Here is a 53,700-nt window from a genome sequence, read left to right as displayed (position 1 = left end):
GCAACTGGGAGGGCGCGCTCTCGGTGTCGTTCGAGCTGACGGACGACAACTGGCACGACCTCGTCTTCGCTGACGGCGGGACGGCACTGCCGCACAGTCCGATGCGGGCACCGTCGTCGACGTGGTACCTCGCCGTCGACATGCCAGATGGGACAACCGAGTCCCGTACGCCGACCGGCGCGATCGTCCAGGAGGCGACGGTCAACTACGAGCAGGGGAGCAACATCACTGTCGAACTGACGATCCTCTACGGTGACGAGCCCGACGACATCACGGCACCTGCGGATGCGGACATCCAACAGCCGTCCGACGAGGACGTCTTCAGCTGGCACGGTGCGACGTTCCAGGTCGACGGCCTCAACCAGCCCCTCATGCAGTCGGCGACGCTCACCCTGTCGGGACTGGCGCGCTTCCGACGCGGTCAGGATCGGCATCCGTTCGACGCGGTCGTCGACGCGATCGAGCCCAACTTCAGCACGGACGCGACGTTTACCGAGCGCGACCAGCTCGCGCTAGCGGTCGACAACTCTCGAGAGGGGCCGGTTGGCAAGGTCCCGGCGACGTTCGCGCTCGAGAACGGACAGGGGACGACCATCGACTACACGCTCTCGGACTGTCAGCCAGCCAGTTACAGCTGGTCCGATCTCGTCACACCGGACAGCGATCTGGCGGAGCCGATCGACTACCACGTTGCCGACGTTGAGGCGATCTAAATGCTCACAACTGAAACCTACACACTGGACGACGCGATCGAGGAACTGGAAGACCGGATGGACACGCTCGAGGAGGACCTCGAGGGTCTGGAGGAGGGGACGGACGACTATTCAGCGATCAAGGCTCGACGTAACCGGGTCAGCTACCTCGAGCGCGGGGTACGCTGGCAACGCGACGAAGAAGACTGGGGTGGCGATGCGGAGATCGAGCTCGGCTCGATGACCGCCGGCGAAGAGGCGATCATGCACCGTGAGGCACCCGACAACGCCGGACGAAAGGAGATGCGGCTGTGGTTCGTCGCTGCGAGCACGGTCGACGCGCCTTACGGTAGCGAAGACGACGACCTTTCCGAGCGTTTCTCCGAACTCTCCGGCGCCCATCCGGCGTTCGTCGAGTGGCTCGAGGCAAAGGCCAATGGGCTCGGGATCCCGAATGAATCGGGAAACGGATCCTCGACGTCCTCGACGGAGACCACGACCGAGGAGTCGGAGACCTCGACGGACGGGCCCGACTCGACTACTACATCGTCGTCGGACTCGCCCATGGCATGAGCTACACGGACGTCATGGAGGTACCGTTCGACTATCTGGAACTGCTTGACGCCTACGCGGCCACACGACCCAGACTATGAGTTTCGATACTGAAGCACAACTCTCAATCGAGATCCCGTCGAGTGAGCTGCGGAATGCTCGACAGCAGATCGAGTCCGAGATCGGCACGACCGAGATCGGAGTTACGGACGGCGGGTCGGCGTCGGCCCAGGCCGCTGGCGGCGGTCGTGGCGGAGGTGGACGTCAACGCCGGCGTGCTCGCCGCGAGTACCGCTGGGCCCGCGAGCGGACCGACTACCTCGAGGAGGCGGTGGTCTACCTCGAGGACATCGAGGACAAAGTCGGTGGCGGCGACGGCGGCGGAATGCTCAGCGAACTGCTCGGTGGCGGTGCGATCGGTGGCCTCCTCGGCGGAGCCGGCGGCGCTGCCGGCGGTATTGGTAGCGGTGTTGCTACGGGCATCGGTGCGGCAGTCGGTTCGGCCGTCGGATCGGCGATCGGCGGATCGAGTGTTGAGGTTGAGAAACCCGACTGGACGCCGCTCGAGGTCGACGGGCCCGAAGAGCCGTACGATGTCGATCATCCAGAGGAGCCATACGAGCTGGACCATCCGGAGGAACCGTACGATCTTGACCACCCGGAAGAGCCGTATGCAGTGGAGGATCCTGACCCGTTCGACGTCGATGACCCGTCACCGCTCGGCGTTGAGGATCCGAGCCCGCTGAGTGTTGAGAACCCGGATCCGTTCGCGGTTGACGACCCATCGCCACTTGAGGTCGAAGAGGTCGATCCACTCGAGGTCGAGGACGTCGACCCGATCGAGATCTCGGTCGATGTGACCACGGGAACTGAAGAAGTGAAGCAGCCGCAGGTAGGCGAGGAGCCGTATATTAAACAGCCCGATGACGGTGGAGATGGGAACATCTGGTCCTGGGCAGGCAAGACCGCTGATGGCGCGAATGAGTGGGCTGGCGAGACAGCCGAGGGTGCGCAAAAGTTCGCGAATGATATCAACCCGTGGTCTTCGGATAGCTCTGGTGGCGGTGGTGATGGCGGGGGAGGGAGCAGTTCGGGAACCCAAACGTCCCCTCGCCCATCATCGAGAACCACCACAACGACAGTCGAGACGTCCGTCGATCCGCGCCCAGCGGACATCGACGCCAGTGTGGGCCCGGTCGACGTCAACGTCCGCGACCTTGACAAGATGGTCGACGAGGTTGTCGACGCGGTCGAGGAGCGCATCGAGGAGGTCCGGGACGATATCGAGGGCCAGATTGAGGATCTCGAACGGGACATCCGACGTGGTTGAGTGGGCGAAGTTATATGTCTGCCAAACAAGACAGTTCACATATGAGAACACCAGATCCAACCGACCCTCGAGAGCTGATTTGGATGGTTCTATTCGCGTTCGTCACCGTCGGTGCTGGTGTATTCCTTTACGAGGCCCCGATAGATGCCTTCGTCTACTGCCTCGGGATCTGGAGTGTGGTCCTCTATCTTGTCGGCCCGGCGGAGATCCTCGACCAATTGGGGCTGCGTCCGTCTGAGGAACACGACCCGACGGGTTCTGTAGAGTAGTAAACCACCGCCACCGCACGGTTAGAGCGGCACTTTTCGATAACAATGACACTGAGGAGCACAGCGTATCTCGAGATCGACATCAACGGTGGCGACACTACCGGCGTCTTCGAGCTCCGGGAGGACCTCTCTGATACCGGTGACGTGACAAAGAACTACCTTCTCAGCAACCGAGGACAGCAGTTCAGGGAAGCCTTCGACATCGGCACGGATCTGCTCCCAGACGACGTCGCTGATGCAGACCTCGAGAATCGCAAAGGGTACCACGTTGACGGAGGCTCCGGTCACTACCAGGAGACGCTCTCGTTTGCCGCCAGTCCGGGCGACGAATGGGGCGATGGGTCGACCAACGCCGACGATCCCGACGACGTTAACAAGACCGACGCAACTGGGTCGGAACCGATCGCGATGAAACAGGTATTCGAGTGGTTCGTCACCCAGAGCAAGAGCGACAGTTCCGGCGGCACCCGTCTCCACATCGGCGAGTGGACCGACGGGTCTTACTCGAGCGGCGCCGGCGCCTTCGGGCAGCCGATGCCCGTCGCGATCAACGAGAGCAGCATTACGCACGACCCGGACAATCCGAATGCGATCGAGGGCTCGGTCACGCTGACCTGGACGTCGCTCTTCCCCGATGTCGACCTGCAGGGCTCGATACAAGATGGCCTCAACGACATCGCCGACTTCATGCAGGACTTTTGACCGATGAAATACATCTATAACAGTCCGATCCCGGAGGCCGCACAGACCGACGAACGCGATCGCCTCGGCCAGCAACTCGCCGAAGCGGGCATCCTCCAGGAGGATGGCGCGGTCGTCGAGTCACTCTCCTCGCAGGCTGCCGACCTCACGCTCAGTGGACAGTACCGCTGGGGTGAGGAGATCTCGACGATGCTCGCCGACGAACTCGACGAACTGTCGGACTCGAGCCTCCCCACGCTTCCTCTGTATCGGCGCAGTGGAGTCTACTCGAACGCTGGCTACTACGAGATCGAAAGTGCGGACGTCGAGCCTTTGCACGCGAACGATCGGAGCGTCTGGGCGTACACGCTCTCACTGACGTTCGTCGGAAAGAAGGGGAGCTACTTCAGGGCGCTCGAGACGACACCTGGCCAGCTCGATCGCGACGCCTGGGGGAACGACCTTACGTCCTATGTCGGCGTCCCAGCGGCCGCCAACAAAGTCCAGTGGCTCAACGCTGCCGGAGACGGGACTCGAGTGCCGGCGTCGCCGATCGAGACGCGAACGACAGCTGCAGCCGACGTCGACGTCTACGATCTCACCGATGCCCCGTGGTACGATCCGCCGCCGTTCGACGAAGATCCACCGACGCTGATCTACACAGTCGGGTACGCAGACGAAGTCCCATGCGGGGTCCGTGCCTACGATACTCGCGGCTACGACGCGAAATTCACGACCGAGGGGATACGGCAGTGGCAGACCGTCCACTCGACAGAGCACGATATCGATAATCCAGTGGTTCTTTCGAACGCGCTCATCCGACTCCGTCTCGACGAGGCCACCGGCTCGATCGAGGCCGAGACCTGGGACTCGAGCACCGACTCCTGGACGACGGTCGGCCTCGAGGCAGATCAGCCGTCGACGGTCACGCTGTTCGATGTCGACCTCGAGACGGTCGCGATGGCTCGGGTTCGAGCCCAGCTGACCTTCGACATCTCTGGTGAGTTGTTCGCGCTGAACGCGATCGCCAATCGCGGCGCCGAGGACGTGCTGTTCGGGATCCCGGGGAACGAGTCGCCCCCGATCCCATCTGACTTGGAGTCCTGGCTTTCCCCGATCGCGAGCTCGAGTATTGTTGATCCACAAGCCGAGAAGACGCTGGTGGCTCGCAAGGAGGTGCGTAGATAAATGCCTTCGACTACGATTACGTTCAACACGGTCGGACAACACTCGTGGACAGCGCCGTCGGGTGCCTATAAAGCCGAAGTCGAAGCCGCCGGGGCTGGAGGTGCGGATGGGGTCGGAGATCACAACACGTCTCCCGGTGGTGATGGGGATGTCACGAAAGCGGAGTTACCAGTTACGAGCGGAGAACAATACGATGTATATGTCGGTGGTGCAGGTTCCACAGCGACCGGCGGATTCAATGGGGGCGGAGATTCGAGTACCAGTTCCACCTACAATGATTACGATATTCAACCCAGAGGTGGTGGCGGGGGTGGAGCATCTGATTTCCGTCCGGCTGGAGCAACGATCTCGAACGCTCTAATCGTTGGGCCGGGGGCTGGCGGTGGTGCTGGAGCATCGGCACAGAACGAAAGTTACGTCTATTCAGATACCAGTGCGGGAGGCGACGGAACGCAGGATTCGAATACAGCCAGTGCATCGGCAGGATCCGCAACCGCGACTGCATCGGGGGCATCCGCTGGTGTCAATTCGGACGGAGTCGGAGGGAACGGATCATGGATACGTTCAGCCGACTCATTCGGCGAAGGAATGGCATCTTCTGGTGGTGGCGGAGGTGGACATTACGGAGGAGGAGCAGGTAATCTCGATAGTGATTCTGATACCGTCAATGATAACGACGTAGTCGCCGGTAGTGGTGGCGCTGGGGGCTCTAAACACATCGACAGCAGCGGAACCGAACTCACCCCCAGTACAACGACAAACGCTGGAGATGGCTACATTGAGATCACTGTCTACACGCTCGAAGGCGTCACGAACGTCACTGCGACCTACGATGCCGACGATCAGATTACGGTCTCGTGGGACAAGGCCAATACGAACGACAGCCCCGACGATTACGAGATCCAGATCAACCGGGATGGGAACGGATGGGTATCGCCGTCTGGAGGTCCAGCGACCGTCGCCGAAGACGGCTCGAGCAGCTACTCCGCAACCTACGGCCCGCATAACTCCGGTGGGAGTGCGAAGGATTACAACGGGAGCGTCGGGGTGGACTCGTCGTTTCAATTCCGTGTTCGGATGGCAACGGACGGAGGGACGACGACTGACTGGGTCTCCAGTGGAACCGTCTACACGACTCCGATCCCGCCGAAAAACGTGAGCGTGAGTCGGCCAAATTCGACCACGGTTCGTATTCACGGAACAACTCGGTCTGACATAAGTTCCAAAGTGTTCATCGAATACCGGGAGGATACCGGAACAGGCTATCCTGCGTGGAACGGGTTGGACGCAGTGAACGACAGCAATCACCCGCACCTCATTAGCGGATCTGTACAGACCAAGGGGTCCGATTTCACAATCGAATACGAATCGGATGTGCTCAAAACCGGACAGGGGGAGTCGTTTACAACCGATTCGCGGGTCCAGTTCCGTCTGCAGACATGGCAGGGTGGTAGTGGGAACCGGAAATCCGAGTGGGTCTACACCGACTACGGCAATCAGAACAACGTCTACTTCGAGGACGACTTCTCGAGTGGCGATGCCTCGGCGTGGGACGCAACCAGCGGATCAGCCACCGTCTCAGATACGCTGCCTTCCGCTTTCTCGGCTGGCGATAACACTCGCTCACCGGAAGTAGGCGGGTACGCCGTCCATATGGGCGGCGCTGGCTACGTCGAAAAGAGCCTCGGTGATCTCTCGAGCGAGTCGGATGTCCATGTTCGAATGAGGGTTCAGGCGGCCAGCAACGACGCTGATGGCGAGCGCGGCGATCTCTGGTGGTACGACGGCTCGACGTGGCAGACCCTCCAGCAGTGGGGCTGGCAACACGACGGGCAGGGCTGGATGGAGTATCACGCCGCTGTTCCGGCGAGCTACCTCGCGATGGATAATCGCATCCGGGTTGGCCGTGACGAAGGCGGTGGGATCGACTACATCGCCTTCGACGAGGTCATCGTCAGCGACATCGTCCACGAGTACACCAAACCCGCTGCACCGTCGGGGCTCACTCTCGAGACCACTGCAGAAGGTGAACTCTCGTATTCGTTCACCGATAACATGGCGATTCAGGAGGCCAGTCGTCCATACGCGGATCTCAACCGCGACGGGACAGAGATCTCTAAAAGCGGCAGCACATCGGGGTTATTCGGCGGTCTCGTCGACGGAGAAGAATATCAGGTAGAGACACGAACTGCTCCCATCCAACCCCGACACGGGGAGGTGAGTCAATTCTGGAACTCCTATGGACCGTCGGCCACTGCTGTCACCGTCCTGCCAGCCCCGACTGCACTTTCCGTTAATGCGATCACCACGACCTCAGCCGACATCTCGTGGACCGATAACCACGACTACGGCGACACGCGGATCGAGTTCAAAGAGAGCGATGCGGCATCGTGGAACGTGTTCAGCACGCTCTCTCGGAACACCGAGGCGGAGACGATCACCAACCTACTCCACGGCGAGCAGTACGATACACGGGTCGTCGCACAGACTGAGCACACCGAGACGGTGGATCAATAATGCCAGCTACATTCACTACCGACCTCCCAGATGTCACGTCTCTCGCACTCGATGCGAGCAACGCGGAATCGTTGATCGCCAACTGGGATGCCAGCGTCAATAACGGTGAGTTCCGGATCGACCTCCGAGACGACGATCCCGATGGGAATCACCCCGACTATCAACTTGAGGCGACGATCCCGTGGGATGGGACGTACCAGTATACGATTGAGAACATCCTCGGAGGCGAGCAGTACTCAGTCCGGATTCGCACTCAGACCGAGCACGTCAACGGCGAGTGGATGGCCGCCGAAGAGTTAACGAAACTCCTTGCATCGAGCGACGTGACGTTCGCGAACGTCGCTGCGGCTTCGCTGGACGTTCAGTGGACGATCAATAACGACTTCCGTGGCTCTCATCAAGTCTACCGGCGCCGGAGTGACTACGAGTACGACGGTTCGGGGTGGGGCCTGGTTGGGAGTGCTGCTTCAGACGCAGCATCGTACTCTGATGGCGATGTCGCCCCTATTCGACCGTATGAATACTACGTGAGAACTCTCACACAGTGGCAGTACGCCGATAGCGCAGTCAGCAGTAGCGTCGAAACTCTGGACGCGGGACTCGTCCAGTCGCCAACAGGCTCGAGCGGCTGGCATGTCGAAATCGACCATCCGTCGGGACAGACGATCACGCCGCAGGTCCTCGATAACGCTCGCCTCGAGCCGCGGGTCAACGACCTGCCGCGGGCCCGCATCCCGATCCCGCGGGACGAGGCCTACACGCTCAAAGCCTACGAGAGCGCGTCGATGCGCGTTTGGAAGGACGGCGATCGTCAGCCGATTGGTGAGCTCGAAGACGTCGTTCTCGATCCGGGCCAGACGGAACTGGTCGGCATCGGTGGCACGCAACTCCAGCGGCGGGTGGATCGCGACGTTATCCAGGAGGAGGCGCACGTACTCGCGGACGGTCTCATCACGACCGAGACGGACTACACGACGGTTGTCGACGAGCCAGTGGTTGAGGAAGTGACCGATGCCCTCCTTCAGGCGGCGACGACAGGTGAGGAGTTCGTGGAGTACTTCGACACCGACGGGACGGATCCTATCGAACCACGCACCGATGCCCTCGAGCGAACGCAGACAAGCTATCTCTTCGACGCCGGCGAGGGTGGTTTTCCGGTGATCAACGGCGTCAATCAGGCGGGCAACGAGGAGTTCTCCGGCGGTGACGGCCTCGGCTTCGCGAACGCTGGCGAGTGGGCCGAGACCGATACCATCACTATCGAGCATACGATCCCCGAAAGCGAGGTCGGGACCGCGATCCGGGCGATGGATAACGGCCAGAACGAGGCCCAGCTCGAGATTCAACTCTACGACACGGGGACTAACGACCTCGTCGGAAGTGTGGCGGTCACCGCCACGTACGCCACCAGTGGCCCGCTCTGGCATGGTGGGGCGACGAACCGAAGCGACGATGTCGAGACCTGGACGAGCGGTGATCTCACCGCTGGGGAGTACTATCTTCGCGTCGAGTGCACCCAGTCGGGCGACGAGGTTGAGCTTGACGTCGCCTCGCTGCACGATATGCGCTACTACACCAGCGATAATTTCTCGAGCAACGTCCACGAGGCCAACGGATATCTCAACCAGCCGCATGACTACGAGACGGCGGCGGTCGAGTCGGTCGATGCCCAGACCGTCTACTCGGTCCACACGGGCTACCTCGATACGGTCTGGAACACCACGACCGGTGACCAGGCGATTGCGGTCTCGAACGACAGTGGCCGCACGTGGACCGAGGCGACGAACTCAAGTTCGATGTCCGCTGACTTCTCAAATTCCAGCGCCAACCTCCGAACGCGTCTGACTGCCGGCGGCTACTCGCCGAACGGTGCCCGCGCCCAGTCACCCCGCTACGGCTACGAACCCCAGCGGATCGAGAGTTACGAGACCAGCTTCGATGGGGACGACACGCCGCTGATCATCAACGACTCCCGAGATGCAAACATCAGGGATATCCTAACCAACTGGGCGGAGCGATCCGACTCGTTGTGGGAGGTCCGCCAGGACGGTGACCAGACGGTCATCCACTGGGCACAGGCCGGCCAGCGCTCGAGCACCCGCGATCTCTCACTGTCCTCCTACTCTGTGACCAAGCGTGGTGATCGGACGCTACGCTGTACGGTTAAGGGCGGTGCGCGGGCGGCTCGTGAGACTGTCGACGCTGTTCTCGATGACCCCCTCGATCTCGGGAACCAATATATTGTTCCAGGCAGTGAGGCAGTTCGAGACGCAGATACGGGCGAACGGTACGAGTATCTGAGAGACTACATCATCCAAAAGCCCACTGGCACTCTCGAAGTGCTCTCAAACGGAGGCATCGCCGATGGACAGACACTCGAGGTCGAGTACGACTACAAGGTTTCGGGCAGCTACGAGGCCGACGGGTACAACGGCGAGGCGCGTTACGATCGCGAAGAAACGATCAACTCGATCACCACCGAGCGCGGATGCGAGCTCGCCGCGAAGTTGATCGTCGATACGACGTCGACGCCGCGCTGGGAGGCCGACATCGAGATTCCAGCCGGTGATCGCGTTGCCGGGCTCCTCGAGGCGCTGGACATCGACGGGATTGCCAGCGAGGCGATGAGCGTCTACAGCCTCGATATCACATCGGAGCGGCTCTCGATGCGGCTGGGGTCGCGGTCGCGAGTTGAGGAGACGGTCCAGCAGATCCAGTCGACGGTCGACGCAGCCAGTGACCGGGTGTGATACGAAAGGCCGCGGGGACGGTTCCCACGGACTTGGAATCGGAGGCGTGTTGATAACCCTCGAGGCGAACATATCCACTGTCGCGTTCCCACGGCGCGACACGATCCAATCAGCACCCAACCCCACCGATCCAGTTCATGCCGCCCGGCGGCCATCCCCTGTGCCCATCCGGGCGGTCTTTTGAGGTCTTCTTCGAGGCGATCAGATGCTGAGCGATAGCTATCTAATCTCGAGCGCGTCGACGGCCTCGCGCGGTTCGACGTCGTGATTGACAAGCCGATCGGCGGCCAACTGCCACGCTCGTTCGGCGAGCTCGGGATCGGCTTGCTCGTAGTGGACGCTAAACTCAGTCAGTGCGACGGCGATCAGGAGATCCTCCTGTCGATCGGTGAGAGACATCGCCGGCGTTGGCCGCGGCTCCGTATATAAACTCTCTCCGCCAGTAGTAGTCCGTTGTTCGTCGGAAGGAAGTGGTATGGCGGCAAGGGCATCTGGGGGATGTCTCCCTGCCGCATATCTGTGTATTAGAGTTTGCTACTAAACAATAGTTCCAATCTTCTTTGGGATCGCGAGAAAACGCCAGCCAGAGGCCGACGTTGAGCCCCCATCCCCTGTAGGTGATCTGTCGCCAGGGGTGGGTCCGAGACCGAGTTTGACAATATGGCTATTGGCTTCACGTCGGAACGTGGTTCGATCTCGGAAGGCGAGGGACCGTATGTCCCGGGTCGGGCGGATCCTGTCTGGTGACGACTGAATCCTCTCCCCTCGCCATCCATACCTTGGAATTGGTAATGCATCAACTTATTGGCTAACTAACACCATACACAACCTCTAATACGCATATCCGTGCACAATAGTATGCTGGGTGAGGTACTATTGTTCGGCAGAGGCCACTCATGTTCCCTTTCCTGAAACCGAATTATGTTGCTGCTTGGATTACTCGCCATTCGGCTGTTCTAACACCTTTGCAACCGTGAGAAGCATATCGAATTTGGTTGGTTCATCGGTGAGCTGTATCGTCTGCTCGTCCTTGTTGTAGTAGATAAACTCGTGTGGCTGCGTTTTTGGGAGGTGGTTGTGGTACAGGGACAGTTTGATGTCTTTCAAATCACTAGCAGATTCCGTTTCCGCCGCATCTGCTTCCATCTCGGCTACCGCTTCCACTACATCGTCTATGGGAACCGCCCCGTCTTGCTCCTGAAGATGGTACAATGTGTACCGCCGCCGGTCATCATGCAACAAATCTAACACACTGTCTACAGAAACCATGTATGTGGAAAACGGACACAGATGTAAAACCATGATGGTCTCTGCGGGGATATCCCCATATGTTATTACCACTGGAAATTCAACTTTCGCCGTTTTTTAATGCATTCGCCTATAGGATCTGCTATGAGCGGGAATTCGATTGAGGAATCAGATATCTGTGCCTGTATTATTGATAGTATTGCACAAAAGGATGGTGCAGATCCTCTAGATCTTCCGCCGTTACACAATAGTATTGATACTGACGCCCTTAGTGATCTCTTCGCGACGACTACGGGTGGGACAGAGCGATCTGGCCGGATCGAATTCCGATATGCTGGGTATCAGGTCCGCGTCGAATTCGATGAGGAGCCAACGGTCACAGTGGAAGGGATTTCGACACCGAACTAACGGAAGAATCGGAATCGACCCGGATAGCGCTAAGGCGGTTCTCATCTCTTCTTTAGGCATGCACGACTACGCTCGGAAACAGCGGGTTCTGAGATACGAGCTCGTTCAGAGACTGCTGGAACTTCGCAGCGGCGACATCGAGTCGATGGTGCGGGCGCTCTGCAAACGAGATGGTGTCTTCTGGACCGTCGTCGCAATCCGCGATCGCGGACGTGAGGCAGTGATCTACGCCCGCCGATTCGACGGTCACGAGAACAGGCTTGGAGTCAACGACATCGATCGCGATGGGGAGTTACCGTTTCGGGAGCGGCTCTGGAAGGGGGACGAGGACCGACTCGAGGACTGGCTCGAGGAGCATCGTGATGAACTGGACTGGGTGCATCACGAATGGCGTAATCGTAGCGGGACTAAAAATTCATAGTCTACTGATCTGTGGGACGGATATTGTCCTGAACCTTCGACCAAAATACTGCCCTTCTCTCCTTTCGGTTCCATATTCGATAAACCACTACTGGCGTGAGTATCGGAAAATCGGAAATGGCCCAGATGGACTTATTGGGCCTCAGTCTCATAGATAATGATAATGGTGCAAAATTATCCACAAATCGAGCAGTCAGACAGTGAAGATTATGAGAAGGCCAGAGCGACTAAATCTACCCACACTAACAAAGCTGCCATGTCTACAGAGGAAAACCAAGTGACGACTGGGAAAGATCCCACGCAGGCGGTTTTGAGTGATTCTAGCCTAGATAAGAAATATCTCTGTGACTACGTAATTAATGTGGCAACTGGTTGCCGCCACGGATGTAAGTTCTGCTATGTCCCTAGTACGCCGGCTTTACGCACCCGACCTGAAATGTTGAAAGACAATGCTGACGTTGATAATGCGCAACGTGAGTGGGGTAAATACGTTCTATACCGAGATGACATCCCAGATCGTCTCGAAGGTATACTGAATCGAAAACAAAGATGGAAAGACACAAACCGAGGATGTGGTATAGTTGGAATCTCGTTTGCAACAGATTGCTATATGGATGGTCGGGCGGGAGAAATAACGCGTGATGCTGTCCGTATTCTGTCTAACAAGCAGAAATACACTCGTGTGCTGACACGGAACCCGATTTTAGCTTTACAAGATATTGATACTTTCACCGAAGCCGGTGATTTCGTTACTATTGGGTCCTCAATACCAGCGATGGATGCTTCAGAAGTTGGTTCTATTGAACCTCAAGCACCATCCCCACAGCACCGACTTCGCGGTCTTCAGGAATTTGCTGAAGCTGGCGTACAGACCTTTGTTAGCATGAGTCCCACGTATCCGACTCAATCTCGAAGTGATCTACGATCGCATCTTAAGCGGCTTGCTACGTGCGATCCAAATGTCATATTCCATGAACCAATTAATCCCCGTGGAGGGAATTTTGAAATGACTGTTGAAGCGGCACGTGATGCTGGTGAGACTGAATTGGCACGACAACTTGAGCAACTTCGAAATCGCGAGCAGTGGCTCTCCTATTCAATTGAACATTACAAGGCAGTTCAAGAGATTGGTGAAGAACTTGATCTTCCTATACACCTTTGGCCCGACCGTCAACACATCAAATATGCGGAATCTGATGTTGCTACTTGGCTTCAAGCGTGGAAAGATCGCCAATCTCCAGAAGAATTTGCTGGACGTAATTGTCCATCTGAGCCGATGCCAGAAATACCTTCGAGCCTCTAATCGGTAAAAGACTCCTCATCTGGTTCTGTAGCTGCAAGAACACTTATTGTGGATGAATTTGCATATGCTGTTATCAAAAATGACGGAACACTTCGATGGGGGAGACCTTAAGACAGCTGCAAAACTCGTGATATTTGAGGAATACCTTGATGCATATACAACAATCCTAGACAAACATTGGAAACAAGAGAAATGGTATGTGGATACCCATTCTGGAACTGGCCGAACGGTAATTGATGAGAGTGGGGTTACAATCGATGGGTCGGCATTGATTACACTTGAGGAATATCAGGATTCATTCGACCGGTTTTATTTCTACGAACTTGATAGAGACCATTTCCATAAGCTCCACGAGACTATCACTGAACGGTTTGGCTATGAGTTTGATATTAGCCCTGTTCAGACAGATAATGAGAATTTCCTTGTTGCCCGATCTCATGAACCGTATATTCGAATTATGCAAATGGATTCAAACCGTGGTGTAAGTTTCCTTGCAAACGAATCTAATGGGAATCATCATTGGTTCACATTTGTTGACCCAAAAGGATTGACTGCGAAGCGAGATACGCTTGATACACTTATTCAACGATCAAAAATGGACATTTTGGTTAATTATCAGACAACGGGCGTGCTCAGGAGCGCTGCAGAGGGTGCGGAACACGCGCATGGAGCTGTAGAACGGACAATGGGTGACGACGACTGGCCGAATGCAGGGGACTCAGATGAGTATGTCGAACTCTACAAAGAAAAGCTCGAAGAAAACGACATTATTGCACCAGTGAAGACGAAAAAGCTTGTATCACCACACGATGCCCGATGTCGATTTGACTTGGTGTTCGCATCTGCTAACTCAACTGGACGCTCAATTATGGAGGATATCATGGAACAAGATACGTTATGGGAAAAAGCGAACAGCAGAATTGGCCAATCAGGGCTAGGAGACTTCTGGTAGTTGAAAGAAGAAAAATGTACTCAGCATTCCGTGTTCGCTCACAATCAGCGGGATCCACTCGCTTGAACTTAGTCGACTAGTCGATGGCTCGCTCGTCGGTGGACTGGGCGCTGCTCATCCTACTTCACCTCACGTGGGTCTTCGGCGAATTTAAACTCTCGAGTTGGTTCGTGGATTAGTTCAACGAAGCCTGCGGCCTCGAGCACTTCGAGCCGATTGTAGACACTGTTTCTCGAGAAGTCGGTCTCATCGACGAGACGACCTTTCGTTGCGATCCCCCACGGCTCGTTTCCACCGCGCCCCTCTTTCAGTACGTCGAGAATGGCACGGTCCGTCCGTGTCAGGTCATCCGCATCCATGTCTTGAGGAGACTGTGCAGTCGCCATGTGCATAAGTACCAGTTGTGCGCACTAAGCCCTTATGGTGTGGATGGGTGTAGTGACTGTGCATTATGCACAACCTTTATGACACTGGTGAATAGAGTAGTAACTGTGACGCAGGGTGGCCGGGAAAACCGATCTCGGCCGGGTGTTACAGCACCCGACCTGTGTCCATGGAAGGACAATGAGTATTCAAACGCGAACCCACGAAACGGTTTCGGACGAACCGACCGACGACCACACCTCCATCGATCTGAACGAGATCGTCGCTCAGACGGTCCCAATCGGTGACGAGTTCCCGGACTTCGAAGAGTTCAACGCCGTCTGCAAGGCCACGACGGACACGCTCGAGCGTGTGATCGACGTGGAGGTCGATCGCGCATGACGATCATCACTGCGAGCGACGTCGCCGGCGACCGCGACTCGACGCGTGACGATCAGCACCAGGCCGAGGCCCTCGAGAGTGAGCGGGCCAAGGCGACGGTCACCCCCAGGCCACCGATCCGGACCGATGGCGGCGACGGTGGCGACGGCGACGAGGAGGTGAGCGAGTGATGCAGGCTCGGAAGCGACTCAACGAACTCGCCCACAAGCGTGCGAACGCGTTCGATACGACGATCTGCCACAACAACGTCTACGAGGCAGTCCAGGGTCACCATGATCACGGGGTCGACCTCGAGCGGTACGTCTCGGTCGCGGAGGACGTCTATGATCTCTCGGCTGATGAGGATCTCGAGGACCGCCGACTGGATATCTTCGGCTCTGCGGAGGAGATCAACGACCACATCGACGACGTCGTCGACGAGGCCATCGCCGCCGCACTCGCAGATCTGCTCGAGGCCGTCGACGACTGGGATGACGCCTGGAGCGGCGACGAGATCGCCGACGCGAAGGCGGAGGCTCGAGACTGGCTGCAGGGACATCGCGAAGCCGCGAAGCGCGCCGGCGTCTGGGACGAGGTGAGCAACTGATGGCGGCCGCAGAGTCCCTCCAGGCCGACGTCGACGGCCTCGACCGCCGGGCGCTAACCCAGTACTTGACCGTCCTCGAAGACCAGGGCCGTGTTCGTGACTGCCCAGGCCAGTATCTCGTCGTCTCCGAGTCCGGGAGCGAGTATCTTGTCGACGCGCGACTGGAGGCATGCGAGTGTCCCGACCATGAGTTCCGCGATCGCGAGTGCAAGCACATCAAGCGCGTTGCATACGCGACGGGGGAGCGCCCCGTTCCGTCGATCGTCGACCGAGACGATGTCGCCGGCGAGCTCGGAGAGCACGTTTCCGGTGAACCACGGTGGTCGCGATGAGCGTTCAGACTGCCGACCTCGAGGGCGCTGCGGAGGCCGTCCCGTCGCACCCGACTGTCTACGACGTCCGACTCGTTGATCGTCGCGATTTCGACGGTCGGCGCGTCCTCGAACTCGTGTTGCTCCCAGACGTCGACCGGATCCCACCAGGCGTCCTGCAGACCCTCGTTGAACACGACTGCGGTATCGGACCGACGCAAGAGCAGGGCGATTTCCTTATCGCGGAGGTGCGGTAGATGTCGCTCGTTCGCGGCGCCGTCGCGGCGATTATCGAGTGGCTCCCACTCGTGCGCCTCGCTGACGTCACCGGCGACGGTGACCTCGAGGTCGTCGTTGGACCGAAGCCCAGCAGCAAGATCGCGACGGTCCTCCGTCACGCTGGCGATCGCTCGATTCAGATCGGCCGCCTCGTGATCACACTGGGGGCAGAGTGATGGGACAGCATGCGCTGGATCCCGACACGGAGTTCCAGGTCGTCCGCAGCGAGACCCCGGTCAACGTCGACGGCTTCAAGATCGGCGAGCCGACCGGCGAGATCGAGTGTTGTACCTGCGGGCGATCGGCGCTGAACATCGACGAGATCCCGCACCGCCAGGACTGCGATCAGCGCTGGGCCCGTACTGACTTCTGGCGTGAGCGGTTCCTAAGCGAATAGCTCCTTTTCTGATAGTCTGATTGGTTTTCTTCTCGTAACTTACTCTGTACAGGCGAACGATATACTGCATCCACCGACAGAGACAAAGGCCGGCGACCACGACCAGTACATATGGATGATTCTGACGATCTGCCGGGTTCTGACTCTGATATGGTCGTTGATCGTGGTGAAACGTACAACCACGCCGAACACGGCGAAGTTGAAGTTACAGGGATTTGGAAGGGTGTCGAGCAAGTTGATAAAGCTCGCCATACCGATGAGAAGGATGTGTTCATCGTCCGGTATTCGGCTGAAATCAACGGAGAGGAGGTTGACGAACTCACAGATACATTGGACGAATTTCTCCAGTCGGTTCAATAGTTAAGATACATTTCCCAACTGTTCTTCTCCTCAGAATGTCCCCGTTCAGCTCGCATATATACCTAACACCTGCCGATAACGGAATTCCGGAAACGGGGCCGTCGTCTTTATCTTTTGACCGGTCACATTCGGTGAATATGATACTGAATGGCCGGGTACTCGATGACGAGGAAGTCCCTGAGCGGGAACTCGTCGTCCACCGGCGCGACGAACTCGAGGAAGTCCTGGAAGAGTACCAGCTGTCTGCCGAGCAGAGCTCGGCGCGCAACTTGTTCATCACGGGGCCAACGGGAACAGGAAAGACGATGCTCGCCCGCCTCTCGCTTCGGCTTATCCAGGACCGGACGGGTGCACGGACCGGATACGTAGACTGCTGGCAGAACTACAAGCGTGCGGATATTCTCTATGCGATCGGCGACTCCTTGCTCGAGACGCCCGTCCACCCGGATACGACCTCCCTGGACACGGTGATTTCGAAGCTCCAGGAGCAGCCAGGTCAGTACCGCCATCTCGTCCTTGACGAGGCCGACCAGATCGATGATCCCGATCTTCTCCGCGACCTCCATAGTTGCCCCGACCTCCAGCTCATACTGATCGCGCACACCGAAGAGGACATGTGGGCAACCGTTCCAGGGCACATCCAAAGCCGTGTCAGTGCCGGTCCGCTGCTCACCCAGGACAGCTACGATGCGTCACAACTCGCGGACGTCCTCGAGCAACGCGCCGATCACGGACTCCACCCGTCGACAATCACTCGGAAACAACTCGAGCGGATCGCCGCTGCTGCAGACGGGGATGCGCGCATCGCGATCACCACGCTTCGGGTCGCCGTCCAGAGTGCCAATCGCGATGAGAACGCGAGGTCCGTCCAGAACGAGCACATCGAAGCGGCGATCCCCCAGGCCAACGAGGTGATCCATAACCGCAGCCTCGACCGTCTAAACGACGACCAGCAGGCCCTCTATGAGATTATCTGTGACCAGGCCCCCATCGCTCCGGGAGAGCTGTACGATGCGTACCGAGATCGCGTCGACGATGCGCGTGTTGAGCGTACCCTCCGAGGGTACATGACCAAGCTCGAACACTACCGCGTCGTCACCAGCATCGGGAGTGGAAAGGCAAAACGGTTCCATCCCGGAAACGCAGATATCGTAGATTAAGATCCTGAATCGGCTGCATTGGCCATATCAGCGTACAACGCGGAAACCCGGAACAACGGTGGATTCCCTTTTGGTATCTCTGTGTGACTGTCCAGATACAATGGCAGCGACAACTGATACCCGAACGATCGTCGTCGATCTCCGAACCGATATCGGGGCCGACCTCCCTGGAGACGTCCCTCGAGAGGCCACGATCGAGATCGGCTACGGGTCACGTGGGAAAACGGTGACCATCGATCACGGCCAGGAAGAGTGGATATTCGAGTTCGAAGACGGCCAGTGTGTGGATCGCGACCCGGCGACGCGTCCGATTCCGCCATGGGTCAGCGGGGCCATGGAACTGGTCAAAAGCGAGATACGGTGAGACTATATGTCACTCTTCCACTGGTTCGAGGGTACTGGCGTCGAGTTTCTCGTCAAGGTAGGCCTCGCCTTCCTCAGCCAACCTAAACAGGCCTTTATCCACCTTTTCAAGAAGCCCGTAAGAAACCAAGGTGCGGCAACGCTGTCCAGCCCACTTCCGGCCGATATCGATCCGAGGGATTTCACCTTCACGGGACAGCGCGAGTGGCGTCATGTTTCCCTCGTCGCGGATGACTTCGAGAATTCTGTCATCCGCCGGCTGGGACATCCATTCAGCGTCCTTTCGCATCTGCTTACCCGATGGGTGGCTTACACTCATATTAACACCGATGTACTGATAGAAACTACCCCAAGGGACTTATTACTAACCCGTTGGGTACCAACCGGTTACCCGCTGGGTAACTATTAAGGGTGTAGCGGATCATTAAGCAGTTGGAAGCCAGTCCTTTCCGGGCGCAAAAGGTGCCCACCGTGTTGTCGCACGGCGGACGTGGCTTCCGAATCCCCTCCACGGGACTCCGAAAGCCATGAAGAACGAGAGCACCGGGGTAAATAGAGATTACCCCACTGAATGCGGAACAGCCGGCCGTCCCCACGGCCGAGATGACACTACGGACTCGAGCAGCTCGCCGAAAACGCCGCCGCGCAGTAACGCGGCAGCACGGACGGAAGGTTATTCAGGGGCCAGCCCCCGTCCAGTTGAACCGTCCGCGCGCGACGCTGATAACACCAGCGACCCCAATTCGGACTACCTCGAGGCCGTCCTCGAGCGGGCCCCCTTGCGCAACGGCAGCTTCTTCCACGGAGGCGGTGCCTGATGTCGGACTGCCCAACCTGCGGGAACCACTCTTGGCTCTGCCAGCAGTGTAAGATGGAGGCCCTCGAGGACCGCCACGGCACAGCGTCGGATCACTTCGAGACGGCCGCCGACGTCGACGACCAGGACGATCGCGACGAACTCGAATACTGCTGTACCAACTGCGACCACGAGTACTCCGGAGCTACCCCCTGCCCCAAGTGCGGAGCTCGCCAACGTCGGTACATCGGTCCGCTTCCAGGCGAAACCGAGGGTGATGAGGTCGAAACCGAGCAGGCGGTCACCGATGGCGGCACCATCACCGAGGGCGAGCTCGTCGACCGGGCTGTTCGCGAAGCCGCCGATCTCGTCGCGGCCGGTGACTCGAACGATGTCGCCGTTGGCTACGTCATCGACGAACACGAACTCGAGCACCGTCACGACAATGTTCGCGAGCGCCTCGAGGAACGACTCGAGCAGAAGGTCGTCACCGATGGTGGCCGGAATCCCGGGGACCTCGTCGTCCTGATTTGCGCGCCGTGCGGGTACCAGACGGTGGCCGCTGCGGGCGCATGGTCGATCACCAGTTGTCCCGACTGCCAGGGGGACCTCGAGATCGACGACGATCATGTCGTCCACAAGTGCCCGGCAGCGACCGACGTCAACCACGTCACCGTCGAGGCAGGCAAACGCTGTCCGTTCTGCCAGACGATCCAGCAGCGGATCGCGACCGACGGCGGCATCGATGTCGATTTCGACGTGATCCGCGAGGAGGTGTCGTTCTTCCTCCGGCGCGCCAGCTCTGGGGGTGCAAAGGCGGCGCTGCATCTTCCGGCAGAGGGCGCCACCCGCGAGGATCCCGCCGTCCGATGCAAGTACAACAACCGCGAGGGAGTCGCGTTTCGGCCGCAGGAACTCGATGCGACGCCGGACTGGCAGCTCATCAAACGCGGCTGCTCGGAATGCTTCGGGACGGCAACCAGGCCGACCGATGAACAGTGCGGACGGAAGCCATCGGACGTCCTCGAGGAGGCAGGCTTCGATGTTGTCACCGACGGCGGTCGCGATCTCGAGGGACGCCAGGCGTTCCTCGCCGGTGACGCCCACTGGTGCGATATCTGCTCGAAGCCGTTCGATACGCTCGCAGACCTGATCCACCACGACTGCGACGACAGCTCTGAACAGGCCGCAGTCGCCGACGGAGGCCACGAACCCGGCTCGATTGAGAATCGGCTCGCGGAGATCGACAAGCAGGCCGGGGTCATCCTCGAGGACCTCGACGACGAGGAACTCGAGTCGACCACTCGGCGGCTTGTCGAGGACTACCTCGGGATGATCCAATTTCATACCGAGACCATCGAGTTCCTCCTCGAGCACAGCGCACCGCCGTACGACGATGATGACGATGACGGTGGCACACCGATCGCGGTCACGGACGGCGGGCAGTCCGAGCACCGGGCGTGCTGCGAGGACTGCGCCTGGTCATACAGTGATTCGGACCTCGTCGACGTCTCCGACGAAATGGATCGTCACGCGCGCAAGGAGATGCATAACGTTGACCTCGAGCGGGCGGTCGCGACCGACGGTGGCGTCGATCAGTCCTCGAGCGGTACTGTTCACTCTAGGATTCGGAACTCCCCATTACCACATGAACAGGAGTCTCGGCCAATTGGGCGAATTCTCCCATCCTTGAGGACTCGTGCAGCGTACGCCGATCCACACCGTTCACACGCAACCAGCACTCGGTCGTCCTTAGTCAGAATCCTCACCCAAGTACTAAACACTGGAGTTTGCATCTTCAAACCCTCTATTGGCGATCTAGAAATTCGTTCAGCTGTCACAATCATACTTGAGTGCTCACTGAACCCGGATACTGCTCACGACGATCTCGAGATTCGCACTGATGGCGGCCAGGAGGCCGCAGCCTACATGAATGAAGAGGTCGAGCTACGGATCCGCGGTGACCGCGTCCACGTCCAGACGCTGCTCGCGATCCTCAGCGTGACCTCGAGTCAGATGTCGGGCGGGAAGCTCGACCAAGCAGGAGAGCTCGCGAAGTCCGTCCCGGATCAAGTGCTGACTCTCGAGGAGGCCCGCGACGCGGCCCACTCGATGATCGCAAGCGGTGGCGAAGGGTGGGCCGAAGACGATCCCGCGGAGGTACTCGATGTCGAGTATAGATCAGTCGTCGACGAGGACAATCGTGACGTCATGACCGACGGTGGCGTCAATCAGTCCTCGGCCGATACTGACCGATGCAAAAAGGCGAGTCGAATTTCGGTTTTAGTTCACAGTGAAAGCGACCACTCGTGTCCACAGTTCCCACATTGGAAGTCCGCTGTCGCCACTCCATCGACAACGTACTTTGTGAGCTGTTCTCCCAACCCATTCTCGCATTCTGGGCAACTAGCGTTCATCGCCATTTGTGCTAGTGACGGACTGGCATTATGCTTAATTCCCAATCACATAGGCATACAGAATAATGAACGATCTAATTGGACTGCGTGGTTACTACAGCCAGATACTGTTCGCGACGACGATCGCGAGATTCGCACTGATGGCGGCCAGGAGGCCGCGGCCTACATGACAGAAGAAGTCGAGCTGCGGATCCGCGGTGACCGCGTCCACGTCCAGACGCTGCTCGCGATCCTCAGCGTGACCTCGAGCCAGATGTCGGGCGGGAAGCTCGACCAAGCAGGAGAGCTCGCAAAGTCCGTCCCGGATCAAGTACTGACTCTCAAGGATGCCCGCGACGCGGCCCACTCGATGATCGCCAGCGGAGGCGAAGGGTGGGCCGAAGACGATCCCGCGGAGGCACTCGACGTCGAGTATCGATCAGTCGTCGAAGACGAGGACGACCGTGACGTCATGACCGACGGTGGCGTCGATCAGTCATCGGCCGATACTGAACGCGGTATGAATAAACGAGTGCGGACTACCGGATTGTGGTTGGGCCAAAGATCCGGTAGCCGCCTCTATAGTCAGGGGCCCCAGTCAGATAAAGGGGTACATCGTTCTAATATTTGTCATCAATATGATAGAATTGGCCGCTCATTGCAGTCGGATACTGGCCACCAGGGGGGTGACCAGTGATGTTCTACCGGGCCCGATTCGCACTCGCGAAGGCAATCGCCTACGCGATCTGCGAGCCCCAGCTCCGACTCGGTCGCCGGCATCACGACAACTACTGCGACGAGTGCGAGGAGTACTGTTCCCCGTACATGGCGGACAAGCTCGAGTTCCCGCTCGATCGCAACGAGATCGACGATCCAACCGCGACCACGAAATGGGAGAAGCTGCAGGCGATGTTCAACGCCGAATACGTCCGCGTCTGCCTCGAGTGCAGCGTCGATCTGGAGAGCGATCAGCCCGCTTCAGATTCAGGAACCTCCACGCGAAGCGAAGGGGGTGAGGACGCGTGAGTACCAGCGGCTCCCCCCGCGGCGGCGCTCCTCAGGATCAGCTGCCGTTCATCCGACGAAACGCCCACCTCCTACAGAACCTACCCCAGCCTGGCGAGCACTGGCGGTCTGATGCGATCCCAGAAGAACTCGCGAACCGGCTCGTTGGCCTCCATAACAAGGAGATCGTCAGGCGTGTCGGCCGAGTCGAGGTGGAGGAGTGGAAGCGACTCCGCTGTATCTGGGAGACAGACCCCGAGGCCTACCACCAGATCAACAAGGTACTCGAGGGCGACGATCGCGATGGTCTGCTTCCGTGTGGACACTCGGCGATCAACAACGAACGCGGCGTCGATGGAATCACCTGCGGTGTCTGTGGTGAGGTTCACGACCGTGAGGAGGTGACCGACGATGTCTAAGGCTGCGACCCCCGATGCGATCGACCCGATCGCACTCGAGGCCGCCGATCGAGCCCTCCTCGAGACAGACTTCTACAGCTGGTCGGACCCCGTCGCGATCAACGCCGCCGGCGCTGTCGAGTGGGAGGTCCCTCTCGGCGAGAACTGGCTGTTCGCGACCATCGCGATCGAGACGGCCCAAGGGACGGAGTACTCCGTCAAGATCGGCCCAGACGAAGCCGCCCTCTACCAGGACGGTGCTCGAAAGGGTACAGTCCTCCGCCTTGAACCTGCTGACGACGAGCCCGCACCAAGCGACAAAGTCTGGCACTGCGGCAAGTGCGACTACGGACCGACGAGTCAGCGCGGCGTAAAGATCCACAACAGCCGCTCCCACGAGGGTGATCCCGAGGTTTACCACACGTCAGAGTCACCGGATCCAAACGCCCTCGAGGAGGAGGCCGCGGACGACGACGCTGATGCTGACGGCGTTGGCGTCCAAGAAGAAGATCAAGACCTATCCGAAGACGATGCGAAAAGCGACGACGGCGGGGAACCCTTCCTCGCAGCTGCGAAGCGTAGCGGGAGCGATCAGAGCGGCACCTCAATCGAGGACGACACATCCACCAGCGAAAGCGACTCTGAGTCAGAGGCAGAGCAAGATGTCGCCCTTGAGGAGGAGGCCGCGGACGACAACGCTGGCGACGCCGGCGTCGATGTCCAAAAGGACGATCCCGCACGAATCACCGTCGACGCCGTCGACGACCCAGACGAGAACGACACCGCGATTGCGCTTCCCGACGGAGTGACCGCTGCCGACGTCGAAGCAGCTACTGCGGACTGCGAGACCCTCGGCGATGTCGGCGAAGCGATCGGTGTCACTCGCGGCCGGGCCCGAACGATCACGGTCGCCCTCAACTGCTACGGTGATGTTCAGGACCTTCCTGCAGGTGGTCGGTGATGTCTGGACACCGCGCTCGTCCCCAGCTGACGCCACTGCAGACGACTGCCCTACTCGGATTCGTCGCAGTTCTTCTCTGGATCACGCTTGCCGTCTACGGGGTGATCGCATGAGCTCGAGCGAGATCTCGGAGGAACTCGCTGCTCGACAACGCCGGCGCGCACGTGAGATGGCGATCGGCGAGGTCTCGCGGCACATCCGCGAGGAGAGCTGGCCGATCCGAGTCGGCGTCGACGCCGATCTCCGCGATGTCTGGCGTCGCGCCGAGCCAGTCCACGATCCGAGCGCTGCGAACGGCTGCGTCACTCGGCTAGATCTCGAGACCGAGACCCTGCTGTTGGCCCGGCAGGGTGGGCTGGTGACGTGCAAGCCGCTGGAGGACCGCTCGCAAACTGACCGTCGATATATCCGTAATCAGGTGACCACCGATGAGTAGCAAACAAAATTTTGTAGATAGCGATGACGAACTGGTGCCCGAGACGGGGGTCGACGCCCTTGAGGAGAACCGCGAACTCTTCGAGCGCATCGCCGACGCCGGTCTCTCGGTGTCCGAGCACTTCCAACGGGCGCTCGAACGCGCCGAGGAGGCCGACGATGAGTAGCTCAGTCCGGGAGGAGCAGTTGCTTCAGAGCGGGGTTCTTCTCGATCGCCTGCCGAGCCTCGAGGACGTCCTCGGGATCGACGTCGACGTCCTCGTCGGTAGCGCTTTCGGCGATACTCTCAGCCATATCGTTATCGACGTCGTCGACCTTCTCAGTCGCCTCGAGGGAGAGCGCGTTGTGACACCACATGCAGAAGTCCTTTTCACGGGGCGTCTCCCGGTGACAGCGCGGGCACTCGATCGGGCCCGTGTCGGCGGGTTCGTCGGTTTCGACATCGAGTCCGTGCATGCGTGCGTACGCGTTCTCATTCGATTCGTCGCCGAACCGAGCCATGTACCGAGCGGTATGTTCGGATCCACGCTTTCGACCCTGCCGGTCTTCGATCCGAGCGGTCGAGAACCCCTGGGTGACGAGCCAGCGGGTGTTCGACTTTCGGAAGTTCGTCGGCGTGACCGTCTTCGAGATTTCGACGCGGCCTGCAGCGTTCTTGAAGTAGTTCAGGAAGGTGTTGTAGCTGGGCCGATCGGGCGAGGAAAGCTTACTCCAGAGGTACGCCTGGTCGTCTTCGCTGGCGGGATGATCGTCGAGCCAGCGCTGGAGGTAGGGGACCGAGGAGATCAGATGAACGGTCCGCTCGCCCTCCTTGCCGTCGACGTGGAGGCCGATCGAGTGATCGCTGTCGAAGACGTCACCGACGTGGAGGTCGTAGAGCTCGCCACCGCGGAGTCCGGCCTCGAACTGGACGGCGAACAGCGCCTTATCGCGAGGGTTCCGAGCAGCGCCGACCATGTCTTGGAGATCGTCGTAGGTGAGGAGATCGCGTTCACTGGGGACGGGATCGAAGTCGTTGGACGTCCCGGTCGGGATCCAGGTCAGCGTCTCGGGCGGCTCATCCTTCTTGAGCCGGTAGCGGCCGAACGAGCGCAGCGCCGTCCGGTAGTCTTGGTTGGTGTGCTCGTTCGTATACTCGGAGTTGATCCAGCGGACGATCGCCTCGGCTACGGCCCGGTATTCGAGGGCGAGTCCGAGGAGGCCCTGCTGCTCGAGCAGTTCCTCGACGTCGTCTTCGTCGACGACGTCGGCGCCCTCGTCGTTGTCCTCGAAGTCCTCGACCGAGGGCGGGGTGACGAGGGCTGCCATCCGGCTGCAGTGCCGGAGCAGCTTGAGGTGACGGTGTTCGCCGATCTCCGAGGGGACGAGTCGGATGTTGTCAGAGAACTTCAGGAGATGCCGGCGATCGGCGTCGAACTGGACGTACCGAGCGTCCTCCCCGTTCGACCGGAGGCGTTCGCGAAGGGTGTCGACCTCTTCGCGTGGGTCTGCATCGGTCATGATTTCGTGACTGTAACCGTGAAGGAACCAATGGATTGTAAGGGTTCGGCTAGAAGCCGGCCCTTGGCTTTTCCAAACTACTCAGGGCGCAGTGGCTACTGCGTTCGATCATTTGATGTGATGTCCCGGATTCGTCTTTCGTCCTCACAGCCACACTCACGATATCCGATTTCAATAGTGTATTACTCAGCCACCCTAGCAGTTCTGAGAACCGATCGCAGATAGAAAACGGGCCGAACGTGATTTGAACGATGCCGAGGACCTGCTCACTCCGTTCGTAGAATCTCGGTCTGCTTCAGATTTCTCCTGCCCGGGATCTGAACACGCGGTCGGCCGTGCTCGAGGTTCGAGAGAGATCCACTCTCTCGTCATCAAACGAAACCGTCGTAGTTGCTCAATTCCGACGGTTCCGTTACTGACGACTCACGAAATTGTTCGTCGATAGAAAGCGGGCCGGGCGCGATTTGAACACGCGACCGTCTGGTTAAAAGCCAGACGCTCTGCCAAACTGAGCTACCGGCCCTGTAGTTTCCTTTTTCGGGGAACAGCGGTTAAACGTTTCTTTCTCCACTGCTTCGATACTGGCCTCGGGGTCCGATAACCGCTATTCGAAGTACTGTTCGAGCGCCTCGGTGACGAGCTGGCCGGGGTCGACGTTTTCGATGGATGCACGCCGCCGGAGATCGCGATATGTCATCGGTGAGAGGGTGAGTTCGAGTCGACCGAGGTCGATAGCATGTTCGTCAAGGGCCTGATCAATGGAGGCACCGTTGTTAATCGCGCTGGCGACGCTGCGGACGTCACGGACGGTGAGGTCGCCGTCGAGAGTAGCCCACGCGAGGAGGAGCCGTGATTCGCCGCCGACGCGGGCGATGTGTTTGGCAGCAGTCGGGGCGATCTGACCGAGTGCGACCTGTTTGCGGACCGAGCGCGGGAGATCGTGGACGCGGGCCCACTTGCGGATAAAGGAGACGGTGGCATCGCCGCCGGCGCGTTCGGCGGCGGCCTTGTAGGAGCCTTCGCCGCGAACGAGGGCAGCGCAGGCAGCTGCACCGCGAAGCATGTAGAGGTGATCGTCGTTGGTCTCACCGCCAGCGAACTGGCGGACTGTTTCGGCGGCATCTGCGAGGCTCTCGGGGTCGTCCGGATCGAACTGGACGGCTTCGCGGGCGCGGTTTCCGGCGACCGATTCATCGCCCCGGATAACGGGCGAACCGACGGGCGATTCGCGATCCGTCGGAATCGATCGATCGCTCTCGGCACGTCGGTGTGAACGATCATCGGGCCGATTGTCGGTCATGAAACTCGGTAGGAGTTCCGCGGTCAAAAAGGTCGTTATCGGGGCGGAAGACTCGGTTATTCTTCGCGCTGTTCGGCGAGATGTTCCCAGATCTCCGTACAGCCGGCTCCCTCTTCGATATCGTCGAGGTGAGCGTCGTCACGCTCTTCGGCTTCCTGCTTGATCGGCTCTGGTTTGCATTCGGCTGTATCAGTCATTAACGGCCATTCGAACCCCGTCGGCATAAGTACCGCTTCGGCTGCAAACGATACCCGTGCTCTGTCTTATGGGATCTTTCTGCCGCTATCTCTGACGAGCCGAGTTCTCGTAACAGCTGTTCGGTATCCGTTTGGTATCGAATCGCGCCTCGTTGGACCGAGAGTGAGGACCTAAATCTATGTGGAACCCTCGGAGTGGTGACTGGCGAACGATCAGCGGCCGTCACTCGATCCAGCACCATGCACAGTTGCCCTTTTCGGCTCGAACTGGAGCGAGTGTAGCGATCCGCTAGCCCCCGGTTGTAACGGTGTTGCTGTTCGTTTCGTCCGATACGGGTGTGACGAGATCTGATGTGTCGGCACAGTTGGAACGCTGTTGGGCGAGCGAGAATGCGAACGGTGGTGGGACGTTCTCCGAGAGTGTCGTCGATCCCCACGTGTAGCGACCGTCTTCGTTCCTCGAGCCGAGTTTCTATCCACGCTTCGAGTCAGGAACCGAGCGACCGCGAACGAGTTGGGGCAAAAACAGCCGATAGGTGTGGCGCCTGCTGTAGCGTTTGATGGGATGATCGCCGTGAATAGTGAGAGCTCGAGTCCGTTCGTCTCCGCGTTCGAACTCGGACAGCGGTCGGACGCTCCGGAATGTGGGCCGAGCGTCCTCTCGATCACGTCTGATACCTGCTTCGCGGAACGCGTCGACGACCGCGCCTCGTGATCGTTCCGTTCCCGTTCTCGAGCTCGGCGCTCGAGACGGCCGGCAGTATAAGTGCTCGGAGACTGAGAATCGAATCGATATGTCCGATCGACTGATGTCGGTTACCGCGTACACGACGTTGGATTACGTCGAGGGGAAAGCAGTGGGTGAGTCCTTCGAGTGGGAATCGGTCGCCGTCGTGAACGCGACCGCTGATCGGGAGGATCCCGACAGCGTTCGACTCCAACTCGAGCTCGATAATCTCGCCGAGGAGCACCTGCCAAAGCACATGGACGAACTCGAGTTGACGCCGGAACAGGCCCGGACGCTGGCCGCGGACCTCGAGAAACAGGCGGATCGAGTCGAGGACGCCGCGGAGTAGCTGCGGCTGCGCCGGCGGCGACGGTGGTCCGCACCGGCGCCTGCCGTCGCAGGCTCCCGTCTTTTTCACTCGGGCAGCGAACGACGGAGTGGATTACCATGAGCATGAACACTATTCAGGACCTGTTCGAGCACGGCCTCGAAGACATCTATCACGCGGAGCACCAGTTGCTCGACGCGCTCGAGGAACTCGAGGGAAACACCGAGCGCGACGAGATCTCGAACGCGTTCTCGGAACACCGCGAGGAGACCCGAGATCAGATCGACCGGCTCGAGGAGGTCTTCGATATGTTCGGCGAGCCACCCGAGAAGGAGGAGTGCGAGGGTATCGAAGGGCTTCTCGAGGAGTACGAGGAGTTCACGTCGATGGACCCCGCTCAGGAGGTACTGGACTACCACAATATGGCGGCCGCCGAGAAAACCGAGCACTACGAGATCGCCGCGTACGGGAACCTGATCCCGCTGGCGGACCAGCTCGGGATGGGCGACGCGGCCGATCTCCTCGAGGAGAACCTCCGGGAGGAGCAAGACGCCCTCGACGAACTCAAGGGACTGACCGAGGACTTCGAGATCGACGCGATCCCGGCCGAGTGAGCCGCATGGCCGAGGAGTCCGACGCGCAAGACGACGAGGGCCGGAGACAGTACGGCGGCACCGAAGACGCGGAGCCGACGACCGATCCCGTTGAGGACGAAGGCGAAGCGAGCGACGAGTAGGCCGTGCGCGATCCGTTCTCGCGGCGGAGTCGATCGCGCCTCGAACTCGAGTGGCCCTGCCGCGACGCGTACGGCTTTTACTGTTCGGTGCGTTACCCTCGCGTGTGACGACGCCCGCCCCGGAGAGACGCGAGGAGGTGTCGATTCGACCGGCAGAGCGTGCGGATTTACTCGCGGTCGTTCGTATCGAGAACGCGTCGTTCGCACAGGCCTGGCCGTACAACGCCTTCGAGCGGTTTCTCGGCGAACCGGGGTTTCTCGTCGCGGAGATCGACGGCGAGATCGCCGGCTACGTCGTCGCCGACGTGACACAGCAGATCGGTCGCGCGCTCGGCCACGTCAAGGACGTCGCCGTTCACCCGGAGCACCGCCGGGCGGGCGTCGCCTCGACGTTGCTCTCCCGATCGCTCGGCGTGCTCGCGGCCCACGGTGCGGAGACGGTCAAACTCGAGGTTCGGCGGTCCAACGACGGGGCGAAGCGGCTGTATCGAGGCTTCGGCTTCGATCCGCTTCGGCGGGTCGCCAACTATTACGGCGACGGCGAGGACGCGATCGTGATGATTCGGAAACTTCGATAGCGGGTTGTGGGACTGCGATTAGCGGGGTGCGCCACGTTTTACCGTCCGAAACCGTACGGTCTCGTATGGGATACGCCTGTCCGGTCTGTGATGTCGAAGAGGCCGACGCGGTGCACCTCGCAAATCATCTGGCGATCACCGCGTCGCTCGGCCGCGAAAACCATCGCGAGTGGCTCGAGGAGCACGCGCCCCACTGGGGCGAGTGCAGTCCCGAGGAACTCGGCGAGATCGTCAGTCCCCACGCACGGGAAACCGATACGCCCGAGTTCGAGGAGGCCGGCCACAATCACGACCCCGGTCGCCCCGACTCGCTCGAGGAGGGAATCGCCCGCCAGAGCGGTCAACCCGGCCGTGGTTCGATGACCACCGAGGCTACAAACGTCCTTCAGGAAGCCGCCGAACTGACTCGAGAGATGCAGGCTGCAGGCGAGAGCGACGCTGACGACGAATCGCCGTCGAACGCGGACGACCTGGCGGGCGACGGCGCGGACGGCGACCGCGTAGAGGGAGATCACGGAGAGGGCGACGGCGACGAGAACGAAAACGCGTAACTGCGTCTCTGCCGACTGGACGGATATGCACACAGTGGGGACGTTCACGTTCGAGTCGGTCGCGGACGCGCGCACGGAGTACGAGTCGGCCGGCCCAGCGGCTCAGACGGTCGTCCGCGAGGTCGCGAAGGCAATGGAGTTCGACCGCGAGGAGTACGACGACCGCGTCACCGGAGACGTCGTCGAAACCGCACGCGACGCCCTCTTCGCGAGCCTGCTCGAGGTTCGCGTCGGTTCCCGCGAGGAGTTCGAGGCCTGGCGCGAGGACCACGACGGCGAAGTGACGATGGCGGGTCACGAGGACGTCGACCGCGTCGTTTGGCACGCGGGACCGGACGACGAGGCCGTCGCGGCGACGTTTCAAAACGAGGAGGCGGCGGCCATCGCGACGCTTCGTCGACAGGCGTTCGGGCGGTTGTACCGGGATATCGTGTAGGTCGCCTCCGTTGTACTCGAATCCGTGAGCGGCGACGGGGGACTTTCGGATGAGTAACTGTTTCGTCGCAGCCAGCGGAGCGACCAGCACCTATTATCCGCTCGAGCGCCCACGTGTCCACGATGACTGCACCCGACGAGTGGGACTTACTCGAGGAGCGAACCGAGTACGAGACGGGTTGGTACGACGGCGGCTACGATCTGCTCGAACAGCCCGACGGGAGCCGGAAACGGTACTACTGGGCTGCCCTCCCTCCCGCGGTCGTCGTGGTCGCGCGGATCGACGGGGGCGTCCTCGCGGACGCGGAGAGCGGCGGTGACGCTGGCGGCGACGAAGACCGCCTCTTGTTCGTCGAACAGTATCGGCCCGCGATCCGCGAGACGCACCTCGAGCTCCCCGCGGGGATCGTCGAGGACGGCGAGTCTTATACGGGAGCGGCGACCCGCGAACTCGAGGAGGAGACCGGCTTTCGCCCCTCGAGCACCGCGCTCCTTCAGGAGTACGCGGTCGCGACCGGCGTGTTGCGCCACGACCGCGGCGTCGTCTACGCGGAGGGGCTCGAGCCCGGCGAGCGGGAACTCGACAACAACGAGTTCCTCGAGGTGACGACGGTGCCGGTGGGCGAGGCGCTCGAGCGCGCCCGCAAACAGCCGGCGAACGATTCGACGCTGTCGGCGCTGTTGCTCGCGAAGGAAGACGGCGTCCTGTAGCGCGATCGCGATTCGCTGGACTCGCTCCACCGGATCGGCCGGACGACTGGACCCGTACCCTTATTCAGCCCGCGACCGAACGCGACGATAATGGACGGCGAAATCTCCACCGACGAGGTCAAGGAACTCCTCGAGGACGATGCCGACGTTCGCATCGTCGACATTCGCGACGAGCGAAGCTTCACGCACAGTCACATCCCGGACAGCGAGAACATTCCCTTCCACGATCTCACGGAGCGCGTGGACGAGCTCGAAGACGACGATCACATCGTCACCGTCTGTCCGCACGGAAAGGCGAGCGTGCAGGCCGCAAAGCTCATCGGTTCCTACGAGGGGACCGCCGATGCGCGCGTCGAAAGCATGGCGGGTGGCCTCGACAAGTACGGCATGAAGTTCGGCCTCGTTCGCGAGGAGGAAGACGAGGACGAACCGGCCGACCGCGAATCTCCGTTCTAATCGGATTCGGTCGCAGGCTTAGTGCACGCTCCGCCCCTCACGGAGCCTCGCGTCGGATCCCCGTTGTTCGGCCGACGGCTCGGCTCAGCAGTTCGGCTCAGCGAATCGGCCTCGTGCCGGAGCGGTGACGCGATTAGTCGAGCGAGTGGGAGGGGGACGTTCGCTCGAGACGACGGCGCGACCGCTCGGGACGGCGACGTGGCTTTCGATCGGTGTGAAAAAACGAAGAGGTGCGTTGCGATGCGGTCGCGGGTTCGGAAGTCGTCTCAGCACATTGCGGGTATCAGGCGACGTTGAAACCCCGGTCCCGAAGGAACTCTTCGATGCGACCGGTGTGGTTGCCTTGGAGTTCGATGTGGTCGTCCTCGACGGTGCCGCCACACGCGAACTTCGATTTGAGATCCGACGAGAGACTGTCCAGATCGACGTCCTTCGGATCGAATCCTTCGACGATCGTTACCTCTTTTCCGTATCTGCGCTCGTCAATGCGGATGTTGAGTTGCTGTTGTCCCTTGGCTACGTCCTCGCAGACGCAGAGTTCCTCGGGCAGCCCGCACGTCGAGCAGACTTCCGACATTACGTTCGTAGCTATGAAACGGGCATATTAAACACTATCGGGACCCGCATGCTTTCGCGCGGTTCTTTTTGAGTGAGCGGGGAGTTACTGGTAACTGGCCGGCGGTGAACGACTCGAGTTCACGTTCGATCGCCGCGAACTCCGGACTGCTTCGGGTTTTATCGGAGCCGACCGACCACTGGAAGGGTCTCTCGAGCGATATCGTCGACGATCCCGATCGCTTCGTCGGCGTCCGCCCGGCTGATACCGCCGCCGTAGGTCGCTCGCTCGTAGTGGTCGACGACGAGTTCGGTCCGCGAATCGATCGGCTCCGCGTCGGCTGCGTCGTCCGCCGCCGCCGACAGCGCCGTCAGGTACGCTCGAGCCGATTCCGACCGACGCCGCGGCCGGTACCGGCGCGCGAGCAGCCGCTCGAGCCGGGCGAATGCGCGCTCGGCGTCCAGATCGGGATCGCGCCGGCGGCCGTGCCAGTAGATCCCCAGTTCGCGACGGGCGCGCGTCGTCGCGTCCGTCCGGCGCACGCCTGTAGCGAACCCGAGGAGGAGGACGATTCCGAGCACCGCCGTTTCGCGCGTGACCGTGACGAGCGGCTCGTCGTCGTTCGACTCGGTGCCCTCGGTGCGGTCGGACGGGCTCTCGTTCGTTCCGTTGGCCGGCTCGTTCGGCGACCCGTTCGGCTCGTTCGGTTCGTTTGGATCGTTCGGTTCGCCTGGATCGTTCGGGTCGTCGGGGTCGGGCCCGGACGGATCGTTCGGGTCGTCCTCGGGATCGTCGGACGGTTCGTCGCGAATCGGAACGTCGGCGCTCTCCTCGGTGTCGGCGTCCTCGTTGCCGTTTTCGCGGGCCTCCTCGAGCCGGTCGGTGTGAACGTCGTCGCGGCCGTCCCCCGGCGTCGGGTCGAACCGGACCCAGCCGTGGTCGGGGAAGTAGACCTCGACCCAGGCGTGGGCGTCAAGCCCGCGGACTACGTACTTGTCGTCGTCGACCTGCTGGCCGCTCGTGTAGCCGGTGACGTAGCGGGCCGGGACGCCCTCCTCGCGGAGCATCTGCGTCATGGTCGTCGCGAAGTAGACGCAGTAGCCCTCGTCCATCTCGAGCAGGAACTCCTCGGCGGCGTTTCCGGGGGGCTTGGAGACCTTCAGCGAGTACTCCTTCGAGGACTCGAGGTGGCGCTCGATCGCGACCGCGGTCTCGTAGGGATTGTCGGCGTCGGCCGTGATCTCGGCGGTGCGCTCCCGGAACTCGCTCGAGGTGCTTTCGGGCGTCTGAAGGTAGTGTTCGGTGACGGCGTCGGGATAGCTCGTCCCGGCAGCCCGGAGCGCGGACGGACCGGCGTCGACGATCGCGCTCTCGACCTTGTAGCTGTCACCCGCCTCGAGCGGCGTTTCGGGCCGCGGCTGGCCGTGGGTGGAGACGCTCGTCCGCCGCGTCACGTCGCCGCCGAGCGAGATCGGGTGTGGGGCGACGGGCATGATCCCCAGTTTCGTCTCGGCGGTGATGGTCTGTTCGACCCGATCGTAGTCGCCAGGCGGCGATCCGATCCGTCCGTCGTACCGGTCGCTCTGCCCGGTCCGAATCCACTCGTCGCCGGTGAAGCGATCGTAGACGCCCGTGCGCCAGTACGACCGCCGGTCGGACTCGACCGTGAACCGCACCTCCGGCGAGAGGTCGACCTGCCCGGAGATCCCCGACCGCTGGGGCGCGGTATCGAGCGTCGCCTCGAGCGTGCCGGCTTCGCCCTGGACGAGGTGGGTCGGCCCGGACGGCTGGCCGGGGACGATCGTGACCGTCATCGAGAGGACGACGATCAGCGCGAACAGGGCCGCGAGCAGGTCCGCCTGCCGGATCGAGCCGCCCCGCTTCTCGAGTTCGCCGGCGGCGACGGCGCCGATGGCGGCGAGGGTGCCGGCCAGGGTGGCGGGCACGCCCGCGTCGCCGGTCAGCACGAGAAAGCCCAGCGCGGCCCCGCCGGGGACGACGCTGAGCGCGTATCGCCCTCGAAGGGCGAGATACCACGAGAGGAAGACGGGAGCGGGCGCGAATCCCAGCGTCCAGACGCCCGCCTGCAGCATCCGGAGGAGGGGGAGACCGGTCGCGAGCGCGACGGTGTCGGAGACGAGCGCGTCGGTGGCCGTAAAGACGACCCCGGGATCGACGCCGGCCGACGTGAGGTAGTAGCCGAAGCCGATCCCGGTCGCCGCCAGTGCGAGGACCGCCGCGGTTCGCGGCCGGATCAGTCGCGCGAGCACCGTCGCCGCGACGAGCATCGTTGCGACGAGCGCGAACAGCGACTGACTGCCGCCGACGACTCGCGTTATCCCGTAGAGGACGCTCACGTACGACGCCGTCAGGGCCAGCACGCAGGCCAGGGCGACGGGTCGGACGATGTCGGAGTCGACGGTTCGGTCCGTATCGAGCGATACCGTCCGATCGCCGACGCGTCCGGACGAGTCCGTACTCATGGACGCGCCTCCGATCGTCCGCGGTCGTCGCGTTCGCGTCGACTGTCGTAATCGCCCCGGCCGCGTTGTGCGTCGCGATTGCCATCGCCCCTTCCCTCTCCTCGGCTTCGATCTCCACCGCGGAGCCGCTCGAAGGGAATCTCCCGGTCGTCGACGACGATCGTCGTCCCGTTCGCGTCGGCCTGGACCAGCACGTCGGCGTCCCGTCGCGTCCCGTCGTCGAGTTCGCCGGGTCCGGCGACGGCCAGTAGTCCCAGCAGTTCGCGGTGGTGTTCTCGTCCGTCTCCCGGCCGCTGGGTCTCGTCGGGAAGGCTGAGCCCGACCGGCGCGCCTCGCTCGAGGAGCGCCGTCGCGACGCTGGCGGCGGCGGCCGCCATCTCGTCGTCGCGGTCGGTGACGCATTCGGCCGCGACCGTGACGGCTCCGACCGCCTCGTCGTCAGCGTACTCCGTGACGACCAGTTCGTCGTCGGGGCGCTTGGCGGCGGTCTTCCAGTGGACGTCACGGAGCGGATCCCCGCGTTGATACTCCCGGAGGTGGTCGAACTCCTCGCGATCGCGCCGATCGGCGACGCCGGCGAGCGCCCGGAGGTCGGCGGCGGGGCCGCTGCCCAGCTCGTGGATGCGCGGGTAGACGAGAACGGTCGTCGTCGCCTCGTACTCGAACCGGCGCTCGACGAGGCCGACGACGTCGCTGACGACGATCGACAGCGGACCGACCCGGTGGCGGCCCCGCGCCTCGAGTCGCACGTCGTAGGCGACCGTCTCGTCGCCGTCGAGGGTCGTCTCGGCGACGGGTTCCGCGGTCGACGAGAGGCCGTTACCGACGGTGTCGCGGACGGTCGCGGCGATCGGCCCGTCGGTCACGATCGCGACCTCGACCCGCCGCTGCTCGCCGATGAATCCCTCGGCGACGGGCTGTCGATCGACGCGCGGTCGGTCGGTTCGGGCGGTCGTGACGAGGCCGGCGAGCAAAACGACGACCAGGGGGACGACGATCGCGTTCAGCGCGCGAGGACCGAACTCCCAGCTCAGCGCGACGGCCACGACGACGGCGGCGACCGCGGTCCAGCCGCGGAGCGTCAATCGAGGTCGATGCGGGCGGCTCATTCGACCGGGACGCGCTCGAGTGCGTCCTCGACGACCGCGTCGCCGGTGCGGTCGCGACCGTCCGTCTTGATCCGGTGGCTCATGACGACGGGGGCCTCGGCCTGCACGTCGTCGGGAGTCACGTACTCCCGGCCGTTCGTGACGGCCCGGGCCTGCGCCGCCCGCAGCAACGAGATCGTCCCGCGGGGACTGACGCCGATGTGCGCGTGCTCGCGGGTGTACGCCGCGAGCCGCGTCACGTACGCTCGAACCGGCTCCGCGACCCGCACCGTCGAGACGGTTTCGCGGGCGGCGACGAGCGTCTCGCGGTCGGTCACCGGCTCGAGCGACTCGATGGGGTGGTCGCCGACGGTCCGGCCGAGCAGCTCCGCCTCCTCCTCGGGCTCCGGATAGCCGAGGTGGAGCTTCTTCATGAACCGGTCGAGTTCGGCGAAGGGCAGATCGTAGGTGCGATTCGGTTCGACGGCGTTTTGCGTCGCGATCACGGTAAACGGCGTCGGCAGCTCGCGCGTCCGGCCGTCGGTGGTGACCTGCCCCTCCTCCATGGCCTCGAGCAGGGCGGCCTGCGTCTTGGGTGGCGCGCGATTGATCTCGTCGCCGAGAACGATGTTGCCGAAGACGGGGCCGGACTGGAACTCGAACTCGCGGGTCTGCTGGTTGAAGACGTTCACGCCGGTGACGTCGGTGGGGAGGAGATCCGGCGTGAACTGGATGCGACTGAACGTGCAGTCGACGGACGTAGCGATCGAGCGCGCCAGCATGGTCTTGCCGACGCCGGGAACGTCGTCGAGCAGGACGTGTCCGCGCCCGAGGACGGCGGTGATGACGTGCTCGATGACATCGTCGTGGCCGACGATTACGCGCGAGACGTTCGTTTCGATGTCGGTACACAGTCGTTCGACCGCCGAAATTGAGAGGGCGTCGCCGTCGGCCGCCGACTCGGGGCTTGCGTCTACCGTCGGGTTTGCATCTGTCATAGTGTCGAAGGTGTCCGCGGGGACCCGGACGACCCGGTCATTACGACGACATCCGTGGCTCCGGAACATATGCTTTGTGTCATATTAAACACCTGTTACGCGAGAAGACGCCGCCGTCGTCGGGCCGTCGTGGCGCTGCGCTCGTCCCGAGCGCGTCATCGAGTGAGACGGTCTGCCGTACCGATGTACCGGCGCGACCGCAGGACGATCGCGGTCGCGCCGGAACTGACTGACGGTAGTCCGAGTCACGAACGATCTCACACGAGAACAGTTCCACTCACACCCGAGAGCAGCCGCTACCCGAGTAACAATCAGAAAACGATACCACTCGACGGAACAGCTTAGACTCGCTCGAGGTTCGTCGCGCGTGGGCCTTTTTCGGCCTCCTCGATATCGAACTCGACCTCCTGCCCCTCTTCGAGGTCCGGGCCGCCGACGTCTTCCATGTGGAAGAACACGTCGTCGTCCGCGTCGTCAGTTTCGATGAATCCGTAGCCGCCTGTGTCGTTGAAGAAGTCGACCGTACCTTTCGCCATTGCATCTCAATAGAACCGCGACGAAGATATAAATCTTCGGGAGCACATTCGCAGGCATCCCTCGGAAAGTCCGCTGTTACCGCGGCCAGTCATCCGTTACCACTCCTTGCAGTCGGGACAGACCAGATCGCCGTCCGAACGCCAGACGCGGTCGGTCGCGCCGTCGCACTGACCGCAGTCGAACTCGCCCCAGGCGTACGTGGAGAGTCCCGCCTCGCCACTGGGGTCGTTCGTGTCCGCTGACTGAACGTCGGAGTCGGCTCCCGCTGTCGAGTCGCCGTTTCCGTCGCCGTCTCCGTCGGTACTCGAGTCGTCGTCCGGCCCGTCGGTAGCGGCGGACGCGAAGTCCGAGAGCGTCGCGTCGTCGGTCACGGACGGAGGTACGAACGCCGGCGGCTTAATCGCTCGCCTCCGCCCTCGAGGACGACTCACGGCGAGCGGAACTGAGCGGGACCGGTACGGCCAAGTAGTACGGGTCACAACGCCCGAATATGGACACCGTCACACCGCTGAACGTCGCGAACCGCGTCGTGGACGACCTCTTCGAGATGACCGAACTCTTCGGTGACGTCGCGATGGGTGCAGGACTCGCACCGCTACTCATCCTGATCGGCGCGCTCCTCGTCGTCTTCTCGATGGGCGTCTTCGGCGTCCTCACCCTCGGCGCGGTCGGGGACCTCTTCACGGCGAACTGACCGCGGCAGTCACCTTTTCACTCGCGCCGCATCTCAGCTGCCCGCTCGAGCGCCTCGCTCGCCCGTTCGACCGCGTCCTCGAGATTCGGACCCAGTGGCGAGCCGACGACGATCCCGTCGACGTGCTCGAGCGCCGCGGCGAACCGGTCCGCGACCGTCTCCGTCGTTCCCGCGATACAGAACGCGTCGATCATCGCCGGGGTAACGCGCTCGAAGGCCTCGGGAAGCGCCCCTCGCTCGAGCGCCTCGCTCACCGCGGTCGCGACCTCGCGGTCGATATCGTGGCGCTCGAGGACCGGCTCGGCGGCCCCGCCGACGATGAAGGCGACGGGTGGTCGGGCGGCCTCGCGCGCCGCGTCTTCGTCGCCGGCGACGCTGACGCTCGCGAACGCGAGCGACTCGAAATCGCCGTGCTCGGCGGGCCGCTCGGCCAATCCCTGCTCGAGCTGGCCCGCCGCCCACTCGAGGTCTCGCGGGTGGGCGGCGTTGACCAGCACGCCGTCGGCGTGTTTCGCGCTCATCCGGAGCATGTGCGGGCCCTGCGCGCCGACGTAGACCGGAACGTCCTCGGACGGCGGCTCGAGGTTGAGCGACGCGTCCCGCGCCGTGAACGTCCCCTCGTGGGTGACCGTCCGGCCGTCCCAGAGCTCTCGAGCGAGGTCGAACGTCTCGAGGACGCGCCGGAGCGGGCTGTCGCGCTCGAGGCCGAGGTTCGACAGGGAGGAACGGTCGCCCGCGCCGACGCCGAAGACGCCTCTGCCGTCGCTAATCTCGTCGATCGTCGCCGTCTGCGCGGCCAGTTTCACGGGGTGCGTTTCGTACGGATTGACGACGCCCGGCCCGAGCCGGATCTCGTCGGTAGCGTCGGCCATCCGGGAGAGCACCACGAACGGATCCCGATTGAAGTAGTGGCTGCTCGCGAACGCGACGTCGAACCCCTCGTCCTCCGCGAGCGCAGCCAGGCCGGCCACTCGTTCGGGCGGGTGTTCGGGCGTGAGTTCGATGCCCCACGTCGGATCGTCACTCGAGTCGGTGTTCTCACTCATTCGCCGAACCTCCACTCCCGAAGCGACTGCCGAACGAAGTCGCTCTCGACGGATCGAAAGAGTTCGTCGCTCCCCTCGTGGTCGCCGAACTCCCAGTCCCGGACGACGACGGCGGGCGTGCCGCCGGCTCCCTCGCCGGTGACGAGGTTCGCGGCGGCGGCGAGTTCGTCGACGACCGACTGGACGGTGACGCCGAGCTCGTGGCCGTCCCGGTCGAGCTCGCCCCGCCAGTCCCTGCTCGCGGGCATCCCGGCCCAGCCGAGCGCGACGCCGCGCTGGCCGTGTCGGAACGGGCGACCGCAGGTGTCCGTGACGATCACCGCGACGTCCTCGATACCCCGCCGCTCGAGCCCCGATCGAATCCGCTCGGCGCTCTCGGTCGGTCGCTTCGGCAAGAGTAACAGGTCGTGATCCGGCACGTTCGAGCGATCGATCCCCGCGTTGACGCAGACGTGGCCGAACCGGGTTTCGGTCAACAGGAAGGGCGCGTCGATCAGCAGTTCCGTGCTCTCCTCGAGGACCGCCTGCGCGAATCGCGGGTCCTTCTCCTCGTCGGCCACCTCCGTGATCCGGTCGGCGATCTCTTCCGCCCGTCCGCTGACCGGGTACTCCTCGAGATTCGCCGTCCGGCCCTCGGCCTTCGAGACGATCGTGCTCGCGACCGTGAGCACGTCGCCGGGCTCGAGAGCGGCCCGATCCGCGACGAGGGCGGCGATGTCGTCGCCGGGGCGGATCTCGGGCAGGTCCGCCACGCCGTTGAGTTCCATACGGGAGAGTTGGCGAGCGCCGTCAAAAGGGCACCGTCACCGGATAATAGGCGTGGACGACCGAGAGCGCCTACTCCTCTCGCTCGTCCGGCTCGCCGTGTCCGCCGCCGCCGGGCGTCCTGACGGTCACCGTCGTCCCGGCCGCCACGTCGACGGTCGTCTTCGCGGGCACCGCCTCGCCGTCGATCAGGTTCTCGCCGGTCGCGCCGCTTTCCCCGCCGGCGACGCCCGTCGGCGCGTGCCGGCGGCGCTCGGTCAGCAGCGACACCGTCGCGTCGGTCTCGACGGTCACCGCGCGCTCGAGCCCCTCCCCACCTCGATATCGCCCGCGACCGCCGCTGCCCTCCCGGAGCGCGTAGCGTTCGACTCGGAGCGGGTACTCGGTCTCGAGCGCCTCGACGGGCGTGTTGAGCGTGTTGGTCATGCCGACCTGGACGCCGTCCATCCCGTCGCGGTCCGGACGCGCGCCGAAGCCGCCGCCGATCGTCTCGTAGTAGGTGACGGAGCCGTCCCGCGCGCCGATAGTGAGGTTGTTCATGGTGCCCTGCCCTTGCGCCGGCACGCGGTCCGGTGCGGCCCGCGCGAGCGCGGTGAAGACGGCGTCGGTGACTCGCTGGCTGGTCTCGACGTTGCCGCCGACGACCGCCGCGGGCGGCTCCGGATCGAGCAACGAGCCTTCGGGCGCGCTGATCTCGACCGGTTCGTAGCAGCCGTGATTGGGCGGAATATCGGGGTCGGTCAGACAGCGCACGACGAAGTAGACGGCGCTCTTCGCGACCGCGAGCGGCGCGTTCAAGTTCCCCGCGAGCTGGTCGTCGGTTCCCGAGAAGTCCACCTCGATGCGATCGCCGTCGACCGTCACCGCGACGCCGATCTGGACATCCTCGTCGGTCACGCCGTCGCCCTCGAGCACGTCCGTCGCCTCGTAGCTGCCGTCGGGGAGCGCCGCGATCTCGCGTTCGACGCGCTCGCGGGAGTAGTCGATCACCGCGTCGAACCCCTCGAGAACGGTCTCGCGGCCGTGCTCGTCGAACAGCGAGCCGAGCCGGGTTTCGGCGCGTTCGTTGGCCGCCCGCTGCGCCCGGAGGTCGGCCCGGCGCTCGCGGGGGTTGCGCACGTTCGCGAGGACGAGCGAGCGGACCTCCTCCCTGACCTGCCCGCCCGCGACGAGCCGGGTCGGCGGGAGCCGGAGCCCCTCCTGATAGATCTCCCTCGAGCCGGCCGGCATGCTGCCGGGGGTCATCCCGCCCACGTCGGCGTGGTGGGCGCGAGAGACGGCGTAGCCGACGATCTCGCCGCCGTTTCGGTCATCGGTCTCGCCGTCGAGAGCCCGCTCATCGTCCGCGCCGCTCTCGTCGCGGCCGGGCGCGAGCGGCGAGACCATCGTCACGTCCGGCAGGTGCGTTCCGCCGGTGAAGGGGTCGTTGAGCACGAACACGTCGCCCGGTTTCGGGTCGCGCTCCCGGACGGCCGCGACGGCCGCCGGCATCGCGCCGAGGTGGACCGGGATGTGTTCGGCCTGCGCGATCAGCCGCCCGTCGGCGTCGAACAGCGCCGTCGAGCAGTCCCGTCGCTCCTTGATGTTCGGCGAGTACGCCCCCCGGATCAGGGTCTGCCCCATCTCTTCGGCGACGCTCTCCAGTTGATTGCGCACCACCTCGAGGGTGACCGGATCGATGCTCCCGTCGCCGCCGTCGTCCGTTTCGTCGGTATTCGCGGTCATCGTCGTCCCTCCGTCGCGTCGCTCGCTCGAGTCAGCACCAGCGTGCCGTCCGCGAGCACGTCGCCGGTCCACGCTGGCGGGACGACGGTCGTGCTCTCGGCCTGTTCCAGAACCGCCGGCCCGGACACCGTCGCGCCGGGCGCGAGCCGATCCCGATCGAAGACGGTCGCCGAGCGCGCGCCGCCGGCGAAGTGCACTCGCCGAGTGCCGACGATGTCGTCGCCCGCGCCGTCGTGGCTGATCGTCGGCTCCGAGCCGGGGACCGCCGCCGTCGCGCGGAGGGTGACGACATCGACCGATTCGTCCATCGCGTAGCCGTAGGCCCGCTCGTGGGCGTCGTGGAAGCGTTCGGCGACCTCGTCCGCGTCGAACTCGCCGTCGACGGCTACCGTCAGCTCGAAGCTCTGGCCCGCGTACCGGCAGTCGGCGGCGCGCTCGACCCGCGCCGCGTCCGGATCGGACGCGTCCGCGAGGACGTCCGCCACGAGGTCGTCGTACACCGCCTCGAGATCCGCCGGATCGGCCGCCCGGAGGTCTGCTCCGACGGTACGGGCCGCATCGTAGCTCTCGTCGGCCGCGAGGAGGCCGAAGGCCGATAGGACCCCGCTCGGTCGCGGGACGACGACCCGGTCGACGGACAGCGAGTCCGCCAGCGCCGCGGCGTGCATCGGCCCCGCGCCGCCGAAGGCCACGAGCGCGAACTCCCGGGGGTCGTGCCCGCGCTCGACGGTGACGGCCCGGATCGTCCGCGTCATGGTCGCGTTCGCCACGCGGTAGACCCCGCGGGCGGCCTCGAGCGCATCCTCGAGGCCGGCCTCGTCCGCCAGTCCCTCGAGCGCGTCGCGGGCGGCGTCGACGTCGAGCGTCAGTTCCCCGCCCAGCGCGGTGTCGGGGCCGATGTAGCCGAGCGCGAGGGCGGCGTCGGTGACGGTCGGCTCGGTCCCCCCGCGACCGTAGCAGGCGGGGCCGGGATCGGCGCCCGCGGACTCCGGGCCGACCCGGAGCGCGCCGCCGGGGTCGACCCGGGCGACGGAGCCGCCGCCCGCGCCGACGGTGTTCACGTCGACCATCGGCGTCCGGATCGGCAATCCGTCGATCTCGGCGTCGGTCGTCCGCTCCGCTCGCCCGTCCCTGACGAGACTCACGTCGCTCGAGGTGCCGCCCATGTCGAAGGTGACGAGCCCCTCGACGTCGGCGTCGTCGACGGTCGCCCCGGCGCCGACGACGCCGGCGGCCGGCCCCGAGAGCGTCGTCGTCACGGCGCGCTCGCGGACCGTTTTGGAGTCTGCGATGCCGCCGTTGGCCTGCATGATCCACGGTTCGGGGGCCCCCGCGGCGTCGGCTTCCTCGACCAGCCGGCCGACGTAGCCGTCGATCGCCGGTCGGAGGTAGGCGTCGGCGGCCGTCGTGGACGTCCGCTCGAACTCGCGGAACTCCGCGAGCACCTCGTGGGACGCGGAGACCGGAACCGCGAGTTCCTCGCGCAGCGTTTCGGCGACGACCCGCTCGTTGTCGGGATCCGCGTAGGCGTGCAGCAGGGAGACCGCGACCGCCTCGACGTCGCGCTCGCGCAGGGTCGCCGCGATGTCGCGGACCGCGTCGGCGTCGACCGCCCGCTCGACGCCCTCGGTCGTCGTCCGTTCGTCGACTTCGAACCGCAGCTCGCGCGGGACCAGCGGGTCGGGTTTCTCGGCCTCGAGATCGTAGAGATCGGGTCGGTCCTGTCGACCGATCTCGAGGACGTCGCGAAAGCCCTCGGTCGTCACGAGCGCCGTTTTCGCGCCGTCGCGCTCGAGGAGGGCGTTGACCGAGACGGTCATCGCGTGGGCGAAGCCGTCGATATCGCTCGGCGCGATCCCGGCGCGGTCGCAGGCCTTGTCGATCCCCTCGATGACGCCGACGTGCTGGTCGTCGGTCGTCGGCACCTTCGCGGTGACGAGCCGGTCGTCGACGGAGAGCGCCACGTCGGTGAAGGTTCCGCCGACGTCGACGCCGATCCGCGTCTCGCGGTCGCCGATCGCGCCCCCGTCCGCTCTCGGTTCACCTCCCGTCATCGACCCTTCTCCCCTCGTGGCCCCCGGCCGATTCGCCGTCGAGTACTCTCGTCATGTGCCGTGTCATGGTCAGACAGGGGTAGCCGAGGTAGGTATAGTTCACGCACTCGCCTCGCGAGTATATTCTCCCCGTCGCGGCCGCCCGCCGACGGTCAGTCGGTCCGTAACTCGACGGTGAGATCGCCGTCGTCGACGGTCGCGACGTACATCGTCTCGCGAGTCGTGGGTGCAGCGCCGGTGGCGCTCCCCGGATTGAGTATCCGAACGCGACCGGCTGCGCGGCCCTCGTCGGCCGGTCGGGACTCGTCGAACGTGACTGTCTCGTCGACCACCTCGTGGGTGTGACCGGCGACGGCGACGAGCGTCGTTTCGGCATCCGCACCCGCTTCCTCGCGGGCCGTCTCGACGACTCGGTCCCGCCAGTCGCCCGACGATCCGTCGCCGTGGGTGACGACGAACGGCACGCCGTCGATCTCGAGGGTGGCCGTCGTCGGCACGTCGAGCGTCGCCGGGTCCACGTTGCCCAGGACGGCCGTCAACTCACCGCCCGTGAGGTCGACGAACCGCTCGTAGGCCCCGAACGACTCGAAATCGCCCGCGTGGATGGTGTGGTCGGCGGCCTCGATCTCGGTGACGACCCACCCGGGAAGCTCCGGCTCTCGAGTGGGCACGTGGGTGTCGGACACGATCGCGATACGGGTCATGGCCGTGCGTTCGTCCGCCAGTTCCGAAAAGCGTTCGTCAGCGGACGATCCCTCGTCGTCCGTCTCACTCGCTCGAGGACGGGCTCTGGCGAGCGCCTCGCGGCCCAGCGGCGCGGTCGAAAGCGACACCTTCCCGGTCGCCGTGGGCCATCGTATGTGCCCGGACACCGACACCCAGAGCGACGACCCGACTCACGTCGTCACCGCGTTCCTTCGGAACCGCGGCGAGGTCCTCTTGCTGCGTCGCAGCGACGCGGTCGGGACCTACGCGGGACGATGGGGCGGCGTCTCCGGCTTCGCGGAAGGCCGGCCGGACGAGCAGATTCTCGCGGAGATCCGCGAGGAGACCGGCCTCGAGACTGACGCCGTCTCGCTCGTCCGCTCCGGGCGACCGGTCGAGTTCGAGGACCCCGACCTCGCACGCGAGTGGGTCGTCCACCCCTACCTCTTCGACTGCGAAACCCGCGAGATCGAACTGAGCGAGGAACACGACGCCCTCGAGTGGGTGCCCCCCACCGAACTGCTCGCGGGCGTCGGCGGGGACCGCCGGACGGTCCCCGAACTGTGGACCGCCTACGAGCGGGTCGCGCCGACGGTCCGGTCGCTCGCGGCCGACGACGAACACGGGGCCGCATACCTCTCGCTGCGCGCGCTCGAGGTGCTGCGCGATCGAGCGGGCCTCCTCGTAGCCGAACGGGATGCGTTCGGTGCGGATCCGGATGGCGAGCGGGACGAAATCGCCGAACTCGCGGGCCGGTTGCTCGAGGCCCGGCCGTCGATGGCCGTCCTCCGGAACCGAGTGAATCGGACGATGGCCGGCGCGGACGGCGGTGCCGGGGCGGGGACGGGTGCAGCCGCGGTGCTCGAGTCCGCGCTTTCGACCGTCGACCGCGCGCTGAGGGCCGACGAAGCGACCGCGAAAACCGCAAGCGAGCGGATCCGGGGCAGCGTCGCGACTCTCTCGCGGTCGGGAACCGTCCTCGAGGCGCTCCGGCGGGCCGAGCCGTCGCGCGTCTTCGTCGCCGAATCGCGGCCGGCTCGCGAGGGGATCGACGTCGCGGAAACGCTGGCCGAAACGACGGCGAGCGCCGTGACGGTCCACACCGACGCGGCGGCGGCGCACGTGCTGGCCGACGCGGACGTCGACCGCGTCGTGGTCGGCGCGGACACCGTCTTGCCCGACGGTGCCGTCGTAAACAAGACCGGGACGCGAACGCTGGCGGTCGCCGCCGATCGCGAGGGGATTCCGGTGTCCGTCGTCGCGGCGACGGACAAGGTCTCGACCCGCGAGGCCGTGAACCTCGAGTCCGGCGACCGGGCCGCGGTGTACGACGGCGACGCCGCGATCGACGCGCTGAACCCGACGTTCGACGTGACGCCCGCCGACTGCGTCTCCGAGATCGTGACCGAACGCGGCGCGCTCGATCCCGGCGCCGCGGGGGACGTGGCAGCGGAACTGCGCGGACTCGAGGAGTGGTAGTGTGCGGACTCGAGGAGTGGTAGCGGTATTCGGCCGCGACTGCTCGTCGGGGCTCGTGACGGGCGGACTTCGGACGCGAACGGCCGTCCGTGAGGCTTTTGCGTTCGACGGGGGTAGTATCGATCGGTGGCGATGACGAGAGTTACCCCCGCTTAGCCCCTTGTGATGATAGCTTTCACTGAGCCACCGTCTCAGCGCCTCGGAGACGCATCTCCTTCGATCCCGCGGAATCCGATGTGACGCGACGGATGAGTCTCCGCGGTGGCCGTACCGCGACTACCGATCGAAGTCGCTCCAGCGTTCTCCGACGGCGAAACCGATCTCGTCTTCGCGGTCGTCCGAGCCGAGAACGACGGCGAGCAGTGCGCTATCGGTGTCCTCGATCGTCACCGTTTCGTTCGCACGCGTTTTCCCGGCGACGTCGAATCCGTCAGCCAGGTCGACGGAAACCTCGTAGTCGCCGACGACTCCCCAGACCCGCTCGTACGCCGCCGACGCGTTCGAGTCCCCGTCGCCTTCCTCGTCCCGCGATGCGAGATCGAACGCGTCCGACAGGGCGATCTCGCCGTCCGGACCGGCGATTTCGATCGTCCCGTCGATCGGCTCGTCCGTCTCGTTGAAGACGGTCACGTCCTCGAGTCTCTCGTTCGCCGCGGCCGAGCATCCGGCCAACCCGGTAACGGCCAGCGTCCCGACCCCGATCAGCGTGCGCCGTCGAGTGACGCGACTCGTTCCGATCCCGCGTTCGCCGTTCGCGACGGCGTCCCCTCGTCGTTGCATACCCGAACGGTACGACCAGTGGTATATCAATACGAAAGGGCGCTCTCCGAGTCAGAAAATCCGTCCGCGAGATCGGCTTCCGTGCCGAAACCGACCAAAGGTTCAATCTTCGGTCGTTCGTAGCGGCGTGCATGAGCACCCAACTCGAGTCGCCGGTCGACAGTCTGGGCATCCACGAGTCGGTCCGCGACGTCTTTCCGCCGGGGGAGCTCGCGACGCACCTCGCCGACCTCCCGATCGAGGTCGAGGTCGTCGACGACGGGATCGCGGCCTACGACGCGGTCGTCACCCTCGAGTATCGGGAGGCGTTCCTCGATCTGGAGTGGATCCACTCGATTCAGGCCGGCGTCGACCGATTTCCGTTCGACCAACTCGAGGAGCGCGGCGTCGTCCTCACGAACAGCACGGGCATTCACGACCGGACCGTCGGCGAGACGGTCGCGGGCTACCTGCTCATGTTCGCTCGACGGCTCCACGACCACGTCGCGAACCAGCACGAACGGCGGTGGGAGCGGCCGGAGTGGGACGAGGCCTTTACCCTCCCGGGCTCGACGGCCTGCGTCGTCGGCACCGGCACGCTCGGTCGCGGCGTCGCGGAAACGCTGGGCGCGCTGGGCGTCCGCGTGACGGGGGTCCGCCGCTCCGGCGATCCGGTTCCCGGCTTCGACGAGATCTACGCGACCGACCGGTTGTTCGAAGCGATCGAAGCGGCGGAGTTCGTGATCGTTACGGTGCCGCTGACCGACGAGACCTACCACCGCTTCGACGACGAGGCGTTCGATGCGATGCGCGACGACGCGTATTTCGTGAACGTCGCTCGAGGGCCGGTGGTCGACGAACCGGCGCTGATCGACGCCCTCGAGGCGGATACCCTCGCGGGGGCGGCCCTGGACGTCTTCGAGGAGGAGCCGTTACCCGAGGAGTCGCCGCTGTGGGGGATGGACGAGGTGATCGTCTCACCCCACTGCGCCGCGTACACGCGGGACTATTTCCGGGACGTGGGCGATATCGTTCGCGAGAACGTCCACCGAATCGAAGACGGCGAGGAGTTCCACAACCGCGTGGTCTGACGGTGTCTCTGACGTAACATGGCCGAGAGCGCGGCTCGAGCGACTGCGAGAGTCGCGCGATCCGGGGAAGGGCAGGCGTTTCCCCTGTTTCGACCGCGAGCGAAGCCGTGCGCGGCGCTACGCGCCGCGAACAGTCGAACGGCCGAAGGCCGTGAGACGGGGTAAGCGAGCGGGCCGACGACCGACTCGGAACGAACGAAGTGAGTGGAGAGGAGGGAGGAGTGCTTTTGATCGACCTTTTGCCGAGGGACGCTGCCGCACGCGCGACGTCCCTCGGCAAAAGGTCGTTAGAAGAACTTGAACAGATCGTCCCTATTCTGCTCGTGCAGATGGCTCCGAACGGCCTCGTTCAGCGGCTCGAGTTGTCCCTTCTTCGCGCTGATGGGGGCGACGGTGTCTTGCCACTGCTTCCAGGGCGGGTAGAGGCCGAGGCGGTCGCAGAGGGCGTCGAGTCGCTCGTCCTCGTCGTCGACCTTGTCCATCTTGTTGACGGCGACGATCGTCGGAACGTCGAGATCGCGCAGGAAGTGGAACATCTCGACGTCGTAGGGGATTTCGTCGGGGCCGGAGTGGCGGTCGATGATGTCGATGACGCTCTTGCCGTCGACGACGAGAATCGCGACGAGGACGTTGTCGGCGTACTCCTCGAGGTAGTGGACGATGTCGGTCTTGATCTGCTCGCGGTGCTCTTCGTCGACGCCGCTCATGAATCCGAAGCCTGGGAGGTCGGTGATGACGAAGTCCTCCGGGGCCCAGTCGTAGTGGTTGGGCGAGCGGGTGACGCCGGGTTTGCCGCCGGTGTCGAAGCTGTGGCCGGTCAGCTCGCGCATGAGCGTGGATTTGCCCACGTTCGAGCGGCCGACGAGGGCGATTTCGGCCCCTCGATTGGGGCGAGTATCGAACATACGCCGGTGTAGGCACCTCGTCCCTTTATATACACTGAACGGGGGCCGAACGCTCGCCTCGTCCCGAAATCACACTCGCCCACGCGCGGACGGGCCGCTACACCACCCTCCCCGCGAGCAATCCGAGGCCGAACGCCCCGGCGACGAGCAACGCGACGGCGAGCACTCGTCCGCTCGAGGGCGTCGACTCGAGGTCGACGTGGCGGCTGTCGAAGGCGATCTGGGCGCCCAGCCATGACAGCGAGACGCCGCCGGCGATCATCGCCGCGGCGATAAACCAGGCGCTCTCGGCACCGGTGACGACGGCGGATCGGACCGTCGAGAGAACGACGGTAACCGACAGGACGACGTTTGCCGCTCCGACGAATGCGTTCCACGGCACGGCCAGTTGACCGATCGAGACCGAATCGGTGAGGCTGCCGGTGATCCACAGGAGCGACGCGAGGACGAGACCGGCGACGACCGTCGCGGTGACGGGATCGGTGAGAACGTCGCGCCCGACGACTGCGAGGAGGCCACCGGCGAAGACCAGTATCACCGCACCGGCTACCGAGGCGAGACGCCGTATCATACGCACACTCCCAGAAATCACTATAAGAAAACGGCGAAACGATTCGATCCCCTCGAGGCGGAACGTCCGCCCCGGCGGAACGGGATGCCCCGGAGTTATGATCCCCCGCAGTCTCAGACGGACACGTGCGGCTCGTACAGTTGACGGTACCGACGGGGAAGCGAGAGACGATCCTCGAGACGCTCGACGAGCGGGAGATCGACTACGTCGTGACCGACGAGACCGGCAGTCGGGAGTACACGGCGGTCGTCTACTTTCCGTTACCGGACGCGGCCGTCGAACCGGTGCTCGACGAGATTCAGGCGGCCGGCGTCGACGAGGACGCCTACACGGTCGTCGTCGACGCGGAGACGGTGATCTCCCGGCGGTTCCAGGCACTACGCGAGGAGTACGAGGAAGGCGACGTCGGATCGGACCGCATCTCGCGCCAGGAGCTGCAGGCGGAGGCCGACGATCTGACGCCGAGCTTTCCCGTCTACGTGGTGATGACGGTCATCAGCGCCGTGGTCGCGACCGCGGGACTGCTGTTGGACTCGCCCGCGGTCGTCGTCGGCTCGATGGTGATCGCGCCGCTGATCGGGCCGGCGCTTGGGGCCAGCGTCGGCACGGTGATCGACGACGAGGAGCTGTTCATCGAGAGCATCACCTACCAGATCCTCGGCGTCGTGGTCGCGATCGGGGCGGCGGCGATCTTCGCGGTTCTGGTACGGTCGATGAACATCGTCCCGCCCGACCTCGTCCTCTCGAGCGTCGGCGAGATCTCCGAACGGCTCGCGCCCGACTTGCTGTCGCTCGCGATCGCCCTCGGCGCGGGCGTCGCGGGAGTCGTCAGCATCGCGACGGGAACCTCCGTCGCGCTCGTCGGCGTGATGATCGCGGCGGCGTTGATTCCGCCCGCCGGCGTCGCGGGGATCACGCTCGCGTGGGGACAACCGACGGCCGCGATCGGTGCGACGGTCCTCGTCCTCGTCAACCTGCTGTCGGTGAACCTGGCGGGCCTGTTGACGCTGTGGTACGCCGGCTACCGACCGGAGAACCTGTTCCAGATGGGGGAGACGGAACAGCGCCTCCGCCAGCGGATCGTCGGACTCGTCGTTATCGTCCTCGTCTTCGCGGTGTTCCTCGGCGGGATCACCTACGCCTCCTACGAGGCGGGGAACTTCGAACAGGACGCCCGCGATGAGGTGGAGACGGTCCTCACGGACGGGCAATACGAAAGCTACGAACTGCTCGAGTTCGAGGTCGTGATGGACGACAACTATCCGTTCAGGAATCCGGAGCGAGTAGTCGTGACGATCGGCGGCCCGCCGGGCGAGTCGGCGCCCGAACTGGCCGATATACTCCACGAACGGATCAACGACCACGCCGATCAGCCGGTCTCGGTCGAGATCAGGTACGTCGAAATCCTCAGGCGGTAGCCGTTGCGGATTCGCGACTCGCTTGCAGTCAGTAACCCGTTCGGATGCCGTCCCCAACCCGTGACTCGATACTGACGAGACCGACGGTTCGCCACCCGCTATCGCCGAAACCGATCGAGAATCCTCGAGCGTCGAGATTCGGAGCCGGAATCGGACTCGGAATCGGCGTCAGACCCGGTAGCGGTGCTGTCGCAGCCGGTGCGACCGATCCGTCGCCGAAGCCACGTCCTCGGACCGCCGATCCGGTTGACGAGATACGTCGGGAAGTAGAGCGTCGCCGCGCCGAGCGCCAGAAACCCGATCCCGCCGACGAGCTGCCCGCTCCGAAGGTATCCGACGCCGACGACGAACATCGGTCCTGCCATCGAGAGTCCCGCGGCGGTCTGGAGCAGCCAGAGGATACCCGGTCCCCTCATCGCGGGGTCTCGGGTTCGATCGCGATCATGGGTAATTCTCCGAGCCCGCTGTACGAGGGTGTGACAACCGCTATCCGTCGAACGGCAACTCGGGCTCGTAGCCGATCGCCTCGACGGTGGCGTCGACGACCGTTTCGACGTTCGCGCCGGTCTCGACGCTCATGGTGAAATCGGCCGCGATCTCCTCGGTCAGATCGCCGTCCTCGAACCGGTCTTCCTTGTTCGCGATCGTGAACACGGGGATGTCCTCGAACTGGGCCGAGATCGAGTCCCGAAGCTCGAGTTGCGGGCCGATCGGATACCCACACTCGCCGGTCGGATCGACCATGACGAGCATGCAGTCGGCGAGGTGCTCGATGGCGCTGACCGCCTGCGACTCGATCTCGTTGCGATCCTGCGGCGGGCGGTCGAGCAGTCCGGGAGTGTCGACGATCTGGTAGCGGATGTGGTCGCGCTCGAAGTGCCCGACGCCGATCCCCTTCGTCGTGAAGGGGTAGGACGCGGTCTCGCCGCGGGCGTTCGTGATGTCGTTGACGAACGAGGACTTGCCGACGTTCGGGTAGCCGGCGACGACGATCGTCGGTTCGTCCGGATTGATCTCCGGCAGGTCGCGCAGGTCGTTGCGCGATTTGTTGATGTATAGCAGGTGGTCGTCGACCTGCTCGACGATGTCGGCGAGCCGGGCGAAGGCCTGCTTGCGGTGCTTTCGCGCCGTGTCCACGTCGGTCTTCCGCAGTCGGGGCTGGTACTCCTCGTGGATCTCGCGGGCCTTCCGGCTGGCCCACATCACTTCCGACAGCGCCTGTCGGAGTTTGTCCACGTCGACGATCGCGTCGGCCAGCTCGTAGTAGAACGGATGGACGTCGTCCTCGTACTCGAAGTCCGGCCACGCCGTGACGACGTTCTCGAGGTTGTCCGAGATGATGTTGGCCGCCGTCTGGAGCATCGACTGCTGGGCCTCGAGGCCGCCCTTGGCCTTGCCGGCCCGCGCCGCCCGCGAAAACGCCTTGTCGATCAGCTCTTCCGACGTGGGCGTTGTCGGAAGGTCTTCGAAAATCATAGTCACGAGTAGGACGCGCGGTCATAAAAGGTCGTTCGTTGTCCGCCGCGAACTTATCCCCGTCGCTGTCCTTCGATCTAGCATGACAAACTGGCGCGCCGTCTTCGTCGGCTTTCTCGTCGCGACCGTCTTCGGAATCGTCGGCCTCGTCGTTCCGGGCGTCGGCCAGCTCGCCGCCGGGCTGCTCGGCGGCTTCGTCGCCGGCTACATGGCCGGCGGCGGTATCGGTAGCGGCGTCTGGCACGGGCTGCTCGCGGGTTCGCTCGGCGGGATCATCGGCGGCCTGCTCCTCGCCGTCGCCGTCGGTCTCGCGGGCCTCGCGCTCGGACCGCTCGGCGGGGCGATTTCCGGCGCTGCCGGGATCGGTATCTTCCTGCTCGCGGTCACGATCTCGATCGTGATGGCGCTCGAGAGCGCGGTCGCCGGTGCCGTCGGTGCCGCGGTCAGCAACTGATCGCTTCGAAAAATAGGTCCGGTGTGTCGGGATCGCTCGCGTTCCGTTTCGGGCAACTCGGCGCGTCGTCTTAGGCGGACGCCATCTCCCGACAGCTTTCGGCGCACTTCGGCAGGACCTCCGCACAGGCCTGACAGTGGTCGTGATCGTGTTGTTCGCACTCCTCAGCGCACTCCTCGCAGAGATCGGCACAGAGCTCGCCCAGCTCCTGGTGGTAGCCCGAGTTTCGCGCCATGAATCGCGCGTGCAGCGACGCGATGTCGGCCACGTCCCGGCAGAGCCGGATGCAGCGAGCCATTCCTTCCCCCTCGCCAGCACAGGCGTCCGCACACCACTCGCAGACCTGGGCGGCCTCGAGGCAGTTGTCGATACACTCCTGCATCTGCTCGTCCGAATGCGCGTTCTGGAGTTGTTGGAGCGCCATCACCCGTGTCTTTACTGCCCAGCCGATTCAAGCTACTCGCGGCGAATGCAAGCGACAGCGAATGCAAGCGGCGGCGAATGTGTGCGGCGGAGCGACGACCGTGAACGCCGGGGTCGCGGTCGATTGCGGCCGCTAGCGCCGCGCCTCGAGTGCCGCCTCGAGATCCGACAGTTCCATGTCTTTCATGGAGAGCAACACGAGCAGGTGGTAGACGATGTCGGCCCCCTCGTGGGCGATCTCCTCGCGGTCGTCGTCTTTCGCGGCTAACACGAGTTCGGTCGTCTCCTCGCCGAGTTTCTCTAACACTTCGTTCTCGCCCTTCTCGTGGGTGAACAGCGACGCGGTGTAGGAGTCCTCGGGCAGCGTTTCCTTCCGGTCTTCGATCACGGCGAACAGTTCCTCGAGCGTCTCGTCCATCTACATCTCACCCG

The 53,700-nt window shown here is 63.3% G+C and carries 67 protein-coding genes and 1 tRNA gene (2 of these 68 running past the window's edge); 41 read left to right on the top strand and 27 right to left on the bottom strand.

All coding sequences use genetic code 11. The annotated features are described in order from the left end of the window. From AC0QDI_RS17745 to AC0QDI_RS17710, 8 genes are all read left to right on the top strand, one after another. Positions 1-713, top strand: the 3' portion of a protein-coding gene (locus AC0QDI_RS17745) for a phage tail tube protein (RefSeq protein WP_474670538.1). Its footprint begins 187 nt before the window's first position; only the last 713 of its 900 coding nucleotides appear in the window; the start codon falls outside the window, past its left edge; the stop codon is at positions 711-713. Continuing rightward, positions 714-1,265 (top strand): hypothetical protein, encoded by a 552-nt coding sequence (locus AC0QDI_RS17740; RefSeq protein WP_098725253.1) that lies wholly within the window; start codon positions 714-716, stop codon positions 1,263-1,265. Between the two features lie 310 nt (positions 1,266-1,575). Then, positions 1,576-2,574 carry a hypothetical protein gene (locus tag AC0QDI_RS17735; protein WP_474670536.1) on the top strand — a complete coding sequence of 333 codons (999 nt, stop codon included), beginning with the start codon at positions 1,576-1,578 and terminating at the stop codon, positions 2,572-2,574. A 41-nt stretch (positions 2,575-2,615) separates the two neighbouring features. Beyond that, positions 2,616-2,843 carry a hypothetical protein gene (locus AC0QDI_RS17730; RefSeq protein WP_474670534.1) on the top strand — a complete coding sequence of 76 codons (228 nt, stop codon included), beginning with the start codon at positions 2,616-2,618 and terminating at the stop codon, positions 2,841-2,843. A gap of 45 nt (positions 2,844-2,888) precedes the next feature. Further along, the gene (locus AC0QDI_RS17725; protein WP_474670532.1) at positions 2,889-3,545 is read left to right on the top strand and encodes a hypothetical protein; all 657 of its coding nucleotides are present in this window, start codon (positions 2,889-2,891) and stop codon (positions 3,543-3,545) included. 3 nt (positions 3,546-3,548) lie between these two features. Continuing rightward, positions 3,549-4,712: a hypothetical protein gene (locus AC0QDI_RS17720; protein ID WP_474670530.1), complete on the top strand. Its 1,164-nt coding sequence runs from the start codon at positions 3,549-3,551 to the stop codon at positions 4,710-4,712. Beyond that, positions 4,713-7,229, top strand: a complete 2,517-nt coding sequence (locus AC0QDI_RS17715) for a fibronectin type III domain-containing protein (protein ID WP_474670528.1) — start codon at positions 4,713-4,715, stop codon at positions 7,227-7,229. Further along, positions 7,229-9,979: a fibronectin type III domain-containing protein gene (locus AC0QDI_RS17710; RefSeq protein WP_474670526.1), complete on the top strand. Its 2,751-nt coding sequence runs from the start codon at positions 7,229-7,231 to the stop codon at positions 9,977-9,979. The genes AC0QDI_RS17715 and AC0QDI_RS17710 overlap by 1 nt, the downstream gene beginning before the upstream one ends. Positions 9,980-10,198: 219 nt before the next feature. Here AC0QDI_RS17710 and AC0QDI_RS17705 read toward each other — a convergent pair whose 3' ends face one another. Further along, entirely contained in the window at positions 10,199-10,378 is a 180-nt protein-coding gene (locus AC0QDI_RS17705; RefSeq protein WP_474670524.1) for a hypothetical protein, read from the bottom strand. Positions 10,379-10,915: 537 nt separating this feature from the next. After that, positions 10,916-11,248: a DUF7344 domain-containing protein gene (locus AC0QDI_RS17700; RefSeq protein ID WP_474670522.1), complete on the bottom strand. Its 333-nt coding sequence runs from the start codon at positions 11,246-11,248 to the stop codon at positions 10,916-10,918. 99 nt (positions 11,249-11,347) lie between these two features. Between AC0QDI_RS17700 and AC0QDI_RS17695 the strand changes: the two genes are divergently transcribed. From AC0QDI_RS17695 to tcmP, 4 genes are all read left to right on the top strand, one after another. Continuing rightward, positions 11,348-11,635, top strand: a complete 288-nt coding sequence (locus AC0QDI_RS17695; protein WP_474670520.1) for a HalOD1 output domain-containing protein — start codon at positions 11,348-11,350, stop codon at positions 11,633-11,635. Positions 11,636-11,693: 58 nt separating this feature from the next. Then, positions 11,694-12,056 carry a hypothetical protein gene (locus AC0QDI_RS17690; protein ID WP_474670518.1) on the top strand — a complete coding sequence of 121 codons (363 nt, stop codon included), beginning with the start codon at positions 11,694-11,696 and terminating at the stop codon, positions 12,054-12,056. Between the two features lie 255 nt (positions 12,057-12,311). After that, positions 12,312-13,358, top strand: a complete 1,047-nt coding sequence (locus AC0QDI_RS17685) for an SPL family radical SAM protein (RefSeq protein ID WP_474670516.1) — start codon at positions 12,312-12,314, stop codon at positions 13,356-13,358. A 64-nt stretch (positions 13,359-13,422) separates the two neighbouring features. Further along, positions 13,423-14,310 carry a three-Cys-motif partner protein TcmP gene (gene tcmP, locus AC0QDI_RS17680; protein WP_474670514.1) on the top strand — a complete coding sequence of 296 codons (888 nt, stop codon included), beginning with the start codon at positions 13,423-13,425 and terminating at the stop codon, positions 14,308-14,310. A gap of 119 nt (positions 14,311-14,429) precedes the next feature. Here tcmP and AC0QDI_RS17675 read toward each other — a convergent pair whose 3' ends face one another. Then, positions 14,430-14,696: a helix-turn-helix transcriptional regulator gene (locus AC0QDI_RS17675; protein ID WP_474670512.1), complete on the bottom strand. Its 267-nt coding sequence runs from the start codon at positions 14,694-14,696 to the stop codon at positions 14,430-14,432. Positions 14,697-14,874: 178 nt separating this feature from the next. Between AC0QDI_RS17675 and AC0QDI_RS17670 the strand changes: the two genes are divergently transcribed. From AC0QDI_RS17670 to AC0QDI_RS17625, 10 genes are all read left to right on the top strand, one after another. Next, positions 14,875-15,075 carry a hypothetical protein gene (locus AC0QDI_RS17670; protein ID WP_474670510.1) on the top strand — a complete coding sequence of 67 codons (201 nt, stop codon included), beginning with the start codon at positions 14,875-14,877 and terminating at the stop codon, positions 15,073-15,075. Continuing rightward, the gene (locus AC0QDI_RS17665) at positions 15,072-15,245 is read left to right on the top strand and encodes a hypothetical protein (RefSeq protein WP_474670508.1); all 174 of its coding nucleotides are present in this window, start codon (positions 15,072-15,074) and stop codon (positions 15,243-15,245) included. The genes AC0QDI_RS17670 and AC0QDI_RS17665 overlap by 4 nt, the downstream gene beginning before the upstream one ends. Beyond that, on the top strand, positions 15,245-15,661 hold the full coding sequence (locus AC0QDI_RS17660) for a hypothetical protein (protein ID WP_474670506.1): 417 nt from the start codon (positions 15,245-15,247) through the stop codon (positions 15,659-15,661). Before AC0QDI_RS17665 ends, AC0QDI_RS17660 begins: the two co-directional genes overlap by 1 nt. Beyond that, the gene (locus AC0QDI_RS17655) at positions 15,661-15,993 is read left to right on the top strand and encodes a hypothetical protein (RefSeq protein ID WP_474670504.1); all 333 of its coding nucleotides are present in this window, start codon (positions 15,661-15,663) and stop codon (positions 15,991-15,993) included. The genes AC0QDI_RS17660 and AC0QDI_RS17655 overlap by 1 nt, the downstream gene beginning before the upstream one ends. Then, positions 15,990-16,229, top strand: a complete 240-nt coding sequence (locus AC0QDI_RS17650; protein ID WP_474670502.1) for a hypothetical protein — start codon at positions 15,990-15,992, stop codon at positions 16,227-16,229. The genes AC0QDI_RS17655 and AC0QDI_RS17650 overlap by 4 nt, the downstream gene beginning before the upstream one ends. Then, positions 16,230-16,427, top strand: a complete 198-nt coding sequence (locus AC0QDI_RS17645) for a hypothetical protein (protein ID WP_474670500.1) — start codon at positions 16,230-16,232, stop codon at positions 16,425-16,427. Next, the gene (locus AC0QDI_RS17640) at positions 16,427-16,648 is read left to right on the top strand and encodes a hypothetical protein (RefSeq protein WP_474670498.1); all 222 of its coding nucleotides are present in this window, start codon (positions 16,427-16,429) and stop codon (positions 16,646-16,648) included. The genes AC0QDI_RS17645 and AC0QDI_RS17640 overlap by 1 nt, the downstream gene beginning before the upstream one ends. A gap of 111 nt (positions 16,649-16,759) precedes the next feature. Next, positions 16,760-17,008, top strand: coding sequence for a hypothetical protein (locus AC0QDI_RS17635; protein WP_474670496.1), 249 nt, complete (start codon positions 16,760-16,762; stop codon positions 17,006-17,008). Positions 17,009-17,145: 137 nt separating this feature from the next. Beyond that, complete coding sequence (locus tag AC0QDI_RS17630) at positions 17,146-18,168, top strand: Cdc6/Cdc18 family protein (protein ID WP_474670494.1); 1,023 nt, start codon at positions 17,146-17,148, stop codon at positions 18,166-18,168. 100 nt (positions 18,169-18,268) lie between these two features. Beyond that, positions 18,269-18,532 (top strand): hypothetical protein, encoded by a 264-nt coding sequence (locus tag AC0QDI_RS17625; protein WP_474670492.1) that lies wholly within the window; start codon positions 18,269-18,271, stop codon positions 18,530-18,532. A gap of 9 nt (positions 18,533-18,541) precedes the next feature. Here the strand turns inward: AC0QDI_RS17625 and AC0QDI_RS17620 are convergent, their stop codons facing one another. Further along, positions 18,542-18,850: a PhiH1 repressor gene (locus AC0QDI_RS17620; protein ID WP_474670490.1), complete on the bottom strand. Its 309-nt coding sequence runs from the start codon at positions 18,848-18,850 to the stop codon at positions 18,542-18,544. 498 nt (positions 18,851-19,348) lie between these two features. Here AC0QDI_RS17620 and AC0QDI_RS17615 point away from each other — a divergent pair, with 498 nt between their 5' ends. The 6 genes from AC0QDI_RS17615 to AC0QDI_RS17590 all read left to right on the top strand — a co-directional run bounded on the left by AC0QDI_RS17615 (position 19,349) and on the right by AC0QDI_RS17590 (position 24,689). Further along, positions 19,349-22,420 (top strand): hypothetical protein, encoded by a 3,072-nt coding sequence (locus tag AC0QDI_RS17615; protein ID WP_474670488.1) that lies wholly within the window; start codon positions 19,349-19,351, stop codon positions 22,418-22,420. Continuing rightward, a complete protein-coding gene (locus tag AC0QDI_RS17610; protein ID WP_474670486.1) occupies positions 22,420-22,749 on the top strand; it encodes a hypothetical protein in 330 nt (109 codons plus the stop codon). The genes AC0QDI_RS17615 and AC0QDI_RS17610 overlap by 1 nt, the downstream gene beginning before the upstream one ends. Beyond that, the gene (locus AC0QDI_RS17605; protein ID WP_474670484.1) at positions 22,746-23,147 is read left to right on the top strand and encodes a hypothetical protein; all 402 of its coding nucleotides are present in this window, start codon (positions 22,746-22,748) and stop codon (positions 23,145-23,147) included. The genes AC0QDI_RS17610 and AC0QDI_RS17605 overlap by 4 nt, the downstream gene beginning before the upstream one ends. Further along, on the top strand, positions 23,140-24,087 hold the full coding sequence (locus AC0QDI_RS17600) for a hypothetical protein (RefSeq protein ID WP_474670482.1): 948 nt from the start codon (positions 23,140-23,142) through the stop codon (positions 24,085-24,087). Before AC0QDI_RS17605 ends, AC0QDI_RS17600 begins: the two co-directional genes overlap by 8 nt. Positions 24,088-24,196: 109 nt before the next feature. Continuing rightward, positions 24,197-24,523: a hypothetical protein gene (locus tag AC0QDI_RS17595; RefSeq protein ID WP_474670480.1), complete on the top strand. Its 327-nt coding sequence runs from the start codon at positions 24,197-24,199 to the stop codon at positions 24,521-24,523. After that, entirely contained in the window at positions 24,516-24,689 is a 174-nt protein-coding gene (locus tag AC0QDI_RS17590) for a hypothetical protein (RefSeq protein ID WP_474670478.1), read from the top strand. Before AC0QDI_RS17595 ends, AC0QDI_RS17590 begins: the two co-directional genes overlap by 8 nt. Before the next feature lies 1 nt (position 24,690). Here the strand turns inward: AC0QDI_RS17590 and AC0QDI_RS17585 are convergent, their stop codons facing one another. The 4 genes from AC0QDI_RS17585 to AC0QDI_RS17570 form a co-directional block, all read right to left on the bottom strand. Then, positions 24,691-26,022 (bottom strand): tyrosine-type recombinase/integrase, encoded by a 1,332-nt coding sequence (locus AC0QDI_RS17585; RefSeq protein WP_474670476.1) that lies wholly within the window; start codon positions 26,020-26,022, stop codon positions 24,691-24,693. 449 nt (positions 26,023-26,471) lie between these two features. Further along, positions 26,472-26,545: transfer RNA gene (locus AC0QDI_RS17580), tRNA-Lys, on the bottom strand. A gap of 81 nt (positions 26,546-26,626) precedes the next feature. Continuing rightward, complete coding sequence (locus tag AC0QDI_RS17575; RefSeq protein WP_474670474.1) at positions 26,627-27,322, bottom strand: DUF7119 family protein; 696 nt, start codon at positions 27,320-27,322, stop codon at positions 26,627-26,629. Between the two features lie 56 nt (positions 27,323-27,378). Further along, positions 27,379-27,519 carry a hypothetical protein gene (locus AC0QDI_RS17570; protein ID WP_176548157.1) on the bottom strand — a complete coding sequence of 47 codons (141 nt, stop codon included), beginning with the start codon at positions 27,517-27,519 and terminating at the stop codon, positions 27,379-27,381. Positions 27,520-28,093: 574 nt separating this feature from the next. Between AC0QDI_RS17570 and AC0QDI_RS17565 the strand changes: the two genes are divergently transcribed. The 8 genes from AC0QDI_RS17565 to AC0QDI_RS17530 all read left to right on the top strand — a co-directional run bounded on the left by AC0QDI_RS17565 (position 28,094) and on the right by AC0QDI_RS17530 (position 32,041). Further along, complete coding sequence (locus AC0QDI_RS17565) at positions 28,094-28,234, top strand: hypothetical protein (protein ID WP_474670472.1); 141 nt, start codon at positions 28,094-28,096, stop codon at positions 28,232-28,234. A gap of 79 nt (positions 28,235-28,313) precedes the next feature. Beyond that, the gene (locus tag AC0QDI_RS17560) at positions 28,314-28,595 is read left to right on the top strand and encodes a DUF6360 family protein (protein WP_474670470.1); all 282 of its coding nucleotides are present in this window, start codon (positions 28,314-28,316) and stop codon (positions 28,593-28,595) included. A 98-nt stretch (positions 28,596-28,693) separates the two neighbouring features. After that, positions 28,694-29,188 carry a ferritin-like domain-containing protein gene (locus tag AC0QDI_RS17555; RefSeq protein ID WP_474670468.1) on the top strand — a complete coding sequence of 165 codons (495 nt, stop codon included), beginning with the start codon at positions 28,694-28,696 and terminating at the stop codon, positions 29,186-29,188. A gap of 226 nt (positions 29,189-29,414) precedes the next feature. Beyond that, complete coding sequence (gene rimI, locus AC0QDI_RS17550) at positions 29,415-29,888, top strand: ribosomal protein S18-alanine N-acetyltransferase (RefSeq protein ID WP_226039644.1); 474 nt, start codon at positions 29,415-29,417, stop codon at positions 29,886-29,888. Positions 29,889-29,953: 65 nt separating this feature from the next. After that, the gene (locus tag AC0QDI_RS17545) at positions 29,954-30,439 is read left to right on the top strand and encodes a DUF5810 domain-containing protein (protein ID WP_474670466.1); all 486 of its coding nucleotides are present in this window, start codon (positions 29,954-29,956) and stop codon (positions 30,437-30,439) included. 25 nt (positions 30,440-30,464) lie between these two features. After that, a complete protein-coding gene (locus tag AC0QDI_RS17540; RefSeq protein WP_474670464.1) occupies positions 30,465-30,875 on the top strand; it encodes a DUF5809 family protein in 411 nt (136 codons plus the stop codon). 122 nt (positions 30,876-30,997) lie between these two features. Next, positions 30,998-31,585: an NUDIX hydrolase gene (locus tag AC0QDI_RS17535; protein ID WP_474670462.1), complete on the top strand. Its 588-nt coding sequence runs from the start codon at positions 30,998-31,000 to the stop codon at positions 31,583-31,585. A gap of 90 nt (positions 31,586-31,675) precedes the next feature. Then, the gene (locus AC0QDI_RS17530) at positions 31,676-32,041 is read left to right on the top strand and encodes a rhodanese-like domain-containing protein (protein ID WP_474670460.1); all 366 of its coding nucleotides are present in this window, start codon (positions 31,676-31,678) and stop codon (positions 32,039-32,041) included. Between the two features lie 283 nt (positions 32,042-32,324). Here the strand turns inward: AC0QDI_RS17530 and yciH are convergent, their stop codons facing one another. The 6 genes from yciH to AC0QDI_RS17500 all read right to left on the bottom strand — a co-directional run bounded on the left by yciH (position 32,325) and on the right by AC0QDI_RS17500 (position 38,074). Further along, a complete protein-coding gene (gene yciH, locus AC0QDI_RS17525) occupies positions 32,325-32,618 on the bottom strand; it encodes a stress response translation initiation inhibitor YciH (protein WP_098725285.1) in 294 nt (97 codons plus the stop codon). A 158-nt stretch (positions 32,619-32,776) separates the two neighbouring features. Further along, positions 32,777-35,080: a transglutaminase TgpA family protein gene (locus AC0QDI_RS17520; protein ID WP_474670458.1), complete on the bottom strand. Its 2,304-nt coding sequence runs from the start codon at positions 35,078-35,080 to the stop codon at positions 32,777-32,779. Beyond that, positions 35,077-36,189 (bottom strand): DUF58 domain-containing protein, encoded by a 1,113-nt coding sequence (locus tag AC0QDI_RS17515; RefSeq protein ID WP_474670456.1) that lies wholly within the window; start codon positions 36,187-36,189, stop codon positions 35,077-35,079. Before AC0QDI_RS17515 ends, AC0QDI_RS17520 begins: the two co-directional genes overlap by 4 nt. Then, the gene (locus AC0QDI_RS17510) at positions 36,186-37,166 is read right to left on the bottom strand and encodes an AAA family ATPase (RefSeq protein WP_474670454.1); all 981 of its coding nucleotides are present in this window, start codon (positions 37,164-37,166) and stop codon (positions 36,186-36,188) included. Before AC0QDI_RS17510 ends, AC0QDI_RS17515 begins: the two co-directional genes overlap by 4 nt. Before the next feature lie 341 nt (positions 37,167-37,507). Continuing rightward, positions 37,508-37,702, bottom strand: a complete 195-nt coding sequence (locus AC0QDI_RS17505; RefSeq protein WP_098725289.1) for a cold-shock protein — start codon at positions 37,700-37,702, stop codon at positions 37,508-37,510. A 96-nt stretch (positions 37,703-37,798) separates the two neighbouring features. Next, entirely contained in the window at positions 37,799-38,074 is a 276-nt protein-coding gene (locus tag AC0QDI_RS17500; RefSeq protein WP_474670452.1) for a DUF7573 domain-containing protein, read from the bottom strand. A 119-nt stretch (positions 38,075-38,193) separates the two neighbouring features. Between AC0QDI_RS17500 and AC0QDI_RS17495 the strand changes: the two genes are divergently transcribed. Beyond that, positions 38,194-38,397, top strand: coding sequence for a DUF8024 family protein (locus AC0QDI_RS17495; protein ID WP_474670450.1), 204 nt, complete (start codon positions 38,194-38,196; stop codon positions 38,395-38,397). Between the two features lie 17 nt (positions 38,398-38,414). Here the strand turns inward: AC0QDI_RS17495 and AC0QDI_RS17490 are convergent, their stop codons facing one another. The 5 genes from AC0QDI_RS17490 to AC0QDI_RS17470 all read right to left on the bottom strand — a co-directional run bounded on the left by AC0QDI_RS17490 (position 38,415) and on the right by AC0QDI_RS17470 (position 44,691). Beyond that, entirely contained in the window at positions 38,415-39,443 is a 1,029-nt protein-coding gene (locus AC0QDI_RS17490; RefSeq protein ID WP_474670448.1) for a 5,10-methylenetetrahydromethanopterin reductase, read from the bottom strand. After that, a complete protein-coding gene (locus tag AC0QDI_RS17485; protein ID WP_474670446.1) occupies positions 39,440-40,210 on the bottom strand; it encodes a coenzyme F420-0:L-glutamate ligase in 771 nt (256 codons plus the stop codon). Before AC0QDI_RS17485 ends, AC0QDI_RS17490 begins: the two co-directional genes overlap by 4 nt. A gap of 70 nt (positions 40,211-40,280) precedes the next feature. Beyond that, the gene (locus tag AC0QDI_RS17480) at positions 40,281-41,933 is read right to left on the bottom strand and encodes a hydantoinase B/oxoprolinase family protein (RefSeq protein ID WP_474670444.1); all 1,653 of its coding nucleotides are present in this window, start codon (positions 41,931-41,933) and stop codon (positions 40,281-40,283) included. Continuing rightward, positions 41,930-43,987, bottom strand: a complete 2,058-nt coding sequence (locus AC0QDI_RS17475; RefSeq protein ID WP_474670442.1) for a hydantoinase/oxoprolinase family protein — start codon at positions 43,985-43,987, stop codon at positions 41,930-41,932. Before AC0QDI_RS17475 ends, AC0QDI_RS17480 begins: the two co-directional genes overlap by 4 nt. A gap of 152 nt (positions 43,988-44,139) precedes the next feature. Further along, positions 44,140-44,691: a metallophosphoesterase family protein gene (locus tag AC0QDI_RS17470; protein ID WP_474670588.1), complete on the bottom strand. Its 552-nt coding sequence runs from the start codon at positions 44,689-44,691 to the stop codon at positions 44,140-44,142. Positions 44,692-44,845: 154 nt separating this feature from the next. Between AC0QDI_RS17470 and AC0QDI_RS17465 the strand changes: the two genes are divergently transcribed. Next, entirely contained in the window at positions 44,846-46,171 is a 1,326-nt protein-coding gene (locus tag AC0QDI_RS17465; protein ID WP_474670440.1) for an eIF2B alpha/beta/delta subunit family protein, read from the top strand. A 276-nt stretch (positions 46,172-46,447) separates the two neighbouring features. On the opposite strand, the gene AC0QDI_RS17460 is transcribed toward AC0QDI_RS17465, so the two are convergent. Next, the gene (locus tag AC0QDI_RS17460; RefSeq protein ID WP_474670438.1) at positions 46,448-46,951 is read right to left on the bottom strand and encodes a hypothetical protein; all 504 of its coding nucleotides are present in this window, start codon (positions 46,949-46,951) and stop codon (positions 46,448-46,450) included. A gap of 131 nt (positions 46,952-47,082) precedes the next feature. On the opposite strand from AC0QDI_RS17460, the gene ddh reads away from it, so the two are divergent. Next, entirely contained in the window at positions 47,083-48,021 is a 939-nt protein-coding gene (gene ddh / locus AC0QDI_RS17455; RefSeq protein WP_474670436.1) for a D-2-hydroxyacid dehydrogenase, read from the top strand. A 287-nt stretch (positions 48,022-48,308) separates the two neighbouring features. Here ddh and engB read toward each other — a convergent pair whose 3' ends face one another. Next, entirely contained in the window at positions 48,309-48,926 is a 618-nt protein-coding gene (gene engB / locus AC0QDI_RS17450; RefSeq protein WP_474670434.1) for a GTP-binding protein EngB, read from the bottom strand. Positions 48,927-49,023: 97 nt separating this feature from the next. After that, positions 49,024-49,497, bottom strand: a complete 474-nt coding sequence (locus AC0QDI_RS17445) for a DUF7994 family protein (RefSeq protein ID WP_474670432.1) — start codon at positions 49,495-49,497, stop codon at positions 49,024-49,026. A 125-nt stretch (positions 49,498-49,622) separates the two neighbouring features. Between AC0QDI_RS17445 and AC0QDI_RS17440 the strand changes: the two genes are divergently transcribed. Beyond that, positions 49,623-50,915 (top strand): TIGR00341 family protein, encoded by a 1,293-nt coding sequence (locus AC0QDI_RS17440; RefSeq protein WP_474670430.1) that lies wholly within the window; start codon positions 49,623-49,625, stop codon positions 50,913-50,915. A gap of 98 nt (positions 50,916-51,013) precedes the next feature. On the opposite strand, the gene AC0QDI_RS17435 is transcribed toward AC0QDI_RS17440, so the two are convergent. After that, positions 51,014-51,331 (bottom strand): hypothetical protein, encoded by a 318-nt coding sequence (locus tag AC0QDI_RS17435; RefSeq protein ID WP_474670428.1) that lies wholly within the window; start codon positions 51,329-51,331, stop codon positions 51,014-51,016. 70 nt (positions 51,332-51,401) lie between these two features. After that, positions 51,402-52,391 (bottom strand): NOG1 family protein, encoded by a 990-nt coding sequence (locus AC0QDI_RS17430; RefSeq protein WP_474670426.1) that lies wholly within the window; start codon positions 52,389-52,391, stop codon positions 51,402-51,404. A gap of 82 nt (positions 52,392-52,473) precedes the next feature. On the opposite strand from AC0QDI_RS17430, the gene AC0QDI_RS17425 reads away from it, so the two are divergent. After that, positions 52,474-52,845 carry a DUF5518 domain-containing protein gene (locus AC0QDI_RS17425; RefSeq protein WP_474670424.1) on the top strand — a complete coding sequence of 124 codons (372 nt, stop codon included), beginning with the start codon at positions 52,474-52,476 and terminating at the stop codon, positions 52,843-52,845. A gap of 70 nt (positions 52,846-52,915) precedes the next feature. Here AC0QDI_RS17425 and AC0QDI_RS17420 read toward each other — a convergent pair whose 3' ends face one another. The 3 genes from AC0QDI_RS17420 to AC0QDI_RS17410 form a co-directional block, all read right to left on the bottom strand. After that, positions 52,916-53,269, bottom strand: a complete 354-nt coding sequence (locus tag AC0QDI_RS17420; protein ID WP_474670422.1) for a four-helix bundle copper-binding protein — start codon at positions 53,267-53,269, stop codon at positions 52,916-52,918. A gap of 132 nt (positions 53,270-53,401) precedes the next feature. Continuing rightward, positions 53,402-53,686, bottom strand: a complete 285-nt coding sequence (gene hisE, locus AC0QDI_RS17415; RefSeq protein ID WP_474670420.1) for a phosphoribosyl-ATP diphosphatase — start codon at positions 53,684-53,686, stop codon at positions 53,402-53,404. After that, positions 53,687-53,700, bottom strand: partial view of a bifunctional nuclease family protein gene (locus AC0QDI_RS17410; protein WP_474670418.1) — the final stretch only. It continues 454 nt past the right edge of the window; only the last 14 of its 468 coding nucleotides appear in the window; its start codon lies off the right edge, out of view; its stop codon occupies positions 53,687-53,689.

It is taken from the genome of Natrinema sp. LJW11 (genome assembly GCF_056135975.1).
This window is presented reverse-complemented; position numbering and strand designations above follow the sequence as displayed.

Coding starts and splice junctions, on each gene's coding strand:
- AC0QDI_RS17740 (WP_098725253.1), top strand. CDS start 714: ATGCTCACAACTGAAACCTACACACTGGACGACGCGATCGAGGAACTG.
- AC0QDI_RS17730 (WP_474670534.1), top strand. CDS start 2,616: ATGAGAACACCAGATCCAACCGACCCTCGAGAGCTGATTTGGATGGTT.
- AC0QDI_RS17725 (WP_474670532.1), top strand. CDS start 2,889: ATGACACTGAGGAGCACAGCGTATCTCGAGATCGACATCAACGGTGGC.
- AC0QDI_RS17720 (WP_474670530.1), top strand. CDS start 3,549: ATGAAATACATCTATAACAGTCCGATCCCGGAGGCCGCACAGACCGAC.
- AC0QDI_RS17715 (WP_474670528.1), top strand. CDS start 4,713: ATGCCTTCGACTACGATTACGTTCAACACGGTCGGACAACACTCGTGG.
- AC0QDI_RS17710 (WP_474670526.1), top strand. CDS start 7,229: ATGCCAGCTACATTCACTACCGACCTCCCAGATGTCACGTCTCTCGCA.
- AC0QDI_RS17705 (WP_474670524.1), bottom strand. CDS start 10,378: ATGTCTCTCACCGATCGACAGGAGGATCTCCTGATCGCCGTCGCACTG.
- AC0QDI_RS17700 (WP_474670522.1), bottom strand. CDS start 11,248: ATGGTTTCTGTAGACAGTGTGTTAGATTTGTTGCATGATGACCGGCGG.
- AC0QDI_RS17695 (WP_474670520.1), top strand. CDS start 11,348: ATGCATTCGCCTATAGGATCTGCTATGAGCGGGAATTCGATTGAGGAA.
- AC0QDI_RS17690 (WP_474670518.1), top strand. CDS start 11,694: ATGCACGACTACGCTCGGAAACAGCGGGTTCTGAGATACGAGCTCGTT.
- AC0QDI_RS17685 (WP_474670516.1), top strand. CDS start 12,312: ATGTCTACAGAGGAAAACCAAGTGACGACTGGGAAAGATCCCACGCAG.
- tcmP (WP_474670514.1), top strand. CDS start 13,423: ATGCTGTTATCAAAAATGACGGAACACTTCGATGGGGGAGACCTTAAG.
- AC0QDI_RS17675 (WP_474670512.1), bottom strand. CDS start 14,696: ATGGCGACTGCACAGTCTCCTCAAGACATGGATGCGGATGACCTGACA.
- AC0QDI_RS17670 (WP_474670510.1), top strand. CDS start 14,875: ATGAGTATTCAAACGCGAACCCACGAAACGGTTTCGGACGAACCGACC.
- AC0QDI_RS17665 (WP_474670508.1), top strand. CDS start 15,072: ATGACGATCATCACTGCGAGCGACGTCGCCGGCGACCGCGACTCGACG.
- AC0QDI_RS17660 (WP_474670506.1), top strand. CDS start 15,245: ATGCAGGCTCGGAAGCGACTCAACGAACTCGCCCACAAGCGTGCGAAC.
- AC0QDI_RS17655 (WP_474670504.1), top strand. CDS start 15,661: ATGGCGGCCGCAGAGTCCCTCCAGGCCGACGTCGACGGCCTCGACCGC.
- AC0QDI_RS17650 (WP_474670502.1), top strand. CDS start 15,990: ATGAGCGTTCAGACTGCCGACCTCGAGGGCGCTGCGGAGGCCGTCCCG.
- AC0QDI_RS17645 (WP_474670500.1), top strand. CDS start 16,230: ATGTCGCTCGTTCGCGGCGCCGTCGCGGCGATTATCGAGTGGCTCCCA.
- AC0QDI_RS17640 (WP_474670498.1), top strand. CDS start 16,427: ATGGGACAGCATGCGCTGGATCCCGACACGGAGTTCCAGGTCGTCCGC.
- AC0QDI_RS17635 (WP_474670496.1), top strand. CDS start 16,760: ATGGATGATTCTGACGATCTGCCGGGTTCTGACTCTGATATGGTCGTT.
- AC0QDI_RS17630 (WP_474670494.1), top strand. CDS start 17,146: ATGATACTGAATGGCCGGGTACTCGATGACGAGGAAGTCCCTGAGCGG.
- AC0QDI_RS17625 (WP_474670492.1), top strand. CDS start 18,269: ATGGCAGCGACAACTGATACCCGAACGATCGTCGTCGATCTCCGAACC.
- AC0QDI_RS17620 (WP_474670490.1), bottom strand. CDS start 18,850: ATGAGTGTAAGCCACCCATCGGGTAAGCAGATGCGAAAGGACGCTGAA.
- AC0QDI_RS17615 (WP_474670488.1), top strand. CDS start 19,349: ATGTCGGACTGCCCAACCTGCGGGAACCACTCTTGGCTCTGCCAGCAG.
- AC0QDI_RS17610 (WP_474670486.1), top strand. CDS start 22,420: ATGTTCTACCGGGCCCGATTCGCACTCGCGAAGGCAATCGCCTACGCG.
- AC0QDI_RS17600 (WP_474670482.1), top strand. CDS start 23,140: ATGTCTAAGGCTGCGACCCCCGATGCGATCGACCCGATCGCACTCGAG.
- AC0QDI_RS17595 (WP_474670480.1), top strand. CDS start 24,197: ATGAGCTCGAGCGAGATCTCGGAGGAACTCGCTGCTCGACAACGCCGG.
- AC0QDI_RS17590 (WP_474670478.1), top strand. CDS start 24,516: ATGAGTAGCAAACAAAATTTTGTAGATAGCGATGACGAACTGGTGCCC.
- AC0QDI_RS17585 (WP_474670476.1), bottom strand. CDS start 26,022: ATGACCGATGCAGACCCACGCGAAGAGGTCGACACCCTTCGCGAACGC.
- AC0QDI_RS17575 (WP_474670474.1), bottom strand. CDS start 27,322: ATGACCGACAATCGGCCCGATGATCGTTCACACCGACGTGCCGAGAGC.
- AC0QDI_RS17570 (WP_176548157.1), bottom strand. CDS start 27,519: ATGACTGATACAGCCGAATGCAAACCAGAGCCGATCAAGCAGGAAGCC.
- AC0QDI_RS17560 (WP_474670470.1), top strand. CDS start 28,314: ATGTCCGATCGACTGATGTCGGTTACCGCGTACACGACGTTGGATTAC.
- AC0QDI_RS17555 (WP_474670468.1), top strand. CDS start 28,694: ATGAGCATGAACACTATTCAGGACCTGTTCGAGCACGGCCTCGAAGAC.
- AC0QDI_RS17545 (WP_474670466.1), top strand. CDS start 29,954: ATGGGATACGCCTGTCCGGTCTGTGATGTCGAAGAGGCCGACGCGGTG.
- AC0QDI_RS17540 (WP_474670464.1), top strand. CDS start 30,465: ATGCACACAGTGGGGACGTTCACGTTCGAGTCGGTCGCGGACGCGCGC.
- AC0QDI_RS17535 (WP_474670462.1), top strand. CDS start 30,998: ATGACTGCACCCGACGAGTGGGACTTACTCGAGGAGCGAACCGAGTAC.
- AC0QDI_RS17530 (WP_474670460.1), top strand. CDS start 31,676: ATGGACGGCGAAATCTCCACCGACGAGGTCAAGGAACTCCTCGAGGAC.
- yciH (WP_098725285.1), bottom strand. CDS start 32,618: ATGTCGGAAGTCTGCTCGACGTGCGGGCTGCCCGAGGAACTCTGCGTC.
- AC0QDI_RS17520 (WP_474670458.1), bottom strand. CDS start 35,080: ATGAGTACGGACTCGTCCGGACGCGTCGGCGATCGGACGGTATCGCTC.
- AC0QDI_RS17515 (WP_474670456.1), bottom strand. CDS start 36,189: ATGAGCCGCCCGCATCGACCTCGATTGACGCTCCGCGGCTGGACCGCG.
- AC0QDI_RS17510 (WP_474670454.1), bottom strand. CDS start 37,166: ATGACAGATGCAAACCCGACGGTAGACGCAAGCCCCGAGTCGGCGGCC.
- AC0QDI_RS17505 (WP_098725289.1), bottom strand. CDS start 37,702: ATGGCGAAAGGTACGGTCGACTTCTTCAACGACACAGGCGGCTACGGA.
- AC0QDI_RS17495 (WP_474670450.1), top strand. CDS start 38,194: ATGGACACCGTCACACCGCTGAACGTCGCGAACCGCGTCGTGGACGAC.
- AC0QDI_RS17490 (WP_474670448.1), bottom strand. CDS start 39,443: ATGAGTGAGAACACCGACTCGAGTGACGATCCGACGTGGGGCATCGAA.
- AC0QDI_RS17485 (WP_474670446.1), bottom strand. CDS start 40,210: ATGGAACTCAACGGCGTGGCGGACCTGCCCGAGATCCGCCCCGGCGAC.
- AC0QDI_RS17480 (WP_474670444.1), bottom strand. CDS start 41,933: ATGACCGCGAATACCGACGAAACGGACGACGGCGGCGACGGGAGCATC.
- AC0QDI_RS17475 (WP_474670442.1), bottom strand. CDS start 43,987: ATGACGGGAGGTGAACCGAGAGCGGACGGGGGCGCGATCGGCGACCGC.
- AC0QDI_RS17470 (WP_474670588.1), bottom strand. CDS start 44,691: ATGACCCGTATCGCGATCGTGTCCGACACCCACGTGCCCACTCGAGAG.
- AC0QDI_RS17465 (WP_474670440.1), top strand. CDS start 44,846: ATGTGCCCGGACACCGACACCCAGAGCGACGACCCGACTCACGTCGTC.
- AC0QDI_RS17460 (WP_474670438.1), bottom strand. CDS start 46,951: ATGCAACGACGAGGGGACGCCGTCGCGAACGGCGAACGCGGGATCGGA.
- ddh (WP_474670436.1), top strand. CDS start 47,083: ATGAGCACCCAACTCGAGTCGCCGGTCGACAGTCTGGGCATCCACGAG.
- engB (WP_474670434.1), bottom strand. CDS start 48,926: ATGTTCGATACTCGCCCCAATCGAGGGGCCGAAATCGCCCTCGTCGGC.
- AC0QDI_RS17445 (WP_474670432.1), bottom strand. CDS start 49,497: ATGATACGGCGTCTCGCCTCGGTAGCCGGTGCGGTGATACTGGTCTTC.
- AC0QDI_RS17435 (WP_474670428.1), bottom strand. CDS start 51,331: ATGAGGGGACCGGGTATCCTCTGGCTGCTCCAGACCGCCGCGGGACTC.
- AC0QDI_RS17430 (WP_474670426.1), bottom strand. CDS start 52,391: ATGATTTTCGAAGACCTTCCGACAACGCCCACGTCGGAAGAGCTGATC.
- AC0QDI_RS17425 (WP_474670424.1), top strand. CDS start 52,474: ATGACAAACTGGCGCGCCGTCTTCGTCGGCTTTCTCGTCGCGACCGTC.
- AC0QDI_RS17420 (WP_474670422.1), bottom strand. CDS start 53,269: ATGGCGCTCCAACAACTCCAGAACGCGCATTCGGACGAGCAGATGCAG.
- hisE (WP_474670420.1), bottom strand. CDS start 53,686: ATGGACGAGACGCTCGAGGAACTGTTCGCCGTGATCGAAGACCGGAAG.